51 protein-coding genes and 4 pseudogenes (2 of these 55 only partly in view) are annotated in these 57,671 nt (G+C 51.8%); 14 read left to right on the top strand and 41 right to left on the bottom strand.

What is annotated here, in order from left to right:
* Together EP25_RS0121480 and EP25_RS0121470 are read right to left on the bottom strand one after the other, a co-directional pair.
* A protein-coding gene (locus tag EP25_RS0121480) for an IS91 family transposase (RefSeq protein WP_036300033.1) crosses the window boundary here: on the bottom strand, window positions 1-195 show its 5' end (the start). The gene continues 903 nt to the left of window position 1, outside the view; only the first 195 of its 1,098 coding nucleotides appear in the window; it begins with the start codon at window positions 193-195; the stop codon falls past the left edge of the window.
* Window positions 192-1,099 (bottom strand): annotated as a pseudogene (locus tag EP25_RS0121470) (tyrosine-type recombinase/integrase). The gene EP25_RS0121480 and the pseudogene EP25_RS0121470 overlap by 4 nt, the downstream one beginning before the upstream one ends.
* Before the next feature lie 127 nt (window positions 1,100-1,226).
* Here EP25_RS0121470 and EP25_RS24285 point away from each other — a divergent pair.
* Window positions 1,227-1,451 (top strand): annotated as a pseudogene (locus EP25_RS24285) (TetR family transcriptional regulator); the annotation flags it as partial.
* Between the two features lie 115 nt (window positions 1,452-1,566).
* Here EP25_RS24285 and EP25_RS0121465 read toward each other — a convergent pair.
* The 7 genes from EP25_RS0121465 to moaA all read right to left on the bottom strand — a co-directional run bounded on the left by EP25_RS0121465 (window position 1,567) and on the right by moaA (window position 9,407).
* The gene (locus EP25_RS0121465; RefSeq protein ID WP_051906285.1) at window positions 1,567-1,947 is read right to left on the bottom strand and encodes a rhodanese-like domain-containing protein; all 381 of its coding nucleotides are present in this window, start codon (window positions 1,945-1,947) and stop codon (window positions 1,567-1,569) included.
* Window positions 1,944-5,753: an EAL domain-containing protein gene (locus EP25_RS22725; RefSeq protein ID WP_051906963.1), complete on the bottom strand. Its 3,810-nt coding sequence runs from the start codon at window positions 5,751-5,753 to the stop codon at window positions 1,944-1,946. The genes EP25_RS0121465 and EP25_RS22725 overlap by 4 nt, the downstream gene beginning before the upstream one ends.
* 428 nt (window positions 5,754-6,181) lie before the next feature.
* Complete coding sequence (locus tag EP25_RS0121445; protein WP_031435737.1) at window positions 6,182-6,682, bottom strand: HugZ family pyridoxamine 5'-phosphate oxidase; 501 nt, start codon at window positions 6,680-6,682, stop codon at window positions 6,182-6,184.
* A gap of 108 nt (window positions 6,683-6,790) precedes the next feature.
* Complete coding sequence (tnpA, locus tag EP25_RS0121440; protein ID WP_031432165.1) at window positions 6,791-7,222, bottom strand: IS200/IS605 family transposase; 432 nt, start codon at window positions 7,220-7,222, stop codon at window positions 6,791-6,793.
* Between the two features lie 196 nt (window positions 7,223-7,418).
* A complete protein-coding gene (locus EP25_RS0121430; RefSeq protein WP_031432030.1) occupies window positions 7,419-7,991 on the bottom strand; it encodes a DNA-3-methyladenine glycosylase I in 573 nt (190 codons plus the stop codon).
* Window positions 7,992-7,997: 6 nt separating this feature from the next.
* A complete protein-coding gene (locus EP25_RS0121425) occupies window positions 7,998-8,351 on the bottom strand; it encodes a YajD family HNH nuclease (protein WP_031435736.1) in 354 nt (117 codons plus the stop codon).
* Between the two features lie 48 nt (window positions 8,352-8,399).
* The gene (moaA, locus tag EP25_RS0121420) at window positions 8,400-9,407 is read right to left on the bottom strand and encodes a GTP 3',8-cyclase MoaA (protein WP_031435735.1); all 1,008 of its coding nucleotides are present in this window, start codon (window positions 9,405-9,407) and stop codon (window positions 8,400-8,402) included.
* Between the two features lie 116 nt (window positions 9,408-9,523).
* Here moaA and EP25_RS0121415 point away from each other — a divergent pair, with 116 nt between their 5' ends.
* From EP25_RS0121415 to EP25_RS23680, 5 genes are all read left to right on the top strand, one after another.
* On the top strand, window positions 9,524-10,489 hold the full coding sequence (locus tag EP25_RS0121415; RefSeq protein ID WP_031435734.1) for an ABC transporter substrate-binding protein: 966 nt from the start codon (window positions 9,524-9,526) through the stop codon (window positions 10,487-10,489).
* Between the two features lie 7 nt (window positions 10,490-10,496).
* The gene (locus EP25_RS0121410; RefSeq protein WP_031435733.1) at window positions 10,497-11,258 is read left to right on the top strand and encodes an ABC transporter permease; all 762 of its coding nucleotides are present in this window, start codon (window positions 10,497-10,499) and stop codon (window positions 11,256-11,258) included.
* Complete coding sequence (locus tag EP25_RS0121405) at window positions 11,255-11,998, top strand: ABC transporter ATP-binding protein (protein WP_031435732.1); 744 nt, start codon at window positions 11,255-11,257, stop codon at window positions 11,996-11,998. The genes EP25_RS0121410 and EP25_RS0121405 overlap by 4 nt, the downstream gene beginning before the upstream one ends.
* A gap of 23 nt (window positions 11,999-12,021) precedes the next feature.
* A complete protein-coding gene (locus EP25_RS0121400) occupies window positions 12,022-12,582 on the top strand; it encodes a YigZ family protein (RefSeq protein ID WP_031435731.1) in 561 nt (186 codons plus the stop codon).
* Between the two features lie 223 nt (window positions 12,583-12,805).
* The gene (locus EP25_RS23680) at window positions 12,806-12,982 is read left to right on the top strand and encodes a hypothetical protein (RefSeq protein ID WP_200875067.1); all 177 of its coding nucleotides are present in this window, start codon (window positions 12,806-12,808) and stop codon (window positions 12,980-12,982) included.
* A gap of 75 nt (window positions 12,983-13,057) precedes the next feature.
* On the opposite strand, the gene rimI is transcribed toward EP25_RS23680, so the two are convergent.
* The 10 genes and pseudogenes from rimI to EP25_RS24100 all read right to left on the bottom strand — a co-directional run bounded on the left by rimI (window position 13,058) and on the right by EP25_RS24100 (window position 22,499).
* Window positions 13,058-13,612: a ribosomal protein S18-alanine N-acetyltransferase gene (gene rimI / locus EP25_RS0121390; protein WP_031435729.1), complete on the bottom strand. Its 555-nt coding sequence runs from the start codon at window positions 13,610-13,612 to the stop codon at window positions 13,058-13,060.
* Window positions 13,613-13,615: 3 nt separating this feature from the next.
* On the bottom strand, window positions 13,616-14,347 hold the full coding sequence (locus EP25_RS0121385; protein WP_031435728.1) for a uracil-DNA glycosylase: 732 nt from the start codon (window positions 14,345-14,347) through the stop codon (window positions 13,616-13,618).
* Window positions 14,348-14,357: 10 nt separating this feature from the next.
* Window positions 14,358-15,902 (bottom strand): 2-isopropylmalate synthase, encoded by a 1,545-nt coding sequence (locus EP25_RS0121380; protein ID WP_031435727.1) that lies wholly within the window; start codon window positions 15,900-15,902, stop codon window positions 14,358-14,360.
* 251 nt (window positions 15,903-16,153) lie between these two features.
* A complete protein-coding gene (pssA, locus tag EP25_RS0121375; protein ID WP_031435726.1) occupies window positions 16,154-16,900 on the bottom strand; it encodes a CDP-diacylglycerol--serine O-phosphatidyltransferase in 747 nt (248 codons plus the stop codon).
* 143 nt (window positions 16,901-17,043) lie between these two features.
* Window positions 17,044-18,273 (bottom strand): pyrophosphate--fructose-6-phosphate 1-phosphotransferase, encoded by a 1,230-nt coding sequence (locus EP25_RS0121370; protein ID WP_031435725.1) that lies wholly within the window; start codon window positions 18,271-18,273, stop codon window positions 17,044-17,046.
* Window positions 18,274-18,426: 153 nt separating this feature from the next.
* A pseudogene (tnpA, locus tag EP25_RS0121360) lies at window positions 18,427-18,858 on the bottom strand (IS200/IS605 family transposase).
* Between the two features lie 123 nt (window positions 18,859-18,981).
* Window positions 18,982-19,998: a ketol-acid reductoisomerase gene (gene ilvC, locus EP25_RS0121355; RefSeq protein ID WP_031435724.1), complete on the bottom strand. Its 1,017-nt coding sequence runs from the start codon at window positions 19,996-19,998 to the stop codon at window positions 18,982-18,984.
* A gap of 82 nt (window positions 19,999-20,080) precedes the next feature.
* Window positions 20,081-20,572, bottom strand: coding sequence for an acetolactate synthase small subunit (ilvN, locus tag EP25_RS0121350; RefSeq protein WP_031435723.1), 492 nt, complete (start codon window positions 20,570-20,572; stop codon window positions 20,081-20,083).
* On the bottom strand, window positions 20,569-22,305 hold the full coding sequence (locus EP25_RS0121345; RefSeq protein ID WP_031435722.1) for an acetolactate synthase 3 large subunit: 1,737 nt from the start codon (window positions 22,303-22,305) through the stop codon (window positions 20,569-20,571). The genes ilvN and EP25_RS0121345 overlap by 4 nt, the downstream gene beginning before the upstream one ends.
* A gap of 62 nt (window positions 22,306-22,367) precedes the next feature.
* Window positions 22,368-22,499 (bottom strand): hypothetical protein, encoded by a 132-nt coding sequence (locus EP25_RS24100; RefSeq protein WP_268745427.1) that lies wholly within the window; start codon window positions 22,497-22,499, stop codon window positions 22,368-22,370.
* Window positions 22,500-22,553: 54 nt separating this feature from the next.
* Here EP25_RS24100 and EP25_RS0121335 point away from each other — a divergent pair, with 54 nt between their 5' ends.
* Together EP25_RS0121335 and EP25_RS0121330 are read left to right on the top strand one after the other, a co-directional pair.
* Complete coding sequence (locus EP25_RS0121335; protein ID WP_031435721.1) at window positions 22,554-23,429, top strand: isocitrate lyase/PEP mutase family protein; 876 nt, start codon at window positions 22,554-22,556, stop codon at window positions 23,427-23,429.
* Window positions 23,422-24,129: a serine/threonine-protein kinase gene (locus EP25_RS0121330; protein WP_031435720.1), complete on the top strand. Its 708-nt coding sequence runs from the start codon at window positions 23,422-23,424 to the stop codon at window positions 24,127-24,129. Before EP25_RS0121335 ends, EP25_RS0121330 begins: the two co-directional genes overlap by 8 nt.
* A gap of 75 nt (window positions 24,130-24,204) precedes the next feature.
* On the opposite strand, the pseudogene tnpA (EP25_RS0121320) reads toward EP25_RS0121330, so the two are convergent.
* Window positions 24,205-24,636: pseudogene (gene tnpA, locus EP25_RS0121320) on the bottom strand (IS200/IS605 family transposase).
* A 121-nt stretch (window positions 24,637-24,757) separates the two neighbouring features.
* Here tnpA (EP25_RS0121320) and EP25_RS0121315 point away from each other — a divergent pair.
* Complete coding sequence (locus tag EP25_RS0121315) at window positions 24,758-25,879, top strand: hypothetical protein (protein WP_051906962.1); 1,122 nt, start codon at window positions 24,758-24,760, stop codon at window positions 25,877-25,879.
* 83 nt (window positions 25,880-25,962) lie between these two features.
* Here EP25_RS0121315 and EP25_RS0121310 read toward each other — a convergent pair whose 3' ends face one another.
* Entirely contained in the window at window positions 25,963-26,757 is a 795-nt protein-coding gene (locus EP25_RS0121310; protein WP_031435718.1) for a DUF2797 domain-containing protein, read from the bottom strand.
* A 92-nt stretch (window positions 26,758-26,849) separates the two neighbouring features.
* Between EP25_RS0121310 and ppa the strand changes: the two genes are divergently transcribed.
* A complete protein-coding gene (gene ppa, locus EP25_RS0121305) occupies window positions 26,850-27,398 on the top strand; it encodes an inorganic diphosphatase (protein ID WP_031435717.1) in 549 nt (182 codons plus the stop codon).
* A 28-nt stretch (window positions 27,399-27,426) separates the two neighbouring features.
* Here ppa and EP25_RS0121300 read toward each other — a convergent pair whose 3' ends face one another.
* The 3 genes from EP25_RS0121300 to hslO form a co-directional block, all read right to left on the bottom strand.
* Complete coding sequence (locus EP25_RS0121300) at window positions 27,427-28,191, bottom strand: metal-dependent hydrolase (protein ID WP_084191131.1); 765 nt, start codon at window positions 28,189-28,191, stop codon at window positions 27,427-27,429.
* Between the two features lie 53 nt (window positions 28,192-28,244).
* Window positions 28,245-29,012, bottom strand: a complete 768-nt coding sequence (locus EP25_RS0121295; RefSeq protein ID WP_031435715.1) for a hypothetical protein — start codon at window positions 29,010-29,012, stop codon at window positions 28,245-28,247.
* Between the two features lie 73 nt (window positions 29,013-29,085).
* Window positions 29,086-29,961: an Hsp33 family molecular chaperone HslO gene (gene hslO / locus EP25_RS0121290; protein ID WP_031435714.1), complete on the bottom strand. Its 876-nt coding sequence runs from the start codon at window positions 29,959-29,961 to the stop codon at window positions 29,086-29,088.
* Window positions 29,962-30,041: 80 nt separating this feature from the next.
* Here hslO and msrA point away from each other — a divergent pair, with 80 nt between their 5' ends.
* The 3 genes from msrA to EP25_RS0121275 all read left to right on the top strand — a co-directional run bounded on the left by msrA (window position 30,042) and on the right by EP25_RS0121275 (window position 32,101).
* A complete protein-coding gene (gene msrA / locus EP25_RS0121285; protein WP_051906961.1) occupies window positions 30,042-30,686 on the top strand; it encodes a peptide-methionine (S)-S-oxide reductase MsrA in 645 nt (214 codons plus the stop codon).
* A 163-nt stretch (window positions 30,687-30,849) separates the two neighbouring features.
* Window positions 30,850-31,518, top strand: coding sequence for a Bax inhibitor-1/YccA family protein (locus EP25_RS0121280; protein ID WP_031435712.1), 669 nt, complete (start codon window positions 30,850-30,852; stop codon window positions 31,516-31,518).
* Between the two features lie 118 nt (window positions 31,519-31,636).
* On the top strand, window positions 31,637-32,101 hold the full coding sequence (locus EP25_RS0121275) for a hypothetical protein (protein ID WP_152555712.1): 465 nt from the start codon (window positions 31,637-31,639) through the stop codon (window positions 32,099-32,101).
* A 99-nt stretch (window positions 32,102-32,200) separates the two neighbouring features.
* On the opposite strand, the gene EP25_RS22260 is transcribed toward EP25_RS0121275, so the two are convergent.
* From EP25_RS22260 to ffh, 10 genes are all read right to left on the bottom strand, one after another.
* The gene (locus EP25_RS22260) at window positions 32,201-35,512 is read right to left on the bottom strand and encodes a sensor domain-containing protein (RefSeq protein ID WP_152555711.1); all 3,312 of its coding nucleotides are present in this window, start codon (window positions 35,510-35,512) and stop codon (window positions 32,201-32,203) included.
* 57 nt (window positions 35,513-35,569) lie between these two features.
* Complete coding sequence (locus tag EP25_RS0121265; RefSeq protein WP_152555710.1) at window positions 35,570-36,376, bottom strand: hypothetical protein; 807 nt, start codon at window positions 36,374-36,376, stop codon at window positions 35,570-35,572.
* 226 nt (window positions 36,377-36,602) lie between these two features.
* Window positions 36,603-37,385 (bottom strand): acyl-ACP--UDP-N-acetylglucosamine O-acyltransferase, encoded by a 783-nt coding sequence (gene lpxA / locus EP25_RS0121260; protein ID WP_031435708.1) that lies wholly within the window; start codon window positions 37,383-37,385, stop codon window positions 36,603-36,605.
* A gap of 3 nt (window positions 37,386-37,388) precedes the next feature.
* Window positions 37,389-38,303, bottom strand: coding sequence for a site-specific tyrosine recombinase XerD (xerD, locus tag EP25_RS0121255; protein ID WP_036300851.1), 915 nt, complete (start codon window positions 38,301-38,303; stop codon window positions 37,389-37,391).
* Window positions 38,281-38,781 carry a methylated-DNA--[protein]-cysteine S-methyltransferase gene (locus EP25_RS22255; RefSeq protein ID WP_036300848.1) on the bottom strand — a complete coding sequence of 167 codons (501 nt, stop codon included), beginning with the start codon at window positions 38,779-38,781 and terminating at the stop codon, window positions 38,281-38,283. The genes xerD and EP25_RS22255 overlap by 23 nt, the downstream gene beginning before the upstream one ends.
* Before the next feature lie 76 nt (window positions 38,782-38,857).
* Window positions 38,858-39,205, bottom strand: a complete 348-nt coding sequence (gene rplS / locus EP25_RS0121245; RefSeq protein ID WP_031435705.1) for a 50S ribosomal protein L19 — start codon at window positions 39,203-39,205, stop codon at window positions 38,858-38,860.
* A 9-nt stretch (window positions 39,206-39,214) separates the two neighbouring features.
* Window positions 39,215-39,961, bottom strand: a complete 747-nt coding sequence (gene trmD / locus EP25_RS0121240) for a tRNA (guanosine(37)-N1)-methyltransferase TrmD (protein ID WP_031435704.1) — start codon at window positions 39,959-39,961, stop codon at window positions 39,215-39,217.
* 8 nt (window positions 39,962-39,969) lie between these two features.
* Window positions 39,970-40,479: a ribosome maturation factor RimM gene (gene rimM, locus EP25_RS0121235; RefSeq protein ID WP_031435703.1), complete on the bottom strand. Its 510-nt coding sequence runs from the start codon at window positions 40,477-40,479 to the stop codon at window positions 39,970-39,972.
* A 6-nt stretch (window positions 40,480-40,485) separates the two neighbouring features.
* A complete protein-coding gene (gene rpsP, locus EP25_RS0121230; RefSeq protein WP_031435702.1) occupies window positions 40,486-40,737 on the bottom strand; it encodes a 30S ribosomal protein S16 in 252 nt (83 codons plus the stop codon).
* Window positions 40,738-40,918: 181 nt separating this feature from the next.
* Complete coding sequence (gene ffh, locus EP25_RS0121225; protein ID WP_031435701.1) at window positions 40,919-42,274, bottom strand: signal recognition particle protein; 1,356 nt, start codon at window positions 42,272-42,274, stop codon at window positions 40,919-40,921.
* A gap of 125 nt (window positions 42,275-42,399) precedes the next feature.
* Between ffh and EP25_RS0121220 the strand changes: the two genes are divergently transcribed.
* Window positions 42,400-43,197: a cytochrome C assembly family protein gene (locus EP25_RS0121220; protein ID WP_031435700.1), complete on the top strand. Its 798-nt coding sequence runs from the start codon at window positions 42,400-42,402 to the stop codon at window positions 43,195-43,197.
* Here the strand turns inward: EP25_RS0121220 and EP25_RS0121215 are convergent, their stop codons facing one another.
* The 7 genes from EP25_RS0121215 to EP25_RS22250 all read right to left on the bottom strand — a co-directional run.
* Window positions 43,198-43,521 carry a flagellar protein FliT gene (locus EP25_RS0121215; RefSeq protein WP_084191130.1) on the bottom strand — a complete coding sequence of 108 codons (324 nt, stop codon included), beginning with the start codon at window positions 43,519-43,521 and terminating at the stop codon, window positions 43,198-43,200.
* A complete protein-coding gene (fliS, locus tag EP25_RS0121210; RefSeq protein WP_152555709.1) occupies window positions 43,514-43,900 on the bottom strand; it encodes a flagellar export chaperone FliS in 387 nt (128 codons plus the stop codon). The genes EP25_RS0121215 and fliS overlap by 8 nt, the downstream gene beginning before the upstream one ends.
* 40 nt (window positions 43,901-43,940) lie before the next feature.
* On the bottom strand, window positions 43,941-45,938 hold the full coding sequence (fliD, locus tag EP25_RS0121205; protein WP_031435697.1) for a flagellar filament capping protein FliD: 1,998 nt from the start codon (window positions 45,936-45,938) through the stop codon (window positions 43,941-43,943).
* Window positions 45,939-45,956: 18 nt separating this feature from the next.
* Window positions 45,957-46,364, bottom strand: a complete 408-nt coding sequence (locus EP25_RS23130; RefSeq protein WP_084191129.1) for a flagellar protein FlaG — start codon at window positions 46,362-46,364, stop codon at window positions 45,957-45,959.
* Window positions 46,365-46,436: 72 nt separating this feature from the next.
* Entirely contained in the window at window positions 46,437-47,897 is a 1,461-nt protein-coding gene (locus tag EP25_RS24200) for a flagellin (protein WP_031435695.1), read from the bottom strand.
* A 262-nt stretch (window positions 47,898-48,159) separates the two neighbouring features.
* Window positions 48,160-49,623 (bottom strand): flagellin, encoded by a 1,464-nt coding sequence (locus EP25_RS23980; RefSeq protein ID WP_031435694.1) that lies wholly within the window; start codon window positions 49,621-49,623, stop codon window positions 48,160-48,162.
* A gap of 150 nt (window positions 49,624-49,773) precedes the next feature.
* Window positions 49,774-57,671 carry the 3' portion of a glycosyltransferase gene (locus tag EP25_RS22250; protein ID WP_036300845.1) on the bottom strand. Its footprint extends 82 nt past the window's final position, so 7,898 of the gene's 7,980 nt are visible here — the last part of the coding sequence; its start codon lies beyond the right edge, outside the window — the gene reads right to left on this strand; the stop codon is at window positions 49,774-49,776.

The following is a 57,671-nucleotide window of genomic DNA, read 5'->3' as shown; positions in this document are numbered from 1 at the left end:
GCGATGGCCGCAGGAATGCGGCACCAAGCGTTGCCGATCGCAATCATCGCATTGCGCCAACATCACAGGGCCTTGCGACGTGCGGCAGTGTTTCATCGCGGCCAGCGCCTGACGCTGACTGGGTGACAAGCGACCCTGGTAAGCGACCAGAAACTCGGCTTCGAAGGTTTGGATGATGGCGGAAAGCAAGATCATTTGACCGCCCCCCAGTCGATGTCGAAGCCATTCATTAAGGCATTAATCAACTGGCCGGTATTTTGATTCGTGCCGTCGGTCAGGTGAGTATAGCGGGCAGTGGTGAGGATACTGTGGTGACCGAGGATTTTCTGCACTTCCAGTAGATCGACGCCCGCTTCAATCAAATGTGTGGCATAGCTATGCCGCAGACAGTGCGGGGTAATCTTTTTTTTAAACCGCAGTCTTGCGCGACTTGGCGCAGAGCCTTTTGCACGCCACCGCGATCCAAAGGGCTCTGCGCGCGCTGCGCGCCCTTCAAACCGCCATGGCGATTGGGAAACAACATGACCGGATGCCGGTGAACTTGCCAGAAGCGGCGTAGCAAATCCAGGGTGGCAGCCGGCAACGGCACCAGTCTATCCTTATTGCCCTTGGCATCTCGGATATGCACGCGTTGGCGACCGGCATCGATATCCCCAACCTCAAGACGCAATCCCTCGCCGAGGCGCAAACCTAGACTGTAGAGCGTGAAAAAGAACACCCGGTAACTGAGAATACGCGTGGACTGGAAGATACACCGCGCCTCGTCGACAGTGACGATATCCGGCAAACGTTGCGCCTTCGGCGGCTTGACCAACTGCGGCGCGACCCAAGGCTTGCGCAGTACATGGGTGTAATAAAACTTGAGACCGTACAGGTCCAACTTGACCGCACTCCAAGAATGCGACTCCAGCAAATCGGTGAAATAATCGGTCAGTTGCTGTTCGGTCAACGCATTGATGTCTTCGTTGAAATACTGGCCGATACGTCGAATCGCACGGGCATAGGCCTCGATCGTCTTGGGCTGCAACCCTTTAAGTTTGAGGTGTTTCAGATGGCTTTGATAGTTTTGCTTGAAATGGGATTCGAATGATGTTGTCATTGTCGCGTAACCTCATGATTCGTCATGGAATAATCCCTCTTAAAAGAGGGCGTGAGATTACATTTTATAAATTACCGGCTACTGCCGCTTTTCTCCGCGTTAGCGGCTTCGTCCAACGGCGTTTTTTAGCAAACATCAACGAACGGGCTATTTTGTCGAGCTTAATCCACAACGCCTGGCCGACCATTTCCTCAGTTGTCTACGTAATGAACGCTTCCATAAACTTCAGCTCGGTCTAGCTCCAATACCCAATGAAGACGAGATCGAGGACTGGGTACAGCAGGCGGTGGAATTGTTTCTCAACGGTAGCGTGGCGCCGAACCGCAAACAGCAAACCATAACTAACAATTAAACTTAGCTGCGTGTTTGTGGTAGCGTTATAAAGTTGCCACCTAGCTAGGAGGAATTTCTAGGAGTTGACCGGCAATCGCGGACAAATTTTCTTTACCGCTTACGTGTAGAAAACTTTATTTTTCCATTGGCAGACCGGCCTCGCGCCAGGCCGACATATGTCCGGCCAGATAAACGACATGTTGATATCCGGCCAAGCTGAAAGCCAGTTTGGCCACCCCCGCCCTGGGCCCGTGTTCGCAATACAGCACCAATAGCCGTTCCTTATTCACTTTAACCAATCGTTGCGTGGTAAAGGCCGTCCAAAAAGGGACATGAAGCGCGCCCGGCACATGTCCGGCTTGATATTCCCTTTGCGAGCGCACATCGACGACCACGGGCGACGCCGATCGATTAATCATTTGTAGCAATTTCTGTTGCGACAGGTAACCTTGCCCGGACGCTTCACACCCCGCCAAAAACATCACCGCCAGCAAAATACGTCGGAATTTCTTCATCTACCGACTTCCCTTATTTCAAGTTCAGAGGCCTCGACAGGCCGGCCGAAGAAATAGCCTTGAAAATGAACGCAACCCTTGGCTAGCAGATAATCCATCTGCGCTTGGTTTTCCACCCCTTCGGCAATGACATTCAATTCCAGGTTATGCGCCATGTTAATGATGGTTTCGACGATCACGGCATCGTTCGGATCACTGACGATGTCTCTGACGAAATTCTGGTCGATTTTTAGCTGGCTTATCGGCAATTGCTTCAAATAAGACAAGGAGGAATAACCCGTGCCAAAGTCGTCGATCGAGATACCGACTCCCATTCTTTTCAGAGCCTGCATTTTATCGACCGTATCTTCAATATTGTCGATAACGACGCCCTCGGTCAGTTCGATCATCAATCGACTGGCCTCTATTCCAGTTTCCACCAGGATATTTTCGACTTGTTCGACAAAATCGGGCTGACGAAACTGGCGCGAGCTCACGTTGACGGCGACATGGCCGATATAGCGGTTTTCATTGTCCCAAAAGTTAATTTGCCGGCAGGCCTCATTGAGCACCCATGACCCGATCGGCAAAATCAACTGGGTTTCTTCCGCGACTGGAATGAAATCGGCGGGCGATATCATGCCTTTTTCGGGATTTCGCCAGCGAATTAAGGCTTCCACACTGACGATCCGGCCGTCGCGGTCGACCTGGGGTTGATAAAACAATGCGAAATGGCCGTCGAGCAACGCCTCGCGCATTTCTTTTTCCAGAATCAAACGCTGGTCGGCAAGTTTTTGCATACTGGGGCGAAAGAAACTAATGCTGTTACGGCCCATTTCCTTGGCCCGGTACATGGCGGTATCGGCCTGCTGAATGACGGCTTCGGGCTGTTCGGTGATATCGGGATAAATGGAAACACCGATGCTGGTGGTGAAATGGTGGGAACTGCCGCGTAGCATAAAAGGTTGATTGATAACATCGCGAATTTTTTCCGCCAGTATCGCGGCATGGTCGGTCGCTTGTTCCAAGCTTTTCCCCTGACCTGCCACCAGCACGATAAATTCATCCCCGCCCAAGCGACAGGCGGTATCTTCCTCCCGCAGCAGCGTGCTAATACGTTGAGCGACTTGAATCAAAAGCTCATCGCCGACCTGATGCCCCAGGGAATCGTTGAGTCGCTTGAAATGATCGAGATCCAGAAAAAACAAGGCGCCGAAATGGCGATGCCTCTTGGCGGCTACGATTTCATGTTGCAGCCTATCTAGCAACAAGCGGCGATTGGGCAAACCGGTCAAGGGGTCATAAAATGCCAGGTCGTGAATTTCCTTTTCCGCCGCTTTTTTTTCGGTAATATCGGAAAAAATAGCGACATAGTGGCTGACGACGTCACGATCATTCTCGACCGCCGTCACCATCAACCATTCGGGATAAATTTCGCCATTCTTGCGCCGATTCCAGATTTCCCCTTGCCACCGTCCTTCCTTACGCAACGTCTTGAACATCTGCCGATAAAAGCCTACGGAATATTGATTGGAGGACAACATTCTGGGATTTTGCCCGACCGCTTCCGTTTCACTGTAACCGGTAATCTTAGTGAAAGCGTCGTTGACCCTCAGAATAGTACCTTTATGGTCGGTGACCATGATCGCCTCTTGCGACTGAAACGTCGTCGCGGCAATACGCAATTCACTTTCGTTATTTTTCTGTTCGATGGCAATAGCCGATAATTGCGCCATTCGTTTAATGAATTTGATGTCCTCTCGCGTCGGGCTATGGGGTTTATGGTAATAAATCGCGAAAGTGCCCAACACGGTATTTTTCGAGGAAATGATGGGTTCGGACCAGCAGGCTCGCAATTCCGTCTGCAACATCAAACTACGAAAGCCTTGCCAAAAAGGGTGGCTCAATATATCTTCGACGATGACCGTCTCTTTTCTAAACGCCGCGGTACCGCAGGAGCCAATCCCTTCGCCGATGCCAATACCCTCGATGGCCTTCGTATAAAAAGCGGGTAAATTTGGCGAGGCGCCATTACACAAACGATGTTTATCGGCATCGAGCAACAAAATCGAGCACAACATGCCTTCTTGCTGCTTTTCCGCGTCCAAGGCAATCCGTTGCAAAATATTTTCCAAACTGTCTCCTTGGGCCAATTGCTCCAACACCCTATTGCGGCTACTCTGCTCGATCTGCAGCTTTTGCCGTTTGACTATTTCCTGGTTCAGATGGCGGTTGACGTTTTCCAGGTCATGGGTCTTGATTCTGACTAATTCCTCGACTCTCGCGGCCCTGCCCGTCAACAGCATCAGTCCCATGCCAATCAGACTGGTCAAGACCAACCCTGCCAACAACAACCACCACGTCGCCCAAGTCTGTTGGCTGGCATAAAACTGTTGCGATGGGCGATAGCTTACTTGCCACCGTCTTCCCGCCAGCCTTATCGACAACGATTGTTCATGTTCGGAAAAAGACAACCGGTCATCGTCATCGGCTTCAGGGGATTTATACAAAAGCAAGCCATCATCGCTGATGATCAAGTTCAAATGGACATCGGCGGCATATTTGACCGCTTCCTTGACCAATTCATCGACGCTGAAAACACTCGCCACCATCCCCTGAAATGCCTGTCTTCGCTGCTCTACCGTATCCAGCGGAACATTCTTTTCATAGACCGGCGAATACAAAATGACGCCGAATTGTTCGGCCGGCAGCTGCAACAGATGAATGCCTTGGGTTGCCAGCGTTTTACCGGAATCGATGATCCGGTAAAGCAACGCATGGGACTCCAGTCTCGAGGCAACATCGAACCCTACGACTTTTCCGTTTTGTCGATGGGGTTCGGCATAGACAATCGGGAAATATATTTGGCGCCGCGCAGCCTTGACTGAGACGTTATTTTCATCGACTTCGGTGATGATAATGTTTTGTTTTCGTTCCAGACGCGCACGGTCGTCACCCTTGATTTTCGGTATCCATTCCAAGGCCAAAATACTCGACAAGCGATTGACCAGCGGCAAGCTAAATCGATGAAATACTTCGTGATCGACTTTTTCCGAACTATCGAACAAGGCTTTCAAAGTTCGATTGACCGTGAGATGATCCCTGATTTCATTTTCGATCGTGCTGTTTAACCGGGAAACCTGCCGCTGAAACTCGGCCGTAACTCTATCCTTCTCCAGCTGTTGGCTGTATCTGAAAACAGCGACTACCATGATTAATAAAACCAACAACGGATAAGCGATGAAAGCACGGCGAGGCTTCCAAAAACTGTCCGGTTTACCGGCGAATAACAAAATAAAAGGCGTGAAAATCAATACGCCGATCGTATCGCCGACCCACCAAGTCCCCCAACTTACCCAGAAATCATCGGCCGCGATGACCTTTCTGGAATACAGAAGAGTGATACCGACAGAAGCCGATAACATGCAGCTAACCGGTCCGCCCAGTAGTAAAAAAGTGAGAATATTCTTGTCTTCGATCAAAGGGTCATGCTCGCCGACAAAACGTTTGATCAATGCGTTACCGATAAATCCCTGCATACAAGATGCCAGAGCGATCACCACCGCAACGCTCAGAGAGACGATTACCGTAACGGCACTTGACGAATCCATAAACGAATAGAGTTGAGCCGCCAAGGCACCTAAAAAAATGCCGGGAAAAACCCTGCCCCCGTGTAATAAAAAACCGGCCAGGGCAACGCCAGCGGCCGGCCAAACCGGACTGGCATTGCTCGGAGGCGTTGCCAACAACATACCGAGATAACCGCCGATGAAATAGCCGCACGCATAAATCAAATTAAATGATAGGGTTCCTAAACGGAGCTGCATGCCTTTTTTTGAAGAATGATGGCTGTACTGAATGTTTAATCGTCGCCAGGCAAATTTGATCAAGGTAACAAATCAACGTTACGGTAACAATATAAAATTCCGGGTTTTGCTAGCCGATATTAATTATCTAGGCACTTTAAGCCTCGAAGCCCGTATGAAGCATCGCGGAATGCGGGACTTCGAAACCAGGCCATCCCGGATTCCGCTCCGCAGCACCCAGGCTTCTCACTTGCATGATTGATGGCTATAAGTATCGATGCATAAATGACAGGAGCAAATCTACAAGATCCTCGCTACGCCGTATATCCGCCCTCGTGCCCAAAGAAAATCCCGGCAGGAAATATAAGATAACGGCCTAGCCTATGCCTCATTAATCTTCCGCAATATTAAAACTGCCCGATTATGGTTCATCACTTCCCCGAGGTGGTTTAGCCATCGCGGGCTGTCACAATCAACGATCCGGTTGCTGTATCGATCGCATAAGCCTGACCAAAACCGGCTATGTATCGACCGCTGGCCGCCTGCAATTGCAGCAAATGAAAATCCGGTAACGACCGCAATAAGGTCACCGTTTCTCCGAATTTATGCTGCATCGCCAGTAACTGGCGCTCATAAAGGGTATCCGAGCGCCCGATTTCCCGCACACGGCAGTCTAAAACCACTCGTTCCCGGGCGAATACGTTACGACACTCCGCCTCCGGCTGAATAAACATAACCGCTGCCTGCAAAGTACTCAGCATATTCGCGGTATGGCGGGCCAAGTCGCTGACATACAGATAAAACGCGAGTCCATCCCTGACATAAGGGGCGTAACCGATATCCGCTCCTCCTTCCGACGAGTAAGTGGACAACAGCAAGGTGCGGCTGGATTCAATGAGAGCAAGGCAGTTGTTGCTCAATACTTTTGTGTCTGGCTGGGAGGTTGGCATGTTTACTGACCAAGCGGGCCAATGGAATACTAAACAACCACCCGCTCAAGCGGGTGGGTTCCAATAACGGACTGAAAGTCCGGATACGCGTCGACTAAACGACGCGTCTTAGTCGGGCTCCATCTTGAAATTATCGTTTGGATTAGGTTCAAAGTGATGCTCCAAATATTGCTTTATCATCTCATCAGTCATTTGCCCCACTGTGGCGCAAAAATAACCGCGGGCCCAAAAATGTCGACCCCAATATCGCTTTTTCAAGTGCGGGAACTCTTCGAACAGATAGCTCGAAGTTCGTCCCTTGATTCGCCTCATGATTTCGCTTGGGGCCATAGTCGGCGGCGCACTCACCAAAATGTGCACATGATCTTTGCTCACGACACCTTTGATAATCCGTATCTCAAAGGCTTCGCATGTCTGCCGCACCAAGTCTCTCACTCGTTCGGCTATTTCATCCTTCAGCACTTTATAACGATACTTCGTAACCCAAACAAAATGATACTCAATTTGGTAAACCGTATGGCTGCCGTATCTATAGTCCATCGCCACCTCCTTGGGCAAATTATCGCAGCTAAAGCTGACCGGCTAAAGCCGGTGGTTTAAACCTTATGATGGATAATTAAACATATACCAGTTCCAACTCTTTAGCCATAACCGAGGCAATCTAAGTCCACCAGACTCATTGCCTGATGACAATGAGTGGCATAGCGGTTGGCGTCGATAGGAAAAATATTGAACATCAGGATTTTTCCGGGGCTAATTGATCGTGGCGATAGCAGGAAAGGACATGGTCGTTGACCATGCCGACGGCCTGCATGAAAGCATAACAAATCGTCGGACCGACAAATTTGAAACCCAAGCCCTTCAACGCACGGCTCATATCTTTCGATTCGGGCGTCGTCGCAGGCACCTCTTCCATGCGTTGCCACCGGTTTTGCACAGGATTGCCATCGACGAATTGCCAGATAAATTGATCGAAACTGCCGAACCGTTGCTGTACCCTTAGAAACGCTTGCGCATTGCCGATGGCGGCCTGCAGCTTCAAACGGTTTCTGATCAGATTGGGATTTTGCAATAATCGTTGCAGACGTTCTTCATCATACGCGGCGACGGTTGCGACATCGAAACCGTCGAAGGCGTCGCGGTAGGCTTCTCGCTTGGCCAGCACGGTACGCCAGCTTAGCCCGGCCTGGGCCCCTTCCAAAATCAAGAATTCGAACAACAAGCGGTCATCATGCACCGGCACGCCCCATTCATGGTCGTGATAGTGTTCTTCCAATTTTGAGGCAAGTGCCCAGGGGCATTTTGCCATCACGAGCTATTGCTTCATCATGTTTTTCAGGTCGGCAAACGGATTGAACGTTCCGCTCGACGACTTATTGTCGCTCGAAGAGCCGCCATAGCGCACGAATTCCTCGAAGCGTTGGTGCTCGTTGTCATGGCAGTACAAACACAACAGCTCCCAGTTGCTGCCGTCCTGCGGGTTATTGTCATGATTATGGTCGCGATGATGCACCGTCAACTCGCTCAGATTTTTATGGGTGAACTCGCGCGCGCAACGGCCGCAAACCCAGGGGTAAAGCTTCAAGGCTTGTTCGCGGTAACCTTTCTCCCTCTCCTCTTTATAGCGCCGCGCCTCGGCAATCAATTGGTCGGTTTTATTATGACTCATCATTCCTCCTGCTGAAAAAACAGAGAAAACACTCGGACCGGCGCCAGACTAACCGCCTGTGGCGTTCATGTGGCGCATGATAACAGGCTGTTCGTTAATATTGAATTCATGTCGTTCCGGCTTAATCGTCATTGCCTCGATTATGGCGTGTTTCAGTACCGCCATATCGCCCGGATTGGCCCTGACCACCCGCTTCAAGTCGAGCGAATGTTCGTTGCCAAGACACAGCAACAACCGCCCTTCGGCGGTCAAACGCACGCGGTTGCAACTCGCGCAAAAATTGGCGCTATGGGGCGAAATAAATCCCACGCGCGTCTCGCAGCCCTGTACCCGGAAATAAACGGAAGGCCCCCCGGTGGTGTCGAGTAACGGCAACAAGGTAAAGTGGGCGGACAAATCGTGTTTGATCGAGTCACTGGAATAATACATTTCGCCGCGATCGTGGCTGTCGATCATTCCCAACGGCATTTCCTCGATAAAACTGATGTCGATATCGTTATCGACGGCAAACCGTACCAAGTCGACGACTTCGTCATGATTACGGTTTTTTAGGATCACCGCATTGATTTTGATACGTTCGAAACCGGCCTGCCTTGCCGCCTGTATGCCTTGCAGCACTGTTTCCAAATGACCGGTTCGGGTGATTTTTCGAAATTTTTCCTTGCTCAAGGAGTCAAGGCTGATATTGACGCGCTTGACACCCGCTTGGCGAATATCCGTCGCCATGCGCCCTAATTTCGAGGCATTGGTGGTCATGACCAGCTCGTTCAACCCATCGATACGGCCGAGTTGCCGAAGCAAGCCCAACACACCGTTACGCACCAACGGCTCGCCGCCGGTAATGCGAATCTTGACCACGCCCAGCTCCACGAAAGCACGACAAATAAAATGTATTTCCTCCAGAGTCAAAATCTGCGCCCGCGGCAGAAAGGTCATATCTTCCGCCATGCAGTACTGACAACGGAAATCGCAACGATCGGTCACCGACACGCGCAAATAGGTCACTTTACGGCCGAAACGATCGATTAATTGGTTGGAAGATGGAATCTCGCTCATGGCTCGGGGTCGAAATTTAGGTCAAACATATTACCATATTATGACAAACATTCTCGCCCTTCCCCTGGGTACGTTAAAATATTGCTTAAGACCACTCTCAGCAAACATTGTTCGTTATGAAATTCAAATTGACGCTATGGCTTTTCGCCTTCTTGCTCTCCAGCACCGGCATGGCCGGGGACAAAACCCTAATCAGGATCGGGGCTCTGGCTTTCGGCACGGTAAACTGGGAACTGGCAGCGCTAAACAAAGAAAATTTACTGGCCAACGCCGGTTTCGAGCTGCAAATCATCCCGATGGCCAATCCCCAGGCCGGCAAAATCGCCCTGCAATCGAAGGCTGTCGACCTGATCGTCTCCGACTGGATCTGGGTCTCCCGAATGCGTGCCGGCGGTTCGGATTATACCTTTTATCCTTACTCCAATACCTCCGGCGCCCTGGTGGTACCCGCCGACAGTCCGATACAAACCCTAACAGAACTGCAAGGCAAAAAGCTCGGTATCGCCGGCGGCGAACTGGACAAAAACTGGCTGTTGCTGCAAGCCCTCGGTCAGCGGCAAAACATCGAGTTGGACGACGCCGTCACCAAGGTCTACGGCGCGCCGCCATTACTGAACCAACAACTGTTGCAGCAACGTATCGATGCCGTCATCAATTATTGGCATTTTGCCGCTCGCCTGGAAGCCAAGGGCTTCCGTCAAATCCTCGATGGCGCCGAAATTCTGCGCCAACTCGGTATCGAGGAACAAGTGCCCAGCCTCGGCTATGTCTTTCGTCAATCGTGGGCAAATCGACATCAACAGGCCATCGCCGAATTTCTCCAATTGACGGCCGAAGCCAAAGACCGGCTATGCCGCTCCGATACGACCTGGGCTAAAATTATCCCGTTAACCAAAGCCAAGGATAGCGCCACTCAAGATATGCTGCGCCAACGCTATTGCGAAGGCAGGGTGCAAAAATGGGGAAAAGCCAACCAGCTCGCGGCGGAAAAAATCTACCAATTATTACGCCGGCTTAGCGGGAACAAATTGACCGGTTCGTCGGAACAACTGCAAGCCGGCACTTTCTGGCAACGTGATTAAGGGAAACATGCCGACCCAGTCAATTCTGCAACAACCGAAAATTCTGGCGCTACTCTCATTGCTGTTACTGCTGACACTCTGGCAGTTACTCGCCATCTTTTTGCAGAGCAATACCTTGCCAACACCGGCGGTGGTGGCGCAAGTATTGTGGCAAGCGATCGAGTCCGGCGAATTGCCTTATCACCTCGGCATCACCCTGCTCAGACTGATCGTCAGTTTCACGCTGGCCATGTTGATCGGCTGCGCCTTAGGGGTTGTACTGGGAAAAAATCAACGCCTGGATGCCTTTTTCGACAATTGGCTGGTGATTTTCCTGAACATTCCGGCGCTGGTAACGATCATCCTCTGCTATGTCTGGTTCGGGCTGGTCGAGTCCGCGGCGATCCTGGCCGTCGTCATCAATAAACTGCCCAATGTTATCGTCACGATCCGCGAAGGCACCCGAGCATTGGACAAGGACCTGTTGGAAATGGCGCAATGCTACCGCTTCGGCCGCAAGAAAACCTTTATCCATGTCATTTGGCCGCAATTACACCCCTTCGTCATGGCGGCCACCCGCTCCGGCTTGGCATTGATCTGGAAAATCATCCTGGTCGTAGAATTGCTGGGACGCAGCAACGGTATGGGTTATCAACTGCACCTTTTCTTTCAATTGTTCGATGTCGCCAGCATCCTGGCCTATACGATCGCCTTCGTCACGATGATTCAACTGATCGAATTACTAATATTGAAACCGCTGGACAAGAAAGCGCAGAGGTGGCGCCGATGACCGCGATTCATATCGCCATTCGCGACAAAACCTATCCGGCCAAAAGCCATCTGCAACCGCCTCACCGAGCCATTGCCGACCTAAACTTTACGGTTTCCGATAATGAGTTTGTCTGCCTGGTCGGTCCTTCCGGTTGCGGCAAGACCACGTTATTGAACCTCATTGCCGGGCTGGACGAACACTATGAGGGCGAAATAGAACTGGGAAAACGACATAAAACGCCACGCATCGGCTATGTGTTCCAAAACCCCCGGCTACTGCCCTGGCATACCGTTAGAGAAAACATCGAACTGGCCACCGACCGACCGCTCCCGAGCGGTCTGCTGGACTCATTGCTGGATGCCATGCAATTAACGTCGGCGCAACATGCCTATCCGGAACATTTATCGCTGGGCATGAGCCGGCGCGTATCTATTATCCGTGCCTTCGCCATCGACCCGGACATCCTGCTGATGGACGAACCTTTCGTTTCGCTGGATGCTCCCACCGCCCGCCAAGTCCGAGAATTATTATTGCAGCTTTGGGGACAACGTCCGCATACGGTCTTGTTCGTCACCCATGACCTGCGCGAAGCGATCGCGCTCGCCGACCGTCTGGTTTTTCTGTCCGCCCCGCCGATGCGAGTCGTCGACCAGATTCCGGTTACCATCGACCGAAAACAGCGTAACGACGAAAAAGCCATCGAAGCCTTTCGCGAGCGACTACTCAACCATCACCCCGCCATCAAACAATTACTGTAAGATAACCTACTCGTTAAAAACCCGTGAAAATTGTCAAACAACCGGCCACGGCCGAAGACATCATCAAGAAATCCCGTTTCATCGGCGTCATCAGTCCTTGTCAGTCGGAACAGGAAATTCATGCTTTATTACAGCAGTTGCACGAACAACATCCGAATGCCAACCATATCGTCTTCGCCTATCGCATGACCACCGATAAAGGGCTGATCTGCCGCTTTTACGATGCCGGCGAACCCTCCGGCACGGCCGGCAAACCGATCTTTCAACATCTCGAAGGCAAGGACCTGATGAACGCCATCATCGTCGTCGTCCGTTATTTCGGGGGTATCAAGCTGGGCGCGGGCGGACTGACCCGGGCTTACGGCAATTGCGCCAAAAAAGTCATCGAGGCGGCGGACATTGCCGACTATGTCGCGATGGCGGAACTCGATTTGACGCTGGAATATAACCAGATGCAAATTCTGGAATATCAATTGAAAAAACTGGACGGACACGTACTGGCCCAGGATTTCGGCGAGAAAATCCGCATCAGGATCAGGCTTCCGGAAGCAAACGTCCCTGCGCTAAAAGACTCCCTGCATTAACTGATTTAATCAGTCTTCCCACTCACATTGCAAACTATTAGTAAACAATGTAAACACAAAAAGCACTATTGTTTACCATTCAATCGACTACTATAGTATTTACCAACTGGAATGGTTTTGCTTCGAAACGATAAGAACCGATTCCGGCGCCGGAAAAAATAACTCGCTTATGATTATTCCGGCAATTTTTTCGACAACTACGAGAGTAATAGCAACAAAAATTATGAAAAATTTACCCAAAGACATTGTTAACGGCCTGTTATCCATGGTCGCCATATTCGGCTTTATATCGGGGGAATTCATTCTCTCCACTGTCTTGTTCGCGACAGCCGCCCTGTTAGCCAATATCGACCTTAACAACAGACGTCTTGACCATGCTGAAAACTTGTCATCCCGTTAATTCCAGTCCGAACTCATATGCTCCTCCTGTTCCCCGGTCAGCAATTGCCGGGGATTTTTTTGCCCGCCGGTTGACTTATAACATCGGCACCAAATCCAAAGCCAGCATGAGTGCATCTTCCCGGCCGTTTAATGCCGGATAATAGTCCTTGCGAGTTCCGATTTCATTAAAACCTAAGCTTTTATACAACTTAATGGCCTTAAGGTTGGAAGGCCTGACTTCCAGAAAAATTTTTTCCGCCCTAGAGCGGGCCTTGTCTATCATATGTTCCAGCATCTTCTTGCCGGCTCCCTGGCCTTGAGCAGCGGGATCGACGCATAAATTCATCACGTGCGCTTCGCCGGCCGCGATCGAGACGATGCAGTATCCAATGACAGAACCCTTCCCTTCCTCGCATACCCAGCAGCTGTAATTGAGCGCACGCAAACAATCCATAAAGATATTTTCCGACCAAGGATAATTATAATTGTTTTCCTCGATAGCCAATACAGCGGGTAAATCGGCGGCATCCATACGCCGAATTTTCATCAAATCCTTGCGGGAAACGGAACCGGGAAAAACCTTGGCGTAAAATTCTCGATCGGCATCGTATACCAATACATCTTTCATTTTTTGAAAAAATTTATACATAGATTAGTTCAAACCCTTAAAAGTCTTCATTGCAAATTGTAAATCCTCCCAAGCCTTGCGTTTTTCCAACGGCGAGCGTAACAGGTAGGCAGGATGATATATCACAATTAAGGGAATGTTATCCAGTTTATGAACGACGGAACGCAATTTTGCCAGGGGATCCTGCGTTTGCAGCAGATTTTGCGCGGCGATGCGACCGACGGCCAAAATGATCCTCGGTTGAACCAGGGCGATTTGCCGTTGCAGGAATTCACGGCAAGCCTCCACTTCATCGCTTTTGGGATCGCGATTGCCGGGAGGACGACACTTCAAGACGTTGGCGATAAAAACCTGGTCGCGGGACAGACCCATGGCCCGGATCATTTCCGTCAATAATTGCCCCGCCTTGCCGACAAAGGGCTTGCCTTCCAAATCCTCGCTTTGTCCCGGCGCCTCACCGATCAACATCCAGTCGGCTTGCTTGTTGCCGCTACCGAACACAGTTTGCGTTCGGGTTTCACATAATTGACAACGTCGGCATGCGGCCACTTGGCGTTCCAGATCGTCCCAGTTATCCTCCACGGGCATTTCTGCGACGTTTTCGATTGTTTCCTCTTGCTGTTTGGGCTCAACAGCGGCTTCAACTGGTTCGATCGACACGGCAGCCCGATTCCGCCTGGGAACCCAAACCTCTATTCCCATCGCCTGCAAATATTGCAGACGAGTCTCGTCATCGACTACGGAATCAGACGCCATCGCTCAACGCTTACACATCGCCGATTTGCGGATGCTGCCTGTACTCGGGCGACTGCAACTTATTAACGGCATTGATATAGGCCTTGGCGGAAGCGATCACAATATCGGTATCGGCGCCCAGGCCGTTGACGATGCGTCCGGCCTTGTCCAGCCGCACCGTCACCTCGCCCTGGGCATCGGTTCCGGTAGTGATATTGTTGACCGAATACAGTTCCAACGAGGCCCCGGTCTGGACCAGGCTCTCGATCGCCTTCAAACTGGCATCGACCGCGCCGCCTCCCGTCGAGCTGCCGGTCAGCTCTTCGCTACCGACCCGAATGGTGACGGTGGCATTTGGGGTTTCGCCGGTTTCCGAGCAAACCTTCAACGAAATCAGTTTGACTTTCTCCTCTTCCGCCGAGACACTGACTTCCGAGATCAACGCCTGCAGATCTTCGTCGAAAATATCGTGTTTTTTGTCCGCCAATTGCTTGAAGCGGAAAAAGGCGTCGTTCAATTCTTCCTCGCTGTGAAACTGGAATCCCAATTCGTTCATGCGGCTCTTGAACGCATTGCGGCCCGAATGTTTGCCCAATACCATGCGATTGGCCGACCAGCCGACATCCTCGGCCTTCATGATTTCATAGGTTTCCCGGCTTTTCAACACGCCGTCCTGGTGAATACCGGATTCATGCGCGAAGGCATTGGCGCCGACGATGGCTTTGTTCGGTTGCACCGGAAAACCGGTAATGGTCGACACCAGTTTCGAACAGGTCACGATTTGCGTGGTATCCAAGCCGGTATAACAAGGGAAGATATCCTGGCGCGTGCGCACCGCCATGACCACCTCCTCCAACGAGGCGTTACCGGCCCGCTCGCCCAGGCCATTGATGGTGCACTCGATTTGCCGTGCGCCGTTCATGACCGCGGCCAAGGAATTGGCGACCGCCAGACCCAAGTCATTATGGCAATGCACAGAAAAGATCGCCTTGTCCGAATTCGGAATGCGTTTGATCAGATTGGCGATGGTTTCGCCGAACTGCTGCGGCACGCTGTAACCAACGGTATCGGGGATATTCAACGTGGTCGCGCCGGCATCGATCACCGCTTCCAGGATACGGCACAAGAAATCTTCGTCGGAACGCCCGGCATCCTCCGGGGAAAATTCGACATTATCGGTATATTGCCGCGCCCGTTTTACCGCCCGGACCGCGTATTCGATCACTTGTTCCGGCTCCATCTTCAATTTCATCTGCATATGGATCGGCGAGGTCGCGATGAAGGTGTGTATCCGCGAGCTGTTGGCACGCTTTAAGGCCTCCCCGGCCCGGTCTATATCTTTATCCAACGCACGAGACAAACCGCATACGGTGCTGTCTTTAACCGCCTCGGCCACGGTCTGCACCGATTCGAAATCACCGGGACTGGCCGCCGGAAAACCGGCTTCGATTACATCGACTTTCATGCGTTCGAGCGCCTTGGCGATACGGACTTTTTCATCGCGCGTCATCGACGCGCCGGGACTTTGCTCGCCATCGCGCAAAGTGGTATCGAAAATAATTAATTTGTCTTTCATGACGACTCCATTCATGAAGCAACATCAGCCTTGGGGCTGACAGAAAATGGTTCTTTTTGTTTTGAGAGAGAGTTAGATTCGCAGCCCCTCAGGGCAGCAGGAATCCTAGAGACAGGCCAAGCAATACGCGCAGCAAACCCTTGTCGAGAAACGACAATACCGGACACGGTGATGAGATTGCTGTGATTGGGAATTTCATAGCGCCTAACTATACTGCATTGCCGAACGTCCGACAAGCAATGATTCATTCTTTACGAAGATTCGTGCTTGCGATTATGCCATTTTCTTCTCAATACCAACGTCACGACGGGACCCGAAATGGCATATCCAACCGCCAATACGAACAGCATCGTTTGCGGCTGGGCCATGATGAAGCCGATTCCTAACATGATAGCGATGGCGACGACAAACGGCACTTTTCGTTTCGGATCGATTTCCTTGAAACTGGAATAGCGGAAATTACTCACCATCAACAAGCCAGTCATGATCGTCGTCACCAACACCAGATATTTAATCGACTCGACGTCATAACCGTATTCCAGACTGATCCAAAGCCCGCCCGCCAGAATCGCCGCCGCCGCGGGACTTGGCAAACCTTGAAAATAGCGTTTATCGGCGACCTCCACCTGGGTATTGAAGCGCGCCAGCCTCAAGGCGCCACCGGCCATATGCACGAAGGCCGCGAACATACCCAATTTACCGAGACTGCCGAAGGCCCACAGGTACATGACCAATGCCGGCGCCGCGCCAAACGAAACCATGTCGGACAAACTATCGTACTGCACGCCAAACTCGCTCTGGGTGTTGGTCAAACGCGCCACCCGCCCGTCCAAGCCGTCCAGGATCATCGCCACGAACATCGCCACGGCGGCGGACTCGAAACGCCCGTTAATCGCCGAGGTAATCGCATAGAACCCGGCAAACATCGCGCCTGTGGTGAACAGATTGGGTAAAAGATAAATGCCGCGATGACGAACCGTAGATTTTTTCTGACTCATGACTTTTCTTTTTGCAAAGCGCAGCGATAAAACGAAGGCAATCATTGTACCCGTTTATCCGACGGCGCAAAGTGAAATTCTTGTTACATAAAAAAGCCCATCGTTATGACGGGCTTTTTGTTAGGCAAATTGGAAACCGGTTATTAATGACTGACTTCCACCTTGGCGCCTTTAGCCTGTCCGATCTCGGCCAGCGTTTGGCTAAACCAATCGGTATCGATATCGAAAGGTTTGCCGCCCTTGATGCGCGGGAACTCGATCGCGCGCAGGACATTGTTATTGTCTTCGTCATGCCCCATCACACCCGATTCGCGGCGGAAAGCGCATTCGACCGCTAAATCGGCACAAGACTTGATCAATCGCATGTCTTCGACATTGGCCGCGGAAGCGCGAGAAAAATAACCGGACTTTTGTACCAGCGTTTTTTCCGCTCCGATCATTTCGGAGAATTGCTCGGCGAACCATTTACCCGGATTGACCGCGTCCAGTTTAATATGGCCAAAGGCATCGCGCGGAACCTCCTGGCCTTGGGCCTGCATTTCGGCGACGATCGCGTCGACGCCGGCACCTTCGGAGATGAAGATATTGACGCAGTCTACCTTATCCATTACCTCGCGTAGACGTTTGGCCTCGGCCGCCAGGTCGATTTCCATTTCCGGAATGAATACGCCGTGGACCTCGAAAGCGGCACGATCCAAACCGATCTCCGGCAGCCATTCGGAACGATCCAGCAATTTACGGTATTCCAGTGCGGTCGCCGCCGTCAGCCAGCCGCAGTTACGTCCCATCACCTCGTGCACGATCAACATGCGCGGGTTGGCGTTGTTTTCCGCGACCACGTTTTGAAAGTAGTGCGCGCCCTGCTCTGCCGCGGTCCAGGCACCGAGGGATTGTTTGATCGGGAAGACATCGTTGTCGATAGTTTTGGGCAGGCCGATCACGGTCAAACCATAATCGTTTTTGGCCAGGAACGCCGCCAAATCGGCCGCCGCGGTGTTAGTATCGTCCCCGCCGATGGTGTGCAGCACATCGACGCCATCCTTAACCAGCTGGTCGGCGGCGACTTTTTGCGGATCCTCGCCTTCTTTGACCAGACCGCGTTTGACGCAATCCTTGACGTTGGTCAGCTTGACCCGGCTGTTACCGATCGCGGAGCCGCCGAAACGTTGCAGCAAACCGGCATTACTGCGGATTTCCGGCGTCACTTGATAGTAATCGCCTTTCAGCAGCCCTTTGTAACCGCCCCGGTAACAAATGATGTCGATGCTCGGATCGATTTCGCTGTAACGCTCGATCAGGCTGCCGATGGCAGAGTTCAAACAGGGTGCCAAACCACCCGCCGTTAAAATCGCAACTCTATTTGGTTTACTCATGATGAATGTATTTCTTGAAATTAACTATAAAATCGTAGGATGGGTAGAGGCGCGCGCCGCTACCCATCGAGCAACTAAACAACCACCCGCTCAAGCGGGTGGGTTCCAATAACGGACTGAAAGTCCGGATACGCGTCGACTAAACGACGCGTCTTAGTCGGGCTCCATCTTGAAATTATCGTTTGGATTAGGTTCAAAGTGATGCTCCAAATATTGCTTTATCATCTCATCAGTCATTTGCCCCACTGTGGCGCAAAAATAACCGCGGGCTCAAAAATGTCGACCCCAATATCGCTTTTTCAAGTGCGGGAACTCTTCGAACAGATAGCTCGAAGTTCGTCCCTTGATTCGCCTCATGATTTCGCTTGGGGCCATAGTCGGCGGCGCACTCACCAAAATGTGCACATGATCTTTGCTCACGACACCTTTGATAATCCGTATCTCAAAGGCTTCGCATGTCTGCCGCACCAAGTCTCTCACTCGTTCGGCTATTTCATCCTTCAGCACTTTATAACGATACTTCGTAACCCAAACAAAATGATACTCAATTTGGTAAACCGTATGGCTGCCGTATCTATAGTCCATCGCCACCTCCTTGGGCAAATTATCGCAGCTAAAGCTGACCGGCTAAAGCCGGTGGTTTAAACCTTATGATGGATAATTAAAAACAATAGGTTACGCTATCGCGCAACCCATCCTACGGAATTATTAATTTTTCGATTTATCGACAATCTTATTGGCTTCGATCCAAGGCATCATGGCGCGCAGTTTCTCACCCACTTGTTCAATCGGATGCTCGGCATTCAAGCGGCGACGCGCAGTCATTTCAGGATAATTAGTCATGCCTTCCATGATGAAGCGTTTCGCGTATGCGCCGGTTTGGATGTTTGTCAGCGCTTCGCGCATGGCCTTACGGCTTTCCTCGTTGATCACGCGGGGACCGGTGACATATTCGCCGTACTCGGCATTGTTGGAAATGGAATAGTTCATGTTGGCGATACCGCCCTCGAACATCAGGTCCACGATCAATTTCAATTCGTGCAAACATTCGAAATAAGCCATTTCCGGTGCGTAACCCGCTTCTACCAGCGTTTCGAAACCGGCCTTGACCAGTTCCACCGCACCGCCGCAAAGAACCGCTTGCTCACCGAACAAATCGGTTTCGGTCTCGTCGCGGAAAGTCGTTTCGATGATGCCGGAACGGCCGCCGCCGATCGCCGACGCGTAAGAAAGACAAATATCTTTCGCGGTACCGGAAGCATCCTGTTGAATCGCAATCAAGTCAGGGATACCGCCGCCACGAACGAATTCGGAACGAACGGTATGGCCAGGTGCCTTGGGTGCGATCATGATGACATCGAGATCGGCGCGCGGCACGATTTGGTTGTAAAGAATCGCAAAACCGTGCGCGAACGCCAAAGCCGCACCTTGTTTCAGGTTAGGTTCGATTTCCTGTTTGTACAATTGCGATTGAAATTCGTCGGGTGTCAGCACCATCACGACATCCGCCCCGGCGACCGCTTCGGGCACGGATTTTACCGTCAAACCAGACGCTTCCGCTTTCGCCACCGATGCGGAACCGGCACGCAAACCAACCACAACATCGACACCGGAGTCTTTCAGGTTGTTTGCATGGGCATGGCCTTGCGAACCGTAACCAATAATCGCGACTTTCTTGCTTTTGATGATTGAAAGGTCAGCGTCTTTATCGTAATAAACTTGCATGAGTTTTCTCGTTTCCTATTGCTAAAATTTCAAAGTCCGGATTGAGTGGTTTTTGTTAACGCCTTAAAACCAAATCCGCTTCTTATAGATGTAAACCTTTTTCGCCCCGTGAAATGCCGGTCGGTCCAGAACGCACCACTTCGATGATGCTGTCTTCGGCCAATGCCTTGATAAAGGCATCGAGCTTATCGGAAGGGCCTGTCATTTCGACGACAAACGTGTTGACGGTGACATCGATGATCTTGCCGCGAAAGATATCCGCCATACGCTTGACTTCCTCGCGGGTGGCATCGGTTGTTCTAATCTTCACCAGCATCAGTTCGCGCTCAACATGCACCGACTCAGCTAGATCGATCAATTTGACGACATCGACCAATTTGTTCAATTGCTTGGTGATCTGTTCGATAATTTGGTCATTGCCCCGCGTCACCAGGGTCATGCGCGATAGGCTGGAATCCTCGGTCGGCGCAACGGTCAACGACTCGATATTATAGCCGCGTGCGGAAAACAGGCCGGCTACCCTGGATAACGCCCCAGCTTCGTTTTCTATCAGGATGGATATAATATGCCTCATGATAACTCCCTATCCACCGGCGTACCCGGTGCCATTCTTAGCTTCATGTCGTGATGCGCTTTGCCCGACTCGATCATCGGATAAACGTTCTCGGTGCGGTCGGTGATGAAATCCAAAAATACCGTGCGATCTTTCAAGGCAAAGGCCTCTTCGAGTGCGCCTTTGACATCTTCCGGTTTTTCCACACGGATGCCAACATGGCCATAGGCTTCGGACAGTTTGACGAAGTCAGGTATGGTATCCATGTAGGAGTGGGAATAACGGCTTTCATAGGAAAATTCTTGCCACTGCCGCACCATGCCCATGTAGCGGTTATTCAGATTGACGATTTTAACCGGGGTTTTGTATTGCAACGCGGTCGACAACTCCTGAATGCACATCTGAATGCTGGCCTCGCCGGTAATGCAGGCCACATCCGCCTCGGGATGCGCCAACTTGACGCCGATCGCCGCCGGTAACCCGAATCCCATGGTGCCCAGGCCGCCGGAGTTGATCCAACGGCGCGGTTTATCGAAATGATAATATTGCGCCGCATACATTTGATGCTGGCCCACATCGGAGGTGACATAAGCATCGCCCTTGGTCACCGCGTACAACTGTTCGACCACATATTGCGGTTTAATGACACGGCTTTCCCGGTCGTAATCCAAACAATTAACCGAACGCCATTTTTCGATATGGTTCCACCAGGTCTCCAGGGCACTCTTGGACGGTTTTTTCTTGCCGGTCTTGATCAACTCGATCATTTGCTCCAATACCGGCTTCACCTGCCCGACGATGGGCACATCCACCATCACCGTCTTCGAAATGGAAGCCGGGTCGACATCGATATGGATAATCTTGGCATACGGACAAAACTCGGCCAGCTTGCCGGTCACCCGGTCGTCGAAACGTGCGCCCACCGCCAGTATCACGTCGCTTTCGTGCATCGCCATGTTGGCTTCGTAGGTGCCGTGCATCCCCAACATGCCGACGAATTGGTTGTCGGTCGCGGGATAGGCGCCCAGTCCCATCAGGGTGTTAGTGATCGGATAGCCGAGCATTCGCGTCAGCTCGGTCAACTCCTTGCTCGCCTCGCCCAATACCACGCCGCCGCCGGAATAGATCATCGGCCGTTGCGCCGACAACAACAGATCCACCGCCTTCTTGATCTGCCCCTTATGGCCGCTGACCGCCGGATTATAGGAGCGCATCGAGATTTTTTTCGGATACTTGTACGGCACCTTGATGTTTGGATCGGTAATGTCTTTTGGGACATCGACCAAAACCGGTCCGGGTCGCCCGGTCGTGGCGACATAAAAGGCTTTCTTAATGGTCTCGGCCAGTTGCGTGACATCTTTGACCAGAAAGTTGTGCTTGACGCAAGGCCGGGTAATACCGACCGTATCGACTTCCTGAAAGGCATCGCTGCCAATCACCGGCGAAGGGACCTGGCCGGAAATAATCACCATCGGAATCGAATCCATGTAGGCCGTGGCAATACCGGTCACGGCATTGGTCGCGCCCGGACCGGACGTCACCAACACCACGCCGGGTTTGCCGGTTGCGCGCGCATAAGCGTCGGCCGCGTGCGCCGCTGCCTGCTCGTGTCTGACCAGAATATGTTTTATGTTTTCCTGGTGGAAAAGCGCATCGTACAAATGCAGCACCGCTCCACCCGGGTAACCGAAAATATATTCCACGCCTTCGTCTTTAAGACATTGAACGACTATCTCTCCGCCACTGAGTTCCAATTTCTCATCCCCAATTTACTGACCATACTGTAAGCCGACCTCTCGCCCTACCCGCAACGGATTCAATAATCGCGCGGGTTTAATCCGGAAAGGTTGACCAAACCGCTGGATTCACCAGCCTCGTCAAGAAAACGGATTATTCTACTAGCTTCTGGCGCAATTTTGAAATTTTCTTGAAAATCCGCCAGATTCATGATTAAGTCTGAGGAAATTACGCAAATCACGTCCCGCTTTCCGAGTTTCGAATCATGCCGCACACGACAAAAACGCCAGCAGAAAAATTACGCGAATTATTGAATCGCCCAGGCTTGCTGGTCATGCCCGGTTGCCACGACGCGATTTCCGCCAAGCTGTGCCAGCTGGCCGGGTTCGAGACCGCATTCATGAGCGGCTTCGCCGTTTCCGCCAGTCGGCTCGCGCAACCTGATACGGGTCTGATTTCCTACACCGAATTACTGGATCAAGGGCGGAATATTTGCGACGCCGTATCCATTCCGATTTGGGGCGACGGCGATACCGGCTTCGGCAACGCCATCAATATCAAGCGTACGGTACACGGTTACGCCCAGGCCGGCTTTGCCTGCATCATGCTGGAAGACCAGGTGGCCCCGAAACGCTGCGGCCATACCAAGGGCAAGGCTATCGTCAGTCGCGACGAAGCGGCGATGCGCATTCAAGCCGCCATCGATGCCCGCAACGAAGGCGCCGATATTCTGATCATGGCCCGTACCGATGCCCGCAGCACCCACGGCCTGGAAGAAGCGATCAAGCGCGCGCAAATATTTCACGCCCTAGGCGCCGATATCAATTTTGTCGAAGCGCCGGAAAGTATCGATGAAATGCGCGAATATTGTTCTCGCGTACCCGGCTATAAAGTCGCCAATCTGATCGAACACGGCAAAACGCCGTTATTATCGCATCAGCAACTCGAGGAGATGGGTTATAAAATCGCCGTTTATCCGCTGACCTTGTTAAATGTCGCCATCAAGGCCATGCAACAATCGCTGGACCAGTTAAAAAACGGCCAGCCATCGGAGGTATTGGACTTCCAGAAACTGACCCACATCGTCGGCTTCGACGACTATTACCAAGAGGAAAACAGATACCGGTTAGGCGATGAATAACCCCCCGGACTCTTCCGACGAAGATCGCACCCGCATTGCCCCAGCTGCGAGTAATTCAGCCGATAACGACCGCGCTTTCACGAAATTTCTGAAAATCGAGGGCATTGTCGGCGAAGGCGGCATGGGCCGGGTTTTATTGGGCTACGATGAAACTATCGGCCGCAGGGTCGCCGTCAAGGAACTGCTGGACTCCCGCCAAACACCGGCCGAAACCGGTTTCAGTTACGAGGACATCAAAAACACCTTCCTGCACGAAGCCAAACTGACCGGAAAACTGGAGCATCCGGGCATCATCCCGATTTACCAACTGGGCGAGCGCGCGCAGGGCAAGCCCTACTATGTCATGCGCTATGTCAGGGGCGATACCCTGGAAACTTTGTTGCAAGACTGTGAAAGACAAGCCCCCGACCAACGGTTGGCGCGACGCCTCAAACTACTGGATGTTTTGATCGATGTCTGTGACACGCTGGCCTATGCCCATGCCAAGGGCGTCATTCATCGAGACCTGAAACCCAGCAACATCATCCGCGGCGAATTCGGCGAAACCATCGTGCTGGACTGGGGTTTGGCGCAAATGCTCGCCGACAGCGACAACACCTATTTTTATCGGGAAGCCCAAAGGCATCAACGCCATACCCTCAACGACACGCTGAGCAGCGAAACCCTGGGCACGCCCTACTATATGGCGCCGGAGCACTAAACAACCACCCGCTCAAGCGGGTGGGTTCCAATAACGGACTGAAAGTCCGGATACGCGTCGACTAAACGACGCGTCTTAGTCGGGCTCCATCTTGAAATTATCGTTTGGATTAGGTTCAAAGTGATGCTCCAAATATTGCTTTATCATCTCATCAGTCATTTGCCCCACTGTGGCGCAAAAATAACCGCGGGCTCAAAAATGTCGACCCCAATATCGCTTTTTCAAGTGCGGGAACTCTTCGAACAGATAGCTCGAAGTTCGTCCCTTGATTCGCCTCATGATTTCGCTTGGGGCCATAGTCGGCGGCGCACTCACCAAAATGTGCACATGATCTTTGCTCACGACACCTTTGATAATCCGTATCTCAAAGGCTTCGCATGTCTGCCGCACCAAGTCTCTCACTCGTTCGGCTATTTCATCCTTCAGCACTTTATAACGATACTTCGTAACCCAAACAAAATGATACTCAATTTGGTAAACCGTATGGCTGCCGTATCTATAGTCCATCGCCACCTCCTTGGGCAAATTATCGCAGCTAAAGCTGACCGGCTAAAGCCGGTGGTTTAAACCTTATGATGGATAATTAAGCGGCCAGGCTAGTAAACAGAGCGATGTCTATAGTCTCGGCGTGATTCTGTTCCGGCTGTTGACCGGCGGACTGCCTTACGGCGGGGGCCTGGAAACGATAGCAAAGCACCTCACCGGCAACGCGCCCTCCCCCAACCCCGGCAAATACGAAAAAACGGCGCCTCCCGAACTGGTTGCGGTCTGCAACAAGGCTATGCAAAAAGACCCGCATTTGCGCTTTGCCGATGCCCAGGAAATGGCCGAACAGCTCAAAGCCTTTCGGGACGGGCGTGTCGTCAATATTTACGCTTACAGTCGACAGGAATTGTTACGCCGCTTCTTGAACCGCAATAAAACGCTGGTATTCATGAGCCTGGCTCTATTAGCCGCCATCCTCGCTGGCGCCGGCTTCTCGGTGCATTATGCGTTGGCGATGAAACAAGCGAAGCATCAGGTCGAAAACTCCTTGGCCACCGTCACGACGTTCAGCGAAACGGCGCAAAAACAAGCGCAAGTCGTCGCGACCGCAATCAAACAAGGAACGTCGCAATTGTTCGAGGATCTGCATAACGCGGCCGCTCAATTAAGCAAACTGAACCTGGCCGAGCCGGGCAACGTCCAGCCTATCCTGGACAAGTTGCAAAGCCTCTATCCCAAATTCGAACGCTTCTCGGTCAAGCCGATCGGCGCCATATCTTCAGCCACCTCGGCCGGTTGGCGCAGCAGCGCGCAGGAATTTTCGGCGCCAACGGCGGAAACCCAGGATGGCCACTTGAATGTGTATTTCCGCGTACCGGTGATGCAAGAGGGGCAAATCAGCCATTTTCTGGAAGCGCAAATACAGCCGGAACGGGTTTTGCCCGAACTATTTCCGATGACGGCGGAAATTCCCGTTCATGCCCGCGACATTTGGATCATGGCCAACGACGGTTTGATCGTATTCGACAAAAACAGCCGTTACCAGGGCAGCAATTTGTTTCTCGACCCGCGAAACCAGCAGTCTCCCTCGTTGCTGGCGTTCGGCCACCTGACACTGACCGACGAGGACGGCATCGGCTATTATTCCTTCATCGAGGACAACCACGAAATTTTCAAAATCGCCGCCTGGGAAAGAGTCGAATTTACTCCCTCGAAAAGCTGGCTCGTGATCGTCAATTACAGCTATATGGACAAGCCAAGGTAGGCGGTGTATTTTCGGCATGGGTGCGCCGCGCCCCGGATCGAATTGAATATCCAGGCTCCCCGATCGCGCCGAGTCCGGCGCTCCTACAGCAGTAATTCGACTTCGTAGCCGGCAAACTTACGGATATTGATCACCCCGCTATCGAAAATCAAATACTGTCCCTTGATTCCCTGTAACACGCCCGTGACTTCCGCTTTTTTATCGAAATTGAACGATTTGACCTTGGCCGGGTACACCTCCACCGGATAGTCGATATCCACGGCCTCGGCATCGGGCAGATATTCGATCGCGGCCTCATCGAAACGCCCGGCGATATCGGCCAGCTCGTTTTCGCATTCGATTAACAATTCGTCCCGTATCGCCGGCAAGTCGATCCGTTCGACCTGATTTTTCAACATACGCTGCCAGCTGGTTTTATCGCTGACATGATTGGCGATGACGACCTCGACTAACCCGGAAATATAGCGCGATTGCACTTTCATGATCGGCAACGCCTGTACCGCTCCCTGGTCGATCCAGCGGGTCGGTATCTGATTCTGCCGGGTGATGCCGACCTTGATGCCGGAAGAATTGGCCAGATACACGTAATGCGGCTGAAAACAGAATTGCTGCGCCCATTCCGGTTCCCTGCAGGTTCCTTTATCGTAATGACAGGTTTCCGGCTTCATGATGCACATATCGCATTGCGCCAGCCTGGTAAAGCAAGGATAGCAATATCCCTGGTTAAAACTCTTATTGGTCTTACGTCGGCAGTGAATACAAAATATTTGCCCGTTATAGCGTAAGGTTACTTGCCGGCCGATCAGCGGATTCAGATCCACTAATTCCTCCGATAACGGCAAGCGATACGAAACCGGACTTGCCAACTCTGTTTCCATTTTACGCAAACACCCTAACACCAAATCCCCCAAATTGATCGATGACAGCTGTTATAATGACATTTTTTTGCATTCAGACAAAGAGGATGTAAATGTCTATTGCCAAAGTCGTACCAGGAAAAGACGCGCCTGACATCATCAATGTCATCATCGAAATACCCGCTTCCAGCGATCCGGTTAAATATGAAGTCGATAAATACACCGGGACACTCACTGTCGATCGTTTCATGGGCACCGCGATGCAATACCCGAGCAATTACGGTTATATCCCACGAACGCTCTCCGAGGATGGCGACCCGGTCGATGTCATGGTGATTACCCCCGCACCACTGCTAAGCGGGTGTATGATCAAAAGCCGTCCGATCGGCATATTGCAAATGACCGACGAGTCGGGGCCCGATCCCAAATTACTCGCCGTTCCCATTCCCGAGCTGACCCCCTATTACAATCACGTCAAAAGTTACAAAGACATTCAGCCGGACAAACTGGCAAGAATCTATCATTTTTTCGAGCATTACAAGGATCTGGAGGAAAACAAATGGGTCAGGCTGGACGGCTGGGCGGGAATTGAGGAAGCCAAGAAAGAAATCATCGACAGCCTCGAGCGCTATGAAAGATTGATCAAGAAACCGTCTTTATAATCGGCACTCAAGCAGAGCTTTATATTAATTAACGCCGGTAAGAACCGGGATTCACATTGAATTCGGAGAGCAGGTCGAGGCCGCTACGTTCTAACACGTCGAAGGACTGTCCGTTCGTGATATCGACCTTCGCCCATTGCGCCATTTCCCAGGCCCTGATCAATTGTGACGCAGGCGGTGCCGCGATATATAAGGCGATCGCCGCGACCAGCAGCAGGGACGACGCCGTGGCATCGTTGTAACTGAACAATTTCAGCGCCGTGCCGAACGACTTTTTCATGCGGCCGTTGGCGAGATCGACGCTGAAAACTTCATCGAGGCATAGATGCACGATGAAACCAAACACCAGAAAAATGCCGCTCAACCATGATTGCAATACAGTCCAATGCAAAAAATAATGGTTGACGCAGACCGCCAACAAGCCGAAAAACAGCGCCCCGAGCAAAGAGTGGAAAACGCCGCGGTGAACCGTCGTCTGCTGAAACAAGAAAAACAACGGATAACGCACCAGCAGAAAACCCACCGCCGCTGCCAGCAGCAAGCGTTGCGACTCCAGGAAAGGCGCGAAAATCGTCCACACCGACACGCCGCACAATCCGGCCAAAAACGTGAACAGGCGCTTGACCGGCGTGGAATTGTCGGCATCGATATCGGGCAGCATCCCGCCGATTACGCCGATAAACATATACCAGGCCGCATCCATGGCCTCTATCAAACCGACATAGGCCGCGGTCGACGCAGCCAGGCCGCTTGCGGCCGAAGCCACGGTCACGTGGGTGTTAAAATTCGCCATATTTGCTGATAAAAATTCCCTGTCTTCGCGCTAAACGGACTTATGCGGCCGCTTCATGCCGCTTGTTTATGTTGTTGCTGGTACTTGCGATAATTGATGGAAATTTTCAATCCGGCGAAACGACCGGACATCTTGATTAACTCGTCGCTTTCCCTATCGAAAGTCAACTTGACGACACTGAGCTTGCGATCCTCGTAACCTTCTTCAATGTCGTAGGCCTCCAACTCGAAATGGTAAGTAAAAATCTCTTGATCGGACTTTTTCTCGATTGCCAAGGGCTCGCCCAGCTTTTGCAGGACCACCGATTTCAACGGCAATTCAGTGTTGATTTTCGCTATTTTGTCGGTATCGACCTTCAGTTGACGTTTGCCTTTATTGATCTCGGCGCTACCGAGCGAGCGAAAAGACAGTTCCAGGAACTCAGGCGGCGCGATCTGCAAAAATAACGGCGAAAACGACCAAGCCGAGATTTGATCGTCCTTGTCGAAGGCCAAGTCGAAGGAAAACTGCACTTCCGGTACGACCAAACGCCCGTCATTATCGATTTTACGAAAACGGTATTTCCACAACTTGCCGTTCTTGGTGGCCTGGATCTCGCTGGGCTTCAGTTTGGCCAGAGAGACGAAATCATCGCTCAGCAAAATAGGATCCTTGAAATGGACGATGAAACTGTCTTCCACACTGATGGCGAAATGTTCGTCGAATTCATCCATTTGCAAATAGGTCTGATACGCGCGCCACCAGTAGAAACAACCGGTCATTGTCGACAAAAGACTGAATAACAACAATAACCGAAATAGTTTGACCAGCTTATTTTTCATCATATACCTCTGACCTGCGCGGCCGCGCTGCGCGACATTGACAAACGCAACCGCGAGGAAACCGTACGCCGTATTAATGCTGCGTTCCCGAAACGGCGCCTTCTGTCGACTGCGTTAACAAAATATTTTCCACGTCGACTTTGTCGAAATGGTATCTTGCACCACAAAACTGGCAATCGACTTCAATATCTTCCCGCTCTTTTAATATCTCTTCCAACTCATCCCGTCCCAATGCCAACAACGTGCCGCTAATTTTCTGGCGGGAGCAATTACAGTGAAATTCCACCGGCTCGGGCTCGTACAAACGTACTTTCTCTTCATTGAACAAACGATACAGCATTTCCTCGCTATCCAAGGTCAGCATTTCCTTCGCCGTGACCGTGGAAGCCAACATTTCGATGCGCTCCCAATCCTGTTTGTAGCTTTTCCGGTCCGGAAGTTCCTGAATCATCAAGCCGGCGGCATGGGTTTGATTAGCGAACAGCCAAAAGCGCGTCGCCAACTGTTCCGACTGCCTGAAATAAAGCTGAAGAATATCGGCCAACGTGTCTTTTTCCAGAGAAACAATCCCTTGATAGGGCTCGGCAATTTCCGACTCGATCGTCAACACCAAATGCCCTTCCCCCATCATTTCCTTGAGATTGGCGCCCGCCACCCCGGCAACACTGCGCACCAACCCCCTGATTTTGCGCTCGTTGGTCGCCTGGGCCACCAAAGTTTTTAAATCGCCATTGCCCTGAACCTGCAGAATCATCGAACCTTGAAACTTTACCGTCGCCGACAATAACACCACCGCCGCCAACGCTTGCCCCAATTGTTCATCGACCCGGTCATTGACCAATGTTTGAAATTGTTTGGCCTGGCGCAGGCTGTCTTCCAAGCGCACCCATTCCCCGCGTACGCCCAAATCCTCGAAAATAAAACGTCTCAAACAATCTTGTTCTTTCATGATATTGATGGGGTTAACAAACTAAATGAGACCATTATAATCTATAGCTCTGCTCAAGAACTGATGCTAGGACGGTTCCCATGATCTTTTCCAATAAAAAAACGCAATTACCTTCACCCGAAGAGGCCTTGCCGGGTCGCGCCACTCCCGTGTGCACACCAAAATTTCATTTCGTCACCGGCAATCCGATCATCCCCCCTTTTCCGGATGGTTTGGAACAGTCTTTGTTCGCTATGGGCTGTTTCTGGGGCGCGGAGAAAAGATTCTGGCAGCAAACCGGCGTCTACAGCACGGCGGTCGGATATGCCGGCGGTTATACTCCCAATCCGACGTACGAAGAAGTCTGTACCGGGCAAACCGGCCATGCCGAAGTCGTCATGGTTGTTTTCGATCCAGAGCAAATCAGCTTCCAACGCCTGTTGGAGTTGTTTTGGGAAGGGCATAATCCAACCCAGGGCATGAGACAGGGCGTCGATATCGGGACGCAATACCGCTCGGCCATTTACTTCTATTCGGAAAAGCAGGAACAAGCCGCCCTCAACAGCAAGGCACACTATCAGGAAAGATTGCACGCCTATGGCTTCGACTCCATCACCACTGAAATTCTGCCCGTTCCGGAATTTTTTTATGCCGAGGACTACCACCAGCAATATCTGGCCAAGACCCCTCGCTTAAGCAGTTGCGACATCCCTTTGAGCGAGACGGGGAGACCGAGTTATCGTTAGAATGTTCGATCCGAACAGGGCGCCGGGGCCCGATTCTAATTGACCGTTCCAGCAATTCTCGATGATGGAGTATTTCTCCCTTTAATTGCTTACAATCGCCCGGAAACTCTTGTAAGATTGTAAGGTCTTACCCGTTAACTTGTTTAACCTATGGAATAAAAAAATGAGACTGACTACTGCAACAACTCGTACCCAAGAGAGCATTTTAGCGACCAATAAAATGCTGAAAAACACTTATCTGCTGTTGTCCATGACCCTGCTGTTCAGCGCGGCCATGGCCGGCGTGTCCATGGTCTTGAATCTGCCGCATCCCGGCATGATCATTACCCTGGTCGGCTATTTCGGACTGTTGTTTTTAACCCATAAATTTAGCAACAGCGCGCTGGGATTGGTCTTCGTTTTCGCCCTGACCGGCTTCATGGGCATGACCCTGGGCCCGATCCTGAATATGTATCTGCACGTGTTCAGCAACGGCCATGAACTGATCATGACCGCCCTGGGCGGGACCGGCGTGATTTTCCTCGGCTTGTCCGCCTATGCCTTGACCACGCGCAAGGATTTCAGCTTTATCGCCGGTTTCCTGATGGTCGGCATTTTGGTTGCGTTCATCGCCGGCCTGGCCGCGGTGTTCTTCTCCATTCCGGCGTTGTCGCTGGCGGTTTCGGCAATGTTCGTGTTGTTGATGTCGGGTTTGATCCTGTTTGAAACCAGCGCCATCATTCACGGCGGCGAAACCAATTACATCCTCGCCACCGTCTCGTTGTATGTCTCCATTTACAATTTGTTCCTGAGCCTGCTGCAATTACTGGCGGCTTTCGGCGGCGATGATTAAGCTTGCATCGCTCATCGGAAAAAGTCCGGCGTTGCCCGGACTTTTTTTTATCCTTGTCTTGGCTTCGTGCCAAAGCCCGAAAACTCCGGACCAGGTCGCGTTAAAGTTTTGGCAGGCCATGGCCGCCAACGACCTGACCGGCGCCGAACATTACACCACCTCGGAAAGCCGGCCATTATTGCAATCGTCCGAACAAAAGTTCCAGGGCGCCAGTTTCGCCATAGGCCAAATCGTCATCGACACCGACCAGGCTCGCGTCGAAACCGAAGCCAGGCAAGCCAACGATAAAACGACCACTTTCACGACCTTCCTAGTCAAAGAGGAGCAGCAATGGCGCGTTGATTACCGGCGCACCCGTTACGGTCTATCCGAAGATATATTCAACGGCTTGTTCGACAGCCTGAAGAATATCGGCGAAAACCTGAACAAACAACTGGAACAACAAATGCCTGAGATAGAGAAGGAAATGGAGTCGTTTGGCCAGGAACTGAAGAAACAGTTGGATAAATTAGGCGAGGAATTGGAAAAATCTTTCCCGCCGCCACCGGAAAAGAAAACCGATCCCTACCAGGACAGTATTTAACACGCCGTGGGAGCGGCCGCCCCAAGCAAGAGCCTCGGCATTCGATTCGCGCGAAGGTTGGCGCCCCACATTGTCAGCGCATATTATTTACCAGGAACCTTACCTCTTAAACCATTGTTCGAACGCTTCGGCGCGAAGTGGCTTGCCAAACAGATATCCCTGACCTTCCCGGCAACCGGCCTTTTCCAGAAATTGCCGCTGTTCATCGCTCTCCACGCCTTCCGCAATCACCGCCAACCCCAAACTTCTGCCCATCGCAATGACCGCATCGGCTATCGCCATGTCGTTGGGGTCCTCCGGGATATCCCGTACGAACGACTGGTCGATCTTAAGCTTGTGTATGGGCAATTTCTTCAGGTAGCTTAACGATGAATACCCCGTACCGAAATCGTCGATAGACAAGGTGACGCCCAGTTCTCTCAGATTAGAGAGTTGGCCGACCGCAAACTCGGCCTGTTGCATGATAAATCCCTCGGTAACCTCCAACTCCAAGCGGGAGGCTGGCAGACCGCTCAGTTGTAAGGCGCTTTTTACCACGTCCAACAAACCGCCGCGTTGAATCTGCACGCCGGAGACATTGACCGCGACGCAACCGAAGTCGATGCCTTGATCCAGCCATCGTTTGGCTTGCCGGCAGGCATTATGAAGAACCCACTCTCCCAGGGGCAAAATCAATCCGCAGTCCTCGGCCAACGGAATGAATTTGTTTGGGGGCACGTTACCCAATTCCGGATGCCGCCAACGCACCAGGACCTCGACGCCAACGACCTGCCTTCCCTGCAATTCCACTTGGGGCTGATAGACTAAAAACAGTCGCTCCTCGTCAATCGCCCGCCGCAGATTGTTTTCCAGCATGACCCGCTCGAAGGCGTGACGGGTCAATTCTTCGGTATAGAACTGATAAGTATTGCGTCCTTTCGCCTTGGCACGGTACATAGCTGCATCGGCGTTCCTAAGCAGGGTCGCGGCATCCTTGCCGTCTCCGGGATAGAGACTGATACCGATACTGGTTGTCACGCGAATATCCAGTTCGGTTAGGGAAAATGGTTCGGAGAAAGCGGCCATCAATTTTTTCACGGCCACCACCACATGCTCCGCTTTGTCGATATTCTCCAGCAAGCTCACGAATTCATCGCCGCCCAGACGGGCTACGGTATCCTCCTTACGCACCGCGGCTTCCAGTTTAGCCGCTACTTGCCGCAATAACTCATCTCCCGAGTTATGGCCGAAACTGTCGTTGATATGTTTGAAATTATCCAAATCCTGAAAAATCACCGCCACCTGGGTACCCTGACGATCCGCATGCCGGATCGCTTGCTCCAGCCTGCCATACAACAACAGACGATTGGGCAAACCTGTGAGAGCGTCGTGATGCGCCAAGTGGTCCAATTGTTGCTGCGATTGCTTGAGTTCGCTGATATCGGTAAAAACACCGACATAGTGCGTTAAACGATTTTGCTCGTCGACGACACCGCTAATAGTCAACAACTCCGGAAAGACCGTTCCGTTCTTACGCCGGTTCCATAACTCGCCCCGCCATTTGCCGTTATCTTTCAGCGAACGCCACATTTCGATAAAAAAACTCTTATCATGACGTCCGGATTGCCAGATTTTTGGATTACGCCCGATCACCTCTTCTCGACGGTATCCGGTGATTTCGCTAAAGGCGCGATTGACCTCGACGATATTGCCATCGGCATCGGTAATGACGACACCTTCGCCGGTGCTTTCGAACACGCTGGCGGACAAACGCAGGCGTTCTTCGGTTCGACGCATCTTGCTTAAATCGCGAATACTCAACAACATGCCTCCGGCCAATCCTGAACCGTCCCGTACTACCTTCAGATTCACTTCGAGAGGACGATGGGTGGGATTGTGACGGTCTTCGGCTTCTAAAATAATAGCCCCCTCTTCGGCCGACTGTTGCGCCCGACAAACGGGACAAATTTCATCCTCGCCATCAGGATGCACCAATTCGACGATATGTCGCCCCAGGCACCGTTCTGGAGCGAGCCCGATCATGCGGTAAAACGCTTGGTTGGCGCGCACCAAATGCCGTTGCATGTCGATGAGATAGATGGCGTCTTCGAACTGGTCCATGGCTTGATTCCATTCCCATTCCACTCTGGCCAGGCGAGCCTGGTTCTCGACTTGTTCGGAAAAGTCACGGGCCACGGCGAACATGACCTCGCGCCCATGAAAGCGCCCTTGATTGAGCACGACATCCAACGGAAAATATTGCTCGGTAGCGCGCCGTCCCCAGAAAGAAAAATGCTGCCTGTCTCCTGCTGAAATCTGTTGCCTGATATTTTCCAGATCGGCCTTATCGTTTTTGTGCTGGTCAGCCAAATCCAGCAATCGTTTGCCGCTAAAAAATTGCCGGGAATGACCGAACATAGTTACCACGGCCCTGTTGACATCGATCATATAGCCATCCCGATCAACGATAAAAATACCATCCGGCACACTGTTGAACAGGCCGCGGTAGCTTTCTTCCGATTCGCGCAAACGTTCTTCCGTTTGTTTACGTTCCGAAATATCGCGGGAAATACCGAAAACTCCTTGTATATCGCCATCGATAATCAAAGGCCCCTTGGTCGTCAAATAGGACAGGCGCCGACCGTCGACAAGCACCGGCTCTTCATAGGTCTGTGTGCGTTTCTCCAGCATAAAACGGCGGTCATCCTGCTGATATTTTTCCGCCAGATTGTCCGGAAACAACTCATAGTCCGATGCGCCCATTAACTGGTCTTTAGTTTTATTCAGTAGCTGGACTAATGCTCGATTGACAAGCTGGTAACGACTGTCGCGGTCCTTGACGAAAATGGCGTCGGAGGAGCCTTCCACCAGAGCATTCAGAACGGCATGCAAACGATTCCGTTCCTGCTCCTGCTGATAGTGCCGGGTAATGTCCTGTACCGTCCCAATGCAGCGGACTTCGGCAATCGACTCGTCGTAAATAGTCTCGCCTCGTGCCTTGACATACTTGATCCGCCCTTCGTCGAACTGTAAACGATGGACGATCTCGAAGGGGCTATGGTTGGCAACCGATTCTCGATAAGTTCGATCGACCAATTCACGGTCTTCCGGATGGACGATTCCCAGAAAACTTTCGTAGGCCACTTCCACCTGCTGAGGAGGCAACTCGAATATAAGAAAAACCTCGTCGGACCACCATATAGTACGCTCAACCAAATTGTATTCCCAACTGCCGATATGGGCCACTTGTTGCGCTTCGCTCAAACGGGATTCACTGCGCCGCACATTCCTCAACAATTCCTTGTGTTCCTGTAACAAATTAAACAATATTCCGGTTTCGACCGAAATGGGTCCGGACAGCGGCCTGATGGCCAGAAAAGTCAAAAAACTGCCCGCCAACGTTAAAATAACGATGAACAGTATTGTTTGCATGGCCTGCGCATAGGCGTCCGCAAAAAAATCGTTGCTATCGTTAACAAACAATACCAATCAGCCCGTATCGCCAATCGGATTAAGGGCAACTATCAATTGTTTTCCGTCAGGAACCGAAAGTAAATGAACAGTTGCTTTTTTCTCCAGTGGGAATTGTTTGACTTGCCCGTTGATAGTTTCAAGAAGATCCCGATGATTCGACTTAATCGACGTCAATAAATCCGTGATGCCCGCCGCCTCCCTCGCCGCCAGGCGGATAGTGCCGCTGCCCCGGTAGCGGAGAAAAAAACCATGCAGAATAGCATCCAGCCGTTGATAATCGAACACAACCAGATCGATACCGGCCTTCATACCTTCGCGATTGTTAATCGGAGCACTAAGCACCAAGCGCTTGCGGCCATCAATCTCTCGCGGCGTCCCTAGCTTGATGGAATCCGCCGCAAAATCTTTCGGCCATAGTGACGTGGGTACGGATTCGCCTATTTGTATCAATACCCGTCCTTTGGTGCTAAGTCTACTAATGCCGATCATATCGGGAGCCAAACGCATGGCATCGGCCAATTTAGGCCGGCTGAATGCCGCTAACGCTTCCTGACTAATCAAGCCCCGGTTGTATTTTTCCAGTTCCTGACGAATACGGGTCCGACTGGTAATTTGCGTGGTGATATTTTTGAGCCGATTAATCTCCGCTTCGAGCGCGGCCGTTTGCAGTTCCATCGCGGACAGCAAGGCGGCCTCAAGCTGTCTCCTCTCGGCGCGATACAATAGATACGTAAAAACCGCGCCCAACAACAAGCTGATCAACACCAGGCTTGTTACGGCGCGGAATTGCAAGCGGCGATGAATTCGATTCGACTGGGGCAAATCGAATTCAGATGCTGAAAAAGCGTTATTGGACACGTCGCATCATGATCCTGGAAAAAAGGTTGAGCGGGGCGACTCACACAGCGCGGCGGCGCGATGTTTAAAAACATCACCTAAGATGAAATAGTTTTATTATCAACCAAGTATAGTAAAAGTGCCGTATTCGTTCCCAGTTATCAACGGCACTGCATCAATTCATATCGATTGGACTCGAAAACTTCTCACCTTATTCGTCGACCTTGCTGACATCGATAAAGCCATGTATGCCGCGCTTGCTTTCCGCCGCCAACCAGGCTTTCAACAGATCCAGGTCCTCGCTTTGTTCCAATTCATCCAGGGGGGCTTTCTTTTTCAATAAGCGGAATGCGGCGGACAAGATTTTATAGCGTGAACCGGTTATGCCGGCGCGTTTCAGGCCTACCGTATTGAGACGGTAATGCCTGGCAGGCCGGCCGCCAATCAACATAAAGGGAATAACGTCTTTATTCAGGCCGGTCGTGCCCTGAACGATGGCGTAGGAACCGACTCGGCAAAACTGGTGCACGACCACACCTCCGCCCATGAAGACATTGCTGCCGACTTCGACATGTCCGCCGATCGCGACATTATTGGCGAATATGGTTTTGTTGCCGACGCTGCAGTCATGGGCGACATGACTGTTATTCATGAAATAGCAATCCGAACCGATGCAGGTGACTCCATCGATTTTCGAGGACCGATGGGCGGTGAACCCTTCGCGAAAAGTGTTACGATCGCCCACTTCCAGCCAGGAAACGCTGTCCGGATCGAAACTGACATCCTGCGGCAAATCGCCTAGGACGACATGAGGATGCAGGATATTGCCCTCGCCCATTCTGACATAACGTTGCACCACGGCATGCGCGCCGATTTGGCAGTGATCGCCGATAACAACATCATTTTCGATCACGGCGAACGGACCCACCTTGATATTGGCGCCCAGTTTCGCACCATCGGCAATGTATGCGGTCGGATGTATGTTTTGTGTCATGTATTATCCTCTCGGGTGAAATTTCTCATGCAAATCCCTTAGCCTCTCTTGCGCGATATGGGTATAGATTTGCGTGGTCGATAAATCCGAATGCCCCAATAATAACTGCACCACGCGCAGGTCCGCGCCATGATTCAATAAATGGGTGGCGAAGGCATGGCGCAAGGTGTGCGGGGACATTTCCTTAGTGATACCGGCTTTCTTGGCGTAGCGTTTGATGATATGCCAGAACGCCTGTCTTGTCATGCCGTTCGCGCGTTTGGTCACGAACAAAAAATCGCACTGCCTGCCGGACAAAAGCAGTTGCCGGCTATCGGCGAAATATCGCTCTATCCAATTCATCGCTTCGGCGCCGATCGGTACCAGCCTTTCCTTATTGCCCTTGCCGGTGATACGGAGACAACCGAGTTGCAGATTCAACTGCTCGAATTTCAATCCGACCAATTCCGACACGCGCAGACCGGTCGCATAAAGCACTTCCAGCATGGCCCGGTCGCGTAACCCCAGCGAATCGCCGGTTTCGGGCGCCGCCAGCAACAATTCGACATCCGCTTCCGACAAGGAGAGCGGTAAAACCCTGCCGATATGCGGCGCGTCGATCAGCGCGGTGGGGGCGACTGTGATCTTACCTTCGCGCAACAGATAATTATAGAAGCGGCGCAGGCTGGACAATATTCTGGCGGACGTGCGATGACCGATGCCCTGACGATAACGAGTCGCCAAAAACTCGGCGATATCCGCCTCGTCGGCATCTGTCAGTGTCTTATTATTTAACCATTTCGAAAACTGCCGCAAATCGCTGCCGTAGGCCGCCAACGTGTTGTTACTGAGCCCGAACTCCACCCACAACGCGTCAAGAAAAAGATCGATTAACCTCACCGCGTCCGGCGTTATTTCATCTTCTCTGTGTTGCTTCATATTGTAGGATTCGGCGTTTTAGTTCAACATACGGCCCTTCCTTTTGCCCCATGAAGCCGCCGATTCCGCGCACGGCCACCACTCGGTGACAAGGGATAAAACCGGGAAATGGATTGCTTCTGCAGGCGTTGGCGACGGCGCGGGCACCGGAACCGACTCGTTGCGCCAATTGCGCATACGTCAACGTTTCGCCAAAAGGAATTCGGATCAGTTCTTGCCAGACCCGATGACAGAATTCCGTCCCCTGCCGCCGCAGTACAAGATTTAATTCGCAGCGCTCGGGCCGCTCTAGAAACAGCCTGACCTCTCGTTGCAACGACGTACAGCAATTTGCTTCATGCCCCGATAAAGGATGCCATTCGCTATGTTGTATCACTTCATCGGTCAAATACAAATACAGAACAGCAAAGTCCGTTACGACCGGAACCTTACTTTCAGCGTTATCTTGCGACGTTTGCCAACAAATCGTTAATCCCATAGCTTTGTCACGAGCAAAAAAAAGGCAGCCTAACCGGCTGCCTTTTCGATCCGAAGCGGTTTCCGTAAACTTTCGATTAGGAAAGTTTTTCTTTAATACGAGCCGCTTTACCGGTCAGTTCGCGCATATAATACAGTTTCGCGCGACGAACGTCACCACGACGCTTCACTTCAATACTGCTGACCAGCGGACTGTGCGTTTGGAATACACGCTCGACGCCGACACCGTGAGAAATTTTTCTGACGGTGAAAGCCGAATTCAAACCACGATTCCGTTTTGCGATCACCACGCCTTCGAAAGCCTGCAGTCTTTCGCGGTTACCTTCGATAACTTTCACCTGAACGACGACGGTATCGCCAGGACCAAATTCCGGTACGTCTTTTTTCAGCTGTGCCGCTTCCAATTCTTTAATAATATTACTCATTACCACACCCTAATTAACATCTATTTCAGTTTTAAACTCTTCCAGCAAAACAAGCTGTTCCGCCGTTAATGCCATTTTTTTTATCAAATCCGGCCGTCTCAGCCAGGTCCGGCCCAAGGCTTGTTTCAAACGCCACCGCTCGATCGCCGCATGATTGCCGGTCAGCAACACCTTCGGCACATCGCCCAGCTCGCTTGCTTCCGGCCGGGTAAAATGCGGACAATCCAGCAGACCTCGCATGTGCGAATCCTGCATTGCCGATTGTTCATGCCCCAGCACACCGGGAATCAACCGTGTCACCGCATCGATGACGATCAAGGCGGCCAGTTCGCCGCCGCTAATAACATAATCACCCAGGGACCACTCATCGTCACAAACGTTTTCGATAAAACGCTCATCGATCCCTTCATAACGCCCCGCCACCAGAATCAGCTGGGATACATCGGCGACTTCCGCCAACACCGCCTGAGTCAACGGCTTGCCTTGCGGACTCAAGCACACCACCCGCGACGTTCCAGAATTATCTTGCCGTCTGGCGTCATTAACCGCCTCCAACAACGGCGGGAATTTCATTACCATTCCCGGCCCGCCGCCATAAGGCCTGTCATCGACCGTCCTGTGCCTGTCGTGGGTATAATCGCGCGGATTCCAGGTCGCCAGTTGCACCACGCCCCGCTCGATGGCCTTTCCCGTCACGCCATAACCGGCGGCGTCCCGCACCATCTGAGGAAACAGTGTGACCACGTCAAAACGCATGGCAAGCGCTAAAAATCAGGATCCCAATCCACGATCATCAACCCGTTTTCAATATCCACATTCAACACGGTCTGCTGTTGCAAAAAAGGAATCAACCGTTCCTTTTTACCATCCTTCACCACCAGCACGTCATTGGCGCCGGTTTCCATTAGATGATCAACAATTCCCAATGCTTCGCCTTGTTCGGTTTCTACCCGTAGACCGACCAAATCGGCCCAGTAGTATTCGCCTTGCTCCGGAACCGGCAACTGTTCTTTATCGATCAGAATATCCCAACCGATCAGGGCCGCCGCCGCATCACGATCGGCAACCCCTTCCAGCGCAGCAACCACCAGTTTTCCCTGGCGCTGGCCGCCGACCAGATGCATTTCCTTGGTTTCTCCCTTTCTTTGCAAATACCAGGGAGAATAATTCAGGATATTTTCTCTTGGCTCGGTGAAGGAAAAAACCTTAACCCAACCCTTGACCCCGAAAACGCCGTTGATTTCGCCGACTTTAATAAAATCCTTAGCCGACAATGTTGCTTATGCGGCAGCCTTGGCAGCTTCTTTGATCAATTTAGCTACACGCTCGGATGGTTGCGCACCATGGGATTTCCAGTATTCAACACGCTCACTGTCCAACCGCAGTCTTTCTTCGTTGCCTTGCGCCAGAGGATTGAAAAAGCCCAGACGTTCGATGTAACGGCCATCGCGGCTGTTTCTGCTGTCAGTGACTACAACGTGATAAAAGGGACGGTCTTTCGCGCCGCCTCTGGATAAACGAATGGATACCATTTAACAAACACCCTAAAAATATTAAGTCAAAAAAATTAATCCGCCTATTTTACGCGAATTAATAAATATGTGAAGAACAAATTACAAAATCGGCAGCAATAGCGGCTTCACGAAAAGACATCGCGGCCGTATTGCGGAAATACCCGGTTTGCCGGAACATTTCCGAACCTCCGGCGGATACTCACATCCGCATGCCGCGCATGTTGCCCTTCAAGCCGCGCATCATATTGGTCATGTTGCCCTTGGTGAAGCGCTTCATCATCTTCTGCATCATTTTATGTTGCTTTAGAATACGATTCACGTCCTGCAATTCCTGCCCACATCCGGCGGCGATACGCCTTTTCCGGCTGCCTTTAATCAGATCGGGAAAACGCCGCTCCTGTTTGGTCATCGAATTGATCACCGCAATCTGGCGCGCCAACGCCTTGTCGTCGACCTTATCGCGCATCTCCTTGGGAACTTCATTGACGCCCGGCAACTTGTCCATCATCGCGCCGACGCCGCCCATATTCTGCATTTGCTCCAGTTGTTCCTTCAAATCATCCAAATCAAAACTTTTGCCTTTTTGGATTTTTTTCGCCAGTTTCTCGGCTTTTTTCTTATCCGCCTTCTGTTCGATTTCCTCGATCAGGGTCAAGACATCGCCCATGCCGAGGATACGAGAGGCGATACGATCGGGATGGAAAGGCTCCAACGCATCGGTTTTTTCGCCGACACCGATGAATTTAATGGGCTTGCCGGTAATATGACGAATCGACAATGCAGCGCCACCGCGCGCATCGCCATCGGCCTTGGTCAAGATCACACCGGTCAACGGCAAAGCGTCGTGAAAAGCCTTCGCCGTATTGGCGGCATCCTGACCGGTCATGCTGTCCACCACGAACAACGTTTCGACCGGCTTGATCGCCGCGTGCAGCTCCTTGATCTCGCCCATCATCTCGTCATCGATATGCAAGCGACCGGCCGTATCGACAATCAGCACATCCAGGAACTGGCGTTTGGCCGCATCAATCGCCCGATTGGCGATGTCGACCGGTTTTTCCGAGGCATCGCTGTCGAAAAACACCAGATCCAGATCGTCGGCCAGCGTCTGCAACTGCTTGATCGCAGCCGGACGGTAAATATCGGCGCTGACCACACCAACTTTCTTCTTTTCCTTCTGCTTTAGATAACGGCCCAGTTTGGCAACGGTCGTCGTCTTACCTGCCCCCTGCAACCCCGCCATCAACACGATCGCCGGCGGATTGGTCTTCAGGTTGAGCGCTTCATTGGCTTCCCCCATCACCTTGATCAATTCGGACTGAACCAGCTTGATCAGCGCCTGTCCCGGCGACAAGCTGGACTGGACCTCTTGTCCTAGCGCGCCCTCCTTGACCCGTTCTATGAATTCGGTGACCACCGGCAAGGCCACGTCCGCCTCGAGCAGCGCCATCCGAACCTCGCGCATGGTCTCCTTAATATTGCTCTCCGTCAGCCGGCCCTGACCTTTTAACTTTTTCAAAGTACCGCTTAAGCGGTCGGTTAAATTATCAAACATATCGCTATCTTTATTCTTGGTTGATCAAGACAGAGCTTTTGCCCTATGACTATTCAGCTGATTATATTACCATATCGAATTACTTGAATTATTATTTCTGCACCTGAAATCCGCCAGAACTGAATATGAATCCTGCTATCATCGGCATATTATCGATCTGCTGCTATTCCGGCAGTACCCTGCTACTGTCGAAAGATATCGTGGACGAAAAATCGCAATACCGCTCCACTTATCCGGGCTGGATCGCGGTGCTGCTTCATTTCATCTATACGGCCATCGTATCCGTGCAGCAAGACGGCTTGGATTTCGGTTTTTTCGGCATCGGCTCGACCATCACCTCGATCATTGCCCTGCTGCTGCTCATGACCAGCTTGAACAAGCCGATCGAGAAGCTGGGAATCGCGATTTTTCCGCTCGCCATCTTGATGCTGGCGCTGACCCTGCTGTTTCCCGACCAAGAACACAGCCTGCATCGATACGGCTGGCAAATGGCCACCCATATCTTCACGTCGATCATCGCTTTCAGCCTGTTGAACATCGCCGCGTTGCAAGCCATTTTCCTGGCCATCCACGAACGGCAACTGAGGAAACATCCGCCGCGCAAAATCATCTTGACCCTGCCGCCGCTGCAAACCATGGAGGCGCTGCTCTTTCAAATGATTAAGGCGGGCGTTATCTTTTTGACGATCTCGCTGATCAGCGGCTTTATCTTCATAGACAACTTATTCGCCCAGCATCTGGCGCATAAAACCGTGCTGTCGATACTGGCCTGGCTGATTTTTTCCGCCCTGCTGTTCGGACGGATGCGTTACGGTTGGCGCGGCCAGACCGCGACGAAATGGACCTTGGCGGGATTCATCCTGCTGTTGCTGGCCTATTTCGGCAGCAAACTGGTGTTGGAATTGATTTTGAATATAGACTGATTATTTGGACGAGTAGGCCTTGACCGCGTTTTTGCCCTGCTTCATTTTTTGGATTTCCGCCTGCAAAGACCCGCGCTCCTCGGTTATCAGGTTCGCCAATTGCTTATCGGTCTCGATAATGTGATGAATGCCTTCCGCTACACGCCGGTCTTCGAGTACAGCTTTATTGGCAAAAAACTCATGAATCAAACGATCCCTGAGACTTTGTAGCTTTGCGACCTCTGCCCATTGCTGCTGCTCGGCTTTGCGCAACATCAAATCGGCCAACTCCAGCACACGGCCCAGATCGAGCTGCTGTTGGGCAATCATCTCTGAATCAGCCATTAGCAGCCTGTCTTTGTTCCATAGGGATCGCCACCCAGGCCGACTTGATTTCTTTAATTAAGTCCGCGACTTCGGACAATATCGCCACATCGTTTTTTAGATTCGCCTCGAACAAGCGCCGTTGCATGTAGTCATATAAATTATCCAGGTTTTCGGCTATTTCGCCGCCGCGATCTCTGTCGAGCGAAGCACGCAAACCATCGACTATGGCAATCACTCTGCCGATTTTCTGGCCTTTCTCTTCGATATCATTGCGCTCTAAGGCCCCCTTGGCAATGGCTATACGTTCTAATGCGCCATCGAACAACATGACGATCAATTGATGGGGGTCGGCCGAATCGGCCCCGACTTGGGTACCGACTTGTTTATACTGATTCATGGCTCTATTAGACAATGCATTCATCATATCCACCTGCTACTTATTTCTTCGATATATTATTGTAAGGAAGAGAGGCCAATTGCTGGCTTAAAAAAGATCCTGTGCTTTGTATCTGCCCCAGCATCGCATCCATCGCATTAAACCGGCTCAACAGTCTTTCTTCATATTTAGCGATCTTATCGTTCAAATCCAATCGTTCGTCATTTATCTGATCCAGACTCTTTTGCAAACCTTCGGTTTTGGCCGTCAAGCTGCCGTCACTATCCAGTAAACCGCCTAACACCGAATCCAGTTTTTCCATCAAGCCCCTGGAAAAATTGACAGATCCAAGATCGCCGCTGACGCCGCCATCGACAAACAACTTCAAGCCGTTCGTTGCGGTCAAATACTGGCCATCGCCTTCGGCGGCAATACCGCCTATCGTCCCCGCCACATCCGTTCCGTCCACGCCCGCCGCGACAGCCAGACCTAAATCGCTGGCGTTCGATTCGGTGATCTCAACCTGGGAACCGGAGCCGAAGGTTTGTGAAGCAATCATCATCCTATTGTTAGCGCCATCATAACTGACCGTTACTTTGGCCCCTTGATTTCTCAACGTCTCGTTGCCATTGATCTGCGCCTGGATTTCCGCCGCCAACTCGTTCGCATTGGCATAAACGCCCGCGCTAAGCGTGATCGCACTCGATAAAGACCCATCGACATTGATTTTGAACGTATCGTTAACGCCGGCGGTGACGGTTAGCGAATTCACGCTATTAGTGGCGCCGGACAACAATGCTTGCGTGGCCGCCTGGGTCACATTGACCGCATAATTTCCGGTTTGCGTATCGCCGGTATTGGAAAAGAAAGCAACATTATCATTGCTGGGCCTGCCGATTTGGGTAAAAACGGCCGCAACCCCGTCCGGGTCCGACTTAAGCGCCTCGGTCAACTTACCGCTATCGAACTTTAACGTGCCGTCAGCCTGCGTCGTTATCCCTAAGTCAACCAAAGTTCTTATGGAGGTGCCTTCCAACCCACTGACTAAGCTGCCCAACACGGAACGGATTTGGCTCATTCCACTTCTGAGCGTTGCATCGCCCAACAAAGCGCTGCCCGATTGCGTCTGCGGATCATAACTAGTCAGATCTTTGACGGAAGAAGCCAATTCATTGAAACTATCGACAAAGCCTTGCAACGAGTCGACGACACCTTCGGTAGAGTGAGATATGTCGAGACTAATTGTCTCTCCAGGCTGGGCCTGGGCCAAATCCAAGCTTATGCCTTTCAGAGTATCATTGAACGTATTTGTTGCACTAGTCACATCCAAGCCGTTAATGCTCAAGATGGAATCCTGGGCCACTTGGGTTTGCTCCATACTCGTCGCCGTCTCGTTGAATTCGAACTGCGACAAGCTGGGGTCGTCGACCGTAATTTGCATACTGTTCGCGGCGCCAGTTTTTTCGGACGCCAACACTAAGCGGTAAGCGCTGCCATCATAGACGATGCTGGCGTTAACACCGGCATTGGCTTCGTTGATCGCATCGCGCATTCCGGTCAACGTGTTGTTACTGCCATCCAGAGTTAGCGTTAAAGTTCCCTTCTCCGGATTTTGGTTGAAACCATTATAGGCATCGGTGTCAGGATCATAGTCCGTCGCACCGAATTTGATCGTTAAAGTTCCCGTACCGACTGTCGCATTAGCATCGGCAAACCCCGCCGAAACCAAACTTTGCGCTTGAGCCAGTTGTTTCGATTCGAGATTAAAATGTCCGGTTTCGGCATTGCTACTGACCGACGCGCTAATCACATCGCTTTGACTGGTCTTCGCCTGGAGAGCCTCAAATTTGCCGGAATCCCGTAAACCAGCCAGCGATGATCTAAAATCAGACAGGGCGCTCTTGAAAATACCATAGGAGGAAAGCTTGGATTGAATATCGGATTCCTGTTTGGTCAACTGAAATTCCTGCGGCTGCCGTTCCGCCGCCACCAAGCCATCGACGATACTGCGCACATCGATACCGGAACCCAAGCCTAAAGATGTTACTCCACCAGCCATTACTTCCCCCTATTTGAATCAAGCCTTGTCTCTTAATAACAAGCCGCCGAACGCATCTTCACTTGACAGCTCTTGCAAATGCTCCGCCAATTTAACAACAAATTCCGGCGGGATCTGCCTAATCACTTCATCCGTTTCAGCGTCCTTCACTTCAATAACGACATCCTGTGTCGTCTCATTAACCGAAAAAGACAAATTACGCCGTTCGGTTTGAAAAAATTGATTCACTTCGGATACAGCCGTTTCAACATCTTTTTTCTGCGATATTCGGGAATTCACCGAACCAACAGAATCGCTTCGGTTATCTTCACCTTGAATGGCACTGCCTACCGTTTTGACAATTGCTCTACTGTCAGCTGCCGTTTTTACGACAGGGGCATTTCGAACACTTTCCCCTATATGGGGAGTTATATTGTTGATATCCATTGTTCTGCCCTCGAAAAAATACCAATAACAGCGGAAAGGCGGCAATATATTGCCGCCTTTCCTTTACCTTGGTTATTGCAGTAAAGACAATACACTTTGCGATGAAGCATTCGCCTGAGCCAGCATCGAGATGCCGGCCTGCTGCAAGATTTGGTTTCTAGCCAGATTTGCAGATTCCTGAGCAAAATCGGCATCCTGCACCCGAGATCGGGCGGAAGAAACATTCTGGGAAACATTTTCCAGATTACTGATAGTCGCGGAGAAACGGTTTTGAATGGCACCCAGATCAGCACGGGCATTGTCGATAAAATCCAGCGCCCCGTCCACGATGCTCAAGGCGTCGTTGGACCCCCGCTGGGTGCTGATGTCGATCGTATCCACCGATTGCAGCGAGGACGTGCCGGCGGCCACAGTACCGGATGTGTCGGCGATCGTAAAATTTTTGGACGAATTATAGGTGATACTGCCACCTACCGTAATGGTACCATCGGTTGATGCCACTGCGCTCCCCACTTCCTCGGCCGCGTCAAACAAACCAGTCTCGTTTACCCCCGTCACGTCGAACGAACCTGTACCACTTACGTTGGTTAGCTTTATATCCTTACCGGTACTGTGGGTCAACAGAATCGACTTTTTATCGTCGCTGACCTTGGCGGTAATTCCGGTTTCTCCCGACACGGCGTTAATCGCGTCGCTCAAGGCGCTGACGTCGCCGTTCGCGCCGATGTCGGCGGTAATGCTGACCGCTGTGCTGTTGGAGCCGGTCAAATCGATACTGATACCGCCGCTGCTGAAATTATCCAGCTTGGCGAAATTGACCGCCTGCGCAGTAACCCCGGTTTCGTCGGCTGCCGCATTCACCGAGGCGGCAATCGCTTCCGCAGAATCACCCGCATTAACCGTGACATTCGCAGCACCGAAGGCGCCGGTAATGGTCATGGTTCCGGAAGCCACCCCATTCGCGCCGCTGCTTCCTGACCCTTGCGCGGATTGAATTTCGGTGTCGCTATTCAACTCCTGGGTACCGATGCTGCCGATGCGGGCGGTACCAACACTAACATTGATACTTTCTCCCGCGTAGGCGCCGATTTGAAACGACTGCGCATTGAACGAGCCGTCCAGCAGGTTTTTTCCGTTAAAACTGGTCGTCGTTGCAATACGCTCCAGCTCCGCTTTCAACTGGTTGACCTCTTTCTGCAAGCTGGAACGGTCCGAGGCGCTGTTGCTATCGTTGGCCGATTGCACCGCCAACTCGCGCATTCTTTGCAATATATTGGTCGATTCCTGCATCGCACCCTCGGCGGTTTGCGCCAGCGAAATACCGTCGTTGGCATTTCTGACGGCTTGATTTAGGCCTTTAACTTGAGCGGTCATACGGTCACTGATCGCCAGCCCAGCGGCATCGTCTTTCGCACTGTTGATACGTAAGCCGGAAGACAATCGCTCCATCGCGGTCGACATGCCGGACTGAGAACGATTCAACTGTCTTTGAGCGTTGATTGATGCAATGTTTGTATTGATAACTTGAGCCATGATGCTACCCTCTGGATTTTATGTCAAACCCGCCTTCGAACTTAGTCGAAGACCGTATTAATTGTTCGTTCACTGTGGTTATCGTCAGGCCCAGAGAAAACTTAAACCCTTTTTTGCCAATTAAAATCAGTAGTAGCTCACAAAACTCGCCAAGCTGAATCCATCGCCAACGAGTATATCTAACCCCGACATTGGCGAAAGAGCCGCCGGCCGTGCCGAAATAAGACTCTTCCCCAACTTGTCGAGCAACAACCCCGGTTCCTTATCCTTGCAGCAAATTCAATACATTCTGGTTGGACGCATTGGCCTGAGCCAACATCGAAATACCGGCCTGCTGCAGGATTTGCGCCTTCGCCAGGGCCGCCGATTCCTTGGCAAAATCCGCATCCTGTATCCGTGATTTGGCCGCCGATACGTTCTGCGACACGTTCTCCAGATTCGCGATAGTCGCCTGGAAACGATTTTGAATGGCACCTAGGTCGGCGCGGGCGTTATCGATAAAATCCAACGCCCCGTCGACGATGCTCAAGGCGTCGTTAGAACCACGCTGAGTACTGATGTCGATCGTTTCCACCGATTGCAGCGTGGATGTGCCCGCGGCTACCGTATTCGAAGTATCGGCGATTTTAAAGTTCTTGGACGAATTGTAGGTTATGCTGCCGCCCACAGTAATGGTGCCGTCGGTCGATGCCACCGGACCTCCGACTTCCTCGGCCACATCGAACGAACCGGTTTCGTTGACCCCCGTCACATCGAAGGTGCCGGTTCCGCTCACGTTGGTTAGCTTAATGTCCTTGCCTGTACTGTGGGTCAGTAAAATTTCGGTTTTATCGTCGCTGATCTTGGCGGTAATACCAGTCTCTCCCGATACCGCGTTAATCGCGTCGCTCAACGCGCTGACGTCGCCGTTCGCACCGATGTCGGCGGTAATGCTGACCGCAGTGCTGTTGGAGCCGGTCAAATCGATGCTGATACCACCGCTGGTGAAATTATCCAGTTTAGCGAAATTGACTGCCTGCGCGGCTACCCCGGTGTTATCGGAGGCCGCGTTGACCGCAGCGGCGATATCCTCCGCGGCGTCCCCTGCGTTAACCGTAATATCCGCCGTACCGAAGGCGCCGGTAATGGTTAGGGTTCCGGACGCTACTCCATTCATTCCGGCGGTTCCAGAACCTTGTGCGCTTTGAATTTCTGTATCGCTGTTTAGCTCCTGGGTCCCAATACTACCGATACGGGAGGTACCGACGCTTACGCTAATGCTTTCCCCGGCATAAGCGCCGATATGAAACGATTGCGCATTGAACGAGCCGTCCAATAGATTCTTTCCGTTGAAGCTGGTTGTGGTTGCGATGCGTTCCAGCTCCGCTTTCAACTGGTTGACCTCTTTCTGCAAGCTGGAACGGTCCGAGGCGCTGTTGCTATCGTTGGCCGACTGCACAGCCAACTCGCGCATTCTTTGCAATATATTGGTCGATTCTTGCATCGCGCCTTCCGCGGTTTGCGCCAGCGAAATGCCGTCGTTGGCGTTTCTGACCGCCTGATTCAACCCTCGAACCTGGGCCGTCATCCTGTCAGCAATCGCCAAGCCGGCGGCATCGTCTTTGGCGCTGTTGATGCGCAACCCGGAAGAAAGGCGCTCCATAGCGTTTTGCTGTAACCCCTGCGAACGGTTTAACTGACGCTGGGCATTGATGGATGCGATATTGGTATTGATTACTTGTGGCATGATTATCCCCTTGGCTTGGATTATTTTCTTTCCAAACCAAATAAGCAAGCGTCATGCCATTACAACCAAGACCATTAACATACTGATAATTAAAAGAAATAAAATCTTACTTTATGCAACGTCAATAATCCGGCACAAACTGTTCCTGATTTACGGCAATAATGCGCCGTACCACTGCGGCAAGTGATCTTCCAAAATATAGTTTTCGATCACCCACTGCCGCAAGGCTTGCCCTTCTTGTCGCAGAAATTCCGGCTCTTGAAGCTTGTCCCGAATCGTCCGTACCCAATGGTCTGGATTGTTGGCTACGCGAGTGACCGGCGCGCCTCGATAAGGCAGGATGTCGGTACAGACGACCGGCCACCCCAGAATTCCGTATTCCAGCAAGCGCAGATTGGTTTTAGCCTCATTGAACTTATTATGCTCCAGCGGTGCGATAGCCAGGTCCAGATTCAAATCGGCTAATTTTTGCGGATACATATCGAACACGACCCCAGGATGGAATTCTTTTATATAAGGTCTCAGTATTTCCGGACACATTCCCATGAAGATCCAATCGACCTCGCGGTGCAGTGCCTCGACCACCGGAAATATGAATTCCAGATCGCCGCGATGTTCGATACCGCCGGCCCAACCGACCCTAGGCTTGCCGTGTATCGATTTTTCCGGCAATTGCAGAGTCAACCAGCGCTCGGTTTCTAAATAATTGGGCACCACGGCGATATTATCTGTAAATTTAGCGAACGCTTCAGCCAACACCTCATTGGCAACGATAACCCGGTCCGACAATCGCATTATTTTTTTCAACCTGCGCCGCAGATCCTTGGGCCACTGGCCTTGTTTCGGATGTTTTTTAGGCAACGAAAACAATAAATCGTCCTGACCGTAAACCATGAATACGTCGTTGAACCGCCGATACTTGCTCCATGCATCGATGAAATAATCGACAAAGGCGTTCTGCAAAAACAACACATCCGGCTTCGCGCGCTCGACTTCGACCACATCGGGGATAATCGCTTCCGCATGATTGGGCAACAGACTGCTTTGTATCATCGCCGCCTTGGTCAACGCCCGCAGCGGAGACCGCACGCGGTATTCGCCGACCCCCGAATCGTTTCCGGGAAATGCGTATATACGGGGTTTGTCATGAAAATCGACGTTCCAGGTAACGTCGGTCTTGGTTTCGATTTGAATATCGAGGTGTTTCAAACTGAGATTTCGGTTAAAGGCGGGGTCTCGCGCCAACTGCGGCAACCATTTTTTCAACATATGATCGGCTTCCGCCCGGCTTCTTTCCTTTTTCTCCTTGCTTGGTTGTTCTTTTTTCAAGGAGCTCGAACCGTGATGGACAACGGTCGAAAAAGGAGTCCAAACAATCCGATAACCGAGCTCTTTGACTTTCAGACACAAATCGACATCGTTGAACAACACCTTGAAATTTTCCGCGTCCAATCCTCCGACCTGCTTGTATAAATCCTTTTCGATCAACAGACAGGCGGCGGTGACCGCCGAGTAATCCTGAGTCAGCTGCAGACGCCCCATGTAACCTGGCGCATCCATTGCTTCACCGATGAACGGGTGGTCGGCGACGCCGAATTGTCCAAGCCCCAGCACCACGCCAGCATGCTGAACTTGCTTATTGGGAAAGATCAAGCGCGGACCGACGATTCCCACGTCGCTTCTCAACCCTTCCGCCAGCAGGCGGCTCAACCATTCCTCCTGAATAATCACGGTATCGTTATTCAATAGCAGAAGATAATCGCCCTGGGCCCGCTCGGCAGCAAAATTATTGATAGCCGAGAAATTATAGGGCCGGTCGTACGACAACAGCCCTACTCTCGCCTCTCGAACGGATATGTCGGCCAGGTATGCTAGGGTCTCGGGGTCGTCGCTTTGATTATCCACAATCAGGATTTCATAATGCGGGTAACCGGTTTTTTCCAGAATACTCTCGACGCACGGCCGGATCAGGTCCAGGCGGTTTTTCGTCGGGATGATGATCGATACCAGCGGGCTCGACGCGAGCGGGCGCTGCAGATATAAAGTCCCCGGCAACAAGCCGTCGGCGATATCGATCACTTCGCCTTGTTCCCGGAAATAAGCGGACAACGCGCTTTTTCTGCGCTCGCCGGCAAGCAGTCTGGCCTGATCGGCCGCCTCCCGGCGATGCAGGAGAATATTTGGAATATGGCCGATCGTAGCGCCATAATCCTGATCGCCACCCCGCAACACCAGTTCCCAGGATAGGAAAATATCCGGAAATTTGCCAGCACCGCAGCGCTCCAGCAAAGCCGTCCTGAACATGACCAGGCCTCCGATGTAATCGGTCGCATAAAATAAATCGAGGTTAAAATCCGGCTTAAATCGGGGGCTGTGGAAAAAGCCTTCCGGGCTTACCCTGTCTTCGTCGCTGTAGATGGCCTCCCAATCAGGATAACGATGTGAATTCTCGACAAAACACGACAATGCGTGAGGCTCCAGGTAATCGCCCGGCTCCAAAAAGCATCCCCATTCTGCTTGTCGCCCTCCTGCAAGCGACAACAACGCAGCGACATTTAACGGCTGTTCCCGGGTGACCCACTCCAACTGCGGCATTTCGTCGAATAAAGGATCCGGGCACGCCAACGGACTGACCACGGTTAGATGCCAGTTGGTGTAGGTTTGTCCGCCCAGGCTGTCCAAGGTATCGGCCAGGGCGGTCAAATCGGGCTGCTCGACAAAAACGAAACATCGAATCGCCGGCTTGAACTCGGGGTATTCCACCAAGGACATGCCGTCCCGGGCGAGTTCGTATTCCCGTTTTTTTTCCAGCCAGTTCTGGTATTCGATGTCATCCAACTTAGGCAAGCGGTCGGTGATCGTGTAACCGGACGAACGACATAACACGCCGAACAAGCGCTCGACCGCATGCGCCAAGGTCCCGTCGGTCTGACCCGTTTCGTTTTCGAAGGTTTCGGCGTTCAAATTCAAGGCCAACAGAGTCTCAAGCGCCTGCGGCCTGAACCAAAACATCGCTCCGGCCGGAAACACGAACCCGCTCTTGTCGAAAGCCTCTTTATCGATGCCGGGTATAAGACGTTGAATGACCGGGAAATTGACGTCGCCGGACAGAGTGCGATACAGATAACCGAACGGCGCGAATATCCCAAGCTTAGGATCGGTTTCGAACAGTTCGATTATGTCGTCGACTCGTTTTTGCCATTGCACCAGGGAGCGCATCATGCGCCCCCGCCATTGCTCGGCCTGACCATCGCTGTTGATTTGCATTGCCGGGCTGCAGTGCAGCTTTAAAATCAAATCGTACCCCAACGACTGAATTTCCCGGTATACGGTCAAAAACGGCAGGATATCCCGCCCCTTACTCAGCACCCTAAAGACGCGCGATTCGGGAAACCTGTTTGAAATTTCGTCGATCAGACTGTCGTTCGTCCCTTCGGGGATCGTGACATAAAGATCGAATTTCCTGGCTATCGCCGAGAGGGAAACGCAAAGCTCATCCCATAATTCGGCATCAGACAAATGCAGGATTACCGCAATCGAGCAAATTTTTGTGCGGCCATCCGTTTGACCGCTCGTTAAGCTCGCCAGCATGCGGTTTTGGGCGTCCTTGACCGCAGTCGAATTCAAGCAACCGTGCTTGTGATAAATTTCTTCGAAGACATCCGAGTAATTCGCGACATGCGCCTTGGTAACGCTCGTTGTGCCTTGTCTTTCGTGTACCTCTACTGTGACTTTCGGAATATGATGAAAACGACATCGGCTACTAAGCCGAATCAGAAGCTCCCAATCTTCAAGGCACTGCAAAGACTCTTCGAAAAACCCGACCTCTTTCAAGTAATCCGAACGCACCCCCCAGGTATTGATCGGTATGAAGTTAGAAACATAGAGCCTCTCTCTACTGTACTCGATATCGTTATAGATGACGGCTCTTCTGACCACCGATTGATCGTCGTCGTAAAGAACGGACTCGGCCAACGTATAAACAAAATTAGTAGACTCCAATCCCTTAACGACCGTTGTCAAATGATCCGGCTTGAACACATCGTCGTCGTCCAGAAAACAAATCACTTCCCCTTTGGCGAATTTGAGCCCGATGTTTCGTGCCTGCGACTGCCCGTAGTTCCGATTTAACTCCATTAGCTTAATGCGGGGATCGGCCAGGCCTTCGGAGAGAACGACCGGCGCCCCACCGTCGTTAATAATGATGACTTCCCAATTTTGATAGCGTTGCTGCTGTAACGACTTGATCGCATTGGGGAGTAATTGAAGCCTGTTCAGCGTCGGTAATATGACCGATACCAACGGGGTTTCGCAAGAAAACGGAACGACCGGATTATCGAACGCGTGCCGCCGGGAAACCAAATCCAACTCGGCAAGCGTTTCATCAGTTGCGCTCAGTAGCGATCGCGGGGTATCGAACCGTCGCTGCAAGCGGCCGGTTTCGATCAAATCGACCCAGCCTTGGATAATCGCCTGCCAGGAATAACAGCGCGTCCAGTGCCGGTATCCTATTTCGCCCAAACGGCGACCAAGCTCGGGGGAATCCGATAAACGGCCCAGAACCTGCTTGAAATCGACCAGCTCGCAGACGATGCCGCCGGCATGATCGTGCACGGCGCCGCACATCGGGGTCGCCAGCCAAGGCGTCTTGTGGGACATCGCTTCCAATACGGTGATCGGAGAGCCTTCGCCGTGAGATGCCAACACAAGGGCATCCGCAGCCTCCATCGCCGCCGCTATCCATTCCTTGTCCAAGCCCGGTATGAACAAGATATCGGGCCGCAGGGCCAGCTTTTCGGAAACCGCGGCCGCGCAATCGGTCTCGGCCGGATGGCCGATCAAGACGAGTTTCCAGTTCTCGGGCAGGCTGTCTAAAGCGTCGATCAGGCCGAGATGGTTTTTTACCCGGTAAAGATTGGCGACATGCAGAATCAAGAAAGCGTCTCCAGCGATCGAATATCTGGCTCGGAAATCGCCAGCCGGTTGACAAGCTGCGACCGCATTCGGTATATAGGCGGAATCTATTTCCGACTGGCGCATGAAACGAACGTCGGCGCCGGATTGCGTCATGGTCAACACGGCCGAGGACGATTTCAGGATTCGGGACAGCCTTTCCCGAAAGGACTGATTGCCCATCCATTTGGAATAGCCGTCTTCGTTGATGATCGGCTGAATGATAACGCTACCGCGTTGCAGCGGAAGCAGTTTTTCTACGCTCCAGATAATCGGCCCCAGCGGATCCTGGACCAGAATACAGCAATCGTAGACTTCGGAAGCCACTGTGCGGGCAATCGCCTGGGAAAATTGAACTTGATCTTCGCTGACGATCGTGACACCGTGAAAATCGCGGCCAGTCCGTCCGGCATGTTGTTGCGTCAGAACGGTAACGGCATATCCCTGGCCAAGCAGTTCCAGACTAAGCTGTTCCATGCTCGACTCCAACCCGCCGACAGACGGCCAAAAGTGACTGCAGACGATCAATATCTTCTTTCGTCCTCCGGCGGCGGCCAGCGTCGGCGAGGTTTGCTCGTCGCTCGTGAGCGACGAGTCAGCATCATCGGCCTTGCCGTCCAATAGTCGGCTCGCCCAAAGCCTGCGGTCTTGCGGGTAAACCTCCGGGTGAGCCAGAACGATCTGCGCCACCAGTTGCTCGCGCCGTTTATTGGCATCGACCAACATGCTCGAATCGCCCTTACGATAGAGAAACAGAGGTTCCGGAACCAACTTGCCTTGCCAACCCCGCTCCATCGCCGATATCCAGAAATTCCAGTCTTCATAGGAATTGAAATTCGTGTCGTAGCCTCCGACAGACTCGAACACCTCCTTGCGATACAGCGAGCAATAAGGCAGATAATTATCGTATTTTTCCTTTTCCAGGCTGAACGGCCCGGTTTTCCAGATGTCGCTCCTGCTACCGAAATGCCGGATATACGTATAAACGATCCCGACCGCCGGATCGGATTGCAAAACGGCAACCGTTTTTTCCAACATCGTGGAATCCAGTTTGTCGTCGGCGTCCAACGGCAAAATGTACTTTCCGTTCGCTATGCCGACGCCCTTGTTCCGCGCATCCGACAAGCCGCCATTATCCTGTTCCAGCAAGCGAATAAGCGACCCGCTATAGCGCCGGATAAGCTGTCTTGCCACTTCGCCGGTGTCATCGGGACTGCCGTCGTTTACTATGATGCACTCCCAATCGGCGAATGTTTGGGCAACAACGCTCGCCACCACCTCGGGCAGATAATGTGCCTGCTTATAACACGGTATCACGACGCTGACTAAAGGCGTGCGCTCTTTATCGTTTGTTGAAACATCTTGGCTTTCGGACCTGCTTCCCCCTTCGAGCCGTTGAAAACCCAATTGGATGTCCGCCGATTTGATTTCATCGATAAAACGCCAATAGGCCTGCGCCTTTTCGGCGTCGATTTCACCGAGCAGGGACAGCAAGACGTCCAGTAACTCACGATACGACCACGAGCTCTTAGCCGCCAACCTATCGATATCGGCTCTCGTCCCGGCGGAAATGGGGGCATCCTGAAAACGCCGGCGCTTAGTTCCATTGAGTTCGTCGACGAACACACTCATGTTGCGGGCGATCAACGCCTCGATAACCGTTTTCCGTCCGCTAGCGTCTTCGGGAAAATAGGAACTGTCGATGAAACTGCAACTATCCACCGTCCAAAACAACCTGTGGAAAACCACAAACCATTCCGGTAAACCCGAGGAAACGTATTGTTTTGCATCGGCTTCGATTGCCGATCCGATGTTCGTCCACTTCTGATAGTCGTACAAATAAAGCCCGCTTTCGCTGTTGACGCAGCGGCACCATGCTCTAACAAAATATTCGAAGTGCCAATCCATGAACGTGGCAAGCAAAGGATGCTTGTTCATATATTCCGAAAAAAACAGCATGACCAGTTCTTTCGGGATAATGGAATAGGTCATCGTCGGAATCACTTTCGCATCGATGTGGCAAACGATTTTCCGTGTCCAATCGTCGTCTTCCGATTGCGTAACTCGCGGCGCTTTTTCGACCCGGCCGTTTCCCTGGTATTGATAGATCGGCGGCGTGATGCAAATATTATTTGCCGCCGTTTTTAAGCGTTCAACGGCGTCCAAGAAAAACTCGATATCGATATAGTCGTCGTCGGCACAAACAAAGATGAACTTGCCTTTCGCCGATTGTAAGATCGACCAATAATTGTCGCGCGCTATTAGTCCCTGTTCATTTTGCAGAACGTAAAAATGATCAGCCTCGCGTGAAATATTTTTTAACTCCCGCCACTTATGTTCGTCGCCGGAATTATCGGCAACCAGAATTTCGATTGCGCTATGACGAATGCCGGCAAGTTTGCTGAACATTGCGATCGACTCCAAATACCCCCTGTACGAGGGGACGAGAATCGACAGAATGATTTTATCGTCTCGGCTATTTTCGAAGGACTTGGTCTTCCTAAAAACGGCAATACAAGGATCGCTGCTATCGGGGGACAAATAAGCGACTTCCGCAATCTCTTTTATCAGCTCGTTAACCGAGATTTTTTCCTGCTTGTTGTAAAGCCACAACACATTCCCCTTAATCTCGAAATTCCATTGATGCAGCCCGTGGTAATTTTCTTTTTCCGCTTCGTTGGCGATATGGCACAGATAGACGACCCCACCGACTTTTGCGACGCTCAGCATTTCAAGTATGGCCTTGTGGGGAGCATAGCTGTGATCGAGAGTGTTTTGGGCGTGCACGATATCGAAAGAGTCGCGCGGATATTGGGTCGTCAGTTTTTCAGAATGACAACGTCGGGTGCGTACCAGAGGCAACCCGCGCGGAAAAGGCAGCCGATTGTATTCATCGCCCAGAGCATCGCAGGCTTGAAGATCGACCGGGTTTCCGTGCCATTTCTTGCCGAGAATTGTCATCGGCCCAGCACCCACGTCCAAAATGCTCGGCGCCTCGCTGCCACCATGCCATTTGCCGATATTCGGGTTCAACTCGGAATCCGGGTCGGTTCTTGCCGCATAATCCTCCGGCCATTGCAGGCCCTTCGTTTCCA

The organism is Methylomarinum vadi (assembly GCF_000733935.1).
GTDB lineage: Bacteria > Pseudomonadota > Gammaproteobacteria > Methylococcales > Methylomonadaceae > Methylomarinum > Methylomarinum vadi.
Note: the sequence above shows the minus strand (reverse complement) of the source record. Positions and strands in the feature narration are given on the sequence as shown.

What these genes read in the sequence shown, in the direction of transcription:
- rimI (WP_031435729.1), bottom strand. Translation starts at nt 13,612, where the DNA reads ATGTATAAATTTTTTCAAAAAATGAAAGATGTATTGGTATACGATGCC.
- EP25_RS22260 (WP_152555711.1), bottom strand. Translation starts at nt 35,512, where the DNA reads ATGCAAACAATACTGTTCATCGTTATTTTAACGTTGGCGGGCAGTTTT.
- EP25_RS23980 (WP_031435694.1), bottom strand. Translation starts at nt 49,623, where the DNA reads ATGCCACAAGTAATCAATACCAATATCGCATCCATCAATGCCCAGCGT.
- EP25_RS22255 (WP_036300848.1), bottom strand. Translation starts at nt 38,781, where the DNA reads ATGGGATTAACGATTTGTTGGCAAACGTCGCAAGATAACGCTGAAAGT.
- ilvN (WP_031435723.1), bottom strand. Translation starts at nt 20,572, where the DNA reads ATGAGGCATATTATATCCATCCTGATAGAAAACGAAGCTGGGGCGTTA.
- moaA (WP_031435735.1), bottom strand. Translation starts at nt 9,407, where the DNA reads ATGAGCGAGATTCCATCTTCCAACCAATTAATCGATCGTTTCGGCCGT.
- trmD (WP_031435704.1), bottom strand. Translation starts at nt 39,961, where the DNA reads ATGCGTTTTGACGTGGTCACACTGTTTCCTCAGATGGTGCGGGACGCC.
- EP25_RS23130 (WP_084191129.1), bottom strand. Translation starts at nt 46,364, where the DNA reads ATGGATATCAACAATATAACTCCCCATATAGGGGAAAGTGTTCGAAAT.
- EP25_RS0121410 (WP_031435733.1), top strand. Translation starts at nt 10,497, where the DNA reads ATGCCGACCCAGTCAATTCTGCAACAACCGAAAATTCTGGCGCTACTC.
- EP25_RS0121380 (WP_031435727.1), bottom strand. Translation starts at nt 15,902, where the DNA reads ATGAAAGACAAATTAATTATTTTCGATACCACTTTGCGCGATGGCGAG.
- ppa (WP_031435717.1), top strand. Translation starts at nt 26,850, where the DNA reads ATGTCTATTGCCAAAGTCGTACCAGGAAAAGACGCGCCTGACATCATC.
- EP25_RS0121215 (WP_084191130.1), bottom strand. Translation starts at nt 43,521, where the DNA reads ATGGCTGATTCAGAGATGATTGCCCAACAGCAGCTCGATCTGGGCCGT.
- lpxA (WP_031435708.1), bottom strand. Translation starts at nt 37,385, where the DNA reads ATGACACAAAACATACATCCGACCGCATACATTGCCGATGGTGCGAAA.
- EP25_RS0121405 (WP_031435732.1), top strand. Translation starts at nt 11,255, where the DNA reads ATGACCGCGATTCATATCGCCATTCGCGACAAAACCTATCCGGCCAAA.
- EP25_RS0121335 (WP_031435721.1), top strand. Translation starts at nt 22,554, where the DNA reads ATGCCGCACACGACAAAAACGCCAGCAGAAAAATTACGCGAATTATTG.
- hslO (WP_031435714.1), bottom strand. Translation starts at nt 29,961, where the DNA reads ATGAAAGAACAAGATTGTTTGAGACGTTTTATTTTCGAGGATTTGGGC.
- ffh (WP_031435701.1), bottom strand. Translation starts at nt 42,274, where the DNA reads ATGTTTGATAATTTAACCGACCGCTTAAGCGGTACTTTGAAAAAGTTA.
- EP25_RS24100 (WP_268745427.1), bottom strand. Translation starts at nt 22,499, where the DNA reads ATGAATCTGGCGGATTTTCAAGAAAATTTCAAAATTGCGCCAGAAGCT.
- pssA (WP_031435726.1), bottom strand. Translation starts at nt 16,900, where the DNA reads ATGAGTCAGAAAAAATCTACGGTTCGTCATCGCGGCATTTATCTTTTA.
- EP25_RS0121300 (WP_084191131.1), bottom strand. Translation starts at nt 28,191, where the DNA reads ATGGCGAATTTTAACACCCACGTGACCGTGGCTTCGGCCGCAAGCGGC.
- EP25_RS22725 (WP_051906963.1), bottom strand. Translation starts at nt 5,753, where the DNA reads ATGCAGCTCCGTTTAGGAACCCTATCATTTAATTTGATTTATGCGTGC.
- EP25_RS0121220 (WP_031435700.1), top strand. Translation starts at nt 42,400, where the DNA reads ATGAATCCTGCTATCATCGGCATATTATCGATCTGCTGCTATTCCGGC.
- EP25_RS23680 (WP_200875067.1), top strand. Translation starts at nt 12,806, where the DNA reads ATGAAAAATTTACCCAAAGACATTGTTAACGGCCTGTTATCCATGGTC.
- EP25_RS24200 (WP_031435695.1), bottom strand. Translation starts at nt 47,897, where the DNA reads ATGGCTCAAGTTATCAATACAAACATTGCATCAATCAACGCTCAAAGA.
- EP25_RS0121310 (WP_031435718.1), bottom strand. Translation starts at nt 26,757, where the DNA reads ATGGAAACAGAGTTGGCAAGTCCGGTTTCGTATCGCTTGCCGTTATCG.
- EP25_RS0121280 (WP_031435712.1), top strand. Translation starts at nt 30,850, where the DNA reads ATGAGACTGACTACTGCAACAACTCGTACCCAAGAGAGCATTTTAGCG.
- EP25_RS0121370 (WP_031435725.1), bottom strand. Translation starts at nt 18,273, where the DNA reads ATGAGTAAACCAAATAGAGTTGCGATTTTAACGGCGGGTGGTTTGGCA.
- EP25_RS0121275 (WP_152555712.1), top strand. Translation starts at nt 31,637, where the DNA reads ATGGCCGCCAACGACCTGACCGGCGCCGAACATTACACCACCTCGGAA.
- msrA (WP_051906961.1), top strand. Translation starts at nt 30,042, where the DNA reads ATGATCTTTTCCAATAAAAAAACGCAATTACCTTCACCCGAAGAGGCC.
- fliD (WP_031435697.1), bottom strand. Translation starts at nt 45,938, where the DNA reads ATGGCTGGTGGAGTAACATCTTTAGGCTTGGGTTCCGGTATCGATGTG.
- EP25_RS0121385 (WP_031435728.1), bottom strand. Translation starts at nt 14,347, where the DNA reads ATGGCGTCTGATTCCGTAGTCGATGACGAGACTCGTCTGCAATATTTG.
- tnpA (WP_031432165.1), bottom strand. Translation starts at nt 7,222, where the DNA reads ATGGACTATAGATACGGCAGCCATACGGTTTACCAAATTGAGTATCAT.
- fliS (WP_152555709.1), bottom strand. Translation starts at nt 43,900, where the DNA reads ATGAATCAGTATAAACAAGTCGGTACCCAAGTCGGGGCCGATTCGGCC.
- EP25_RS0121465 (WP_051906285.1), bottom strand. Translation starts at nt 1,947, where the DNA reads ATGAAGAAATTCCGACGTATTTTGCTGGCGGTGATGTTTTTGGCGGGG.
- EP25_RS0121445 (WP_031435737.1), bottom strand. Translation starts at nt 6,682, where the DNA reads ATGCCAACCTCCCAGCCAGACACAAAAGTATTGAGCAACAACTGCCTT.
- ilvC (WP_031435724.1), bottom strand. Translation starts at nt 19,998, where the DNA reads ATGCAAGTTTATTACGATAAAGACGCTGACCTTTCAATCATCAAAAGC.
- EP25_RS0121295 (WP_031435715.1), bottom strand. Translation starts at nt 29,012, where the DNA reads ATGAAAAATAAGCTGGTCAAACTATTTCGGTTATTGTTGTTATTCAGT.
- EP25_RS0121425 (WP_031435736.1), bottom strand. Translation starts at nt 8,351, where the DNA reads ATGAGTCATAATAAAACCGACCAATTGATTGCCGAGGCGCGGCGCTAT.
- EP25_RS0121330 (WP_031435720.1), top strand. Translation starts at nt 23,422, where the DNA reads ATGAATAACCCCCCGGACTCTTCCGACGAAGATCGCACCCGCATTGCC.
- rpsP (WP_031435702.1), bottom strand. Translation starts at nt 40,737, where the DNA reads ATGGTATCCATTCGTTTATCCAGAGGCGGCGCGAAAGACCGTCCCTTT.
- xerD (WP_036300851.1), bottom strand. Translation starts at nt 38,303, where the DNA reads ATGAAGCAACACAGAGAAGATGAAATAACGCCGGACGCGGTGAGGTTA.
- EP25_RS0121430 (WP_031432030.1), bottom strand. Translation starts at nt 7,991, where the DNA reads ATGGCAAAATGCCCCTGGGCACTTGCCTCAAAATTGGAAGAACACTAT.
- rplS (WP_031435705.1), bottom strand. Translation starts at nt 39,205, where the DNA reads ATGAGTAATATTATTAAAGAATTGGAAGCGGCACAGCTGAAAAAAGAC.
- EP25_RS0121415 (WP_031435734.1), top strand. Translation starts at nt 9,524, where the DNA reads ATGAAATTCAAATTGACGCTATGGCTTTTCGCCTTCTTGCTCTCCAGC.